The following is a 57,671-nucleotide window of genomic DNA, read 5'->3' as shown; positions in this document are numbered from 1 at the left end:
CAAAGGAAATTAGGGCATGTAGCTCAGTGGATAGAGCATCAGGTTCCGGTCCTGAGGGTCGGGGGTTCGAATCCCTCCATGCTCGCTTTATTTGAAGCGACAAACTGAACGATCTTGGCGAAATGCTTCTCTAGTTCTGCAAAGAGAAGCATTTCGCTAAGATATGCTTTTTGGGAATTTGAGGCCAAAACCTAGGTTGTGGAGCTGTTACAGTCTATGCTTCACAACCTGAATTTTACAGTTCTAAATCACTCTCAGTTTTATCCTGCACGCCTTTGACAATCCGAGATAACTCTGTTTTCTCGTCGAAGGCTACGCGAGTAGGCGAACCACTGATAATGCCTTCATAGTTGCGGAAAGAATCGCGAATCTCTGGTCCCTGCTCGCTGATGGTATATTCTCGAATCCCTTTCTCATGCCAGGAGCCACGCATCTTAAAGACATTAATTGCTCGCGCCATCTCACCCCGAATTTCTACATACTGCAACATCAAGATCGTGTCAGTAATCGTAGAAATGTGAGAATCAGTAATCGAATGTGACCCCATAAAGTGATCAGTGGTGTTTGTAAAAAAGCCAGTAATTTCTTCCTGCTTGGCAAAACCTGTCACCCCAATAACAAACTGACGAAACGCATTATTGCTGACGCCACGGGCTAAAGCTGAGAGAGAATCAATAGCAATCCGCGTGGGTTTAAAGTCAGCAATTTCTGACTTAATAATTTGAAGATGATCTTCTAGCCCGGCTGATTCCGGATAAGCACAACGAATTTTCAATAACCCTTTTTGTTCTAGATCCTCAAAATCAGTTCCCCAAGAATAAGCATTACGAGAAAGTTGAGCCCGCGACTCCTCGTAAGCAAACAGCATGGCCCGCTCGTTTCGCATGCAACCTTCTTGCAAAAACTTGCTTACCAACAAAGTTTTGCCTGTACCTGTTGCTCCAGTTGCCAAAATAATCGAATCCTTAAAAAAGCCACCTCCACACATTCTGTCTAGCGTCTTGACCCCCGAGGATACTCGTACGTTAGAAGAGCGTTGGGTAAGCCGCATAGCGCCTAGCGGGAAGATATTGATACCCTGATTTGTAATGGTAAATGGGTACTCCCCTTTCATGTGGGTCGTGCCACGCAGTTTCAGAATCTCAATAGTGCGCCGCCGCCGTTCACCTTCTAAAACGTTGCGGACGATCGCGACGTTATCGGACACAAATTCTTCCACCCCAAAACGTGCGACGGGGCCGTACTCTTCGATTCGCTCGGTTGTCATAATGCTGGTTGCGCCTAACTGTTTTAGGCGGGCCACTAAGCGAAAAATTTCTCGCCGTACCACCGAGGCTGCATCATACTGCTGAAATACAGCGGTAACAGAATCAATTGAAACCCGCCGAGCTTTGTATTTACGAATTGCGTATTGAATACGTTCAATTAGAGCAGAAAGATCAAAATTGCCAACCACATCCTGGCCTTCTGGATCAGGTGAAGCATCTAAAATAAAAAGCTTGCCGTCATCAATTAGTTCTTGAAGATCCCACCCAAAACTAAAAGCGTTTTTAATAATATCTGCAGGAGATTCTTCAAAAGTAACAAAGACACCCGGTTCATCAAATAAAGTAATTCCGTTATATAAGAACTGCACTGCCAGCAGGGTCTTACCCGTTCCAGATGTGCCACTAACTAATGTAGTCCTGCCTACCGGAAGACCTCCATGACTGATGTCATCGAAGCCTTCTATCATAGTGCGAATTTTTTTGACTCCTACTGATAATAGATCTTCTTTCTTTCGAGTTTGATTATCTGGATTCATAGCCTTTTAAGTTTAGCTTTTGAAGTCTGCTCTAAAAGTTCAGCTTTTCTGGGAGAGAAGATAGATCAGTAAAACTCAATTCTAGAGATTACTCGAAGTTAGAATCATCCTCGTGCAACTCATCGTATAGAAGATCTAGGCCGATCAATACTCTCTCACGATCGGACAAATCTCCTACAATTTTACGGACAGGCGGCGGCAAAATTTTAGCCAGGGTAGGAGTAGCCAAAATTTTGTCTTCTTCGGCCAGTTGGGGATTTTTTAGCACATCAATCACTTTTAGAGCATAGACTCCTTGAAACTCTGTCTCCAAAATATTATTGAGAGTCTTTAAAGCGCGAATTGAGTTGGGGGTATTGCCAGCAACATACAATTTGAGAATGTAAGTTTTTTTCAAGGAACTCATGAATTTGGTCTACTCACTTCTAGCAGGCTTAAGCAATGGTTTCTAAAAACAGAGATAGACAAAAAATCATTAGAAATCTCTGGGGATGGAGCGACGGTACATCTCACATAGGTGAGCAATTGTATCAATTAAGGTGAGACGATAGTCAAGCAAGATGTCATCACTTCGGCCTTCTAGTTTTAACTGCTTCGAGAATTCATCGATTAACTCCATATGAACTTCCACGATTTGCGAGACTGAAACATCTGCAAAGAAAGCCATGTTAACGAAGTCATCAATTTTTTGGTTGAGTTGCTCTTCCCCAGAGAAGTAGATTAAAACAATATTGCTATAGTTTGACTTCAACTTTTTTAAAAATTTTTGTTTTTCGTCGGGGGGCAAGTATCGCAGAAAGTTTTTGTGTTCTCTTTTGTAGTAAACACTTAAATATCCCAACCGCTCTTTCAATTTTTCAGTTAAACGCCGCTGTTGCAGCATCAAAGAGTTTTGGCTAGTTAGCTCAGCCACAAGATCGGAAGCAGGTTGGAGACTGGGAGTGTGGTGCGTCGGCGACAACTTTAAGAACTGAACGATCGCTTGGTGGATCAACTGAACCATGCGATCGACCTCAGTAATCGATACTTCTACGGTTGCGATGTGGTATGTGCAGCTTAAACTGGTTTGATGAATTTGGGCAGTATTGGGCGCAGGCAGAATTGATTCAGTAGGATTTAGAGTTTCCAACTGTTCAGATTCATGACTCCGTGTCGCTGTCTCAGATTTCAGCACGACAGCAGGCAATAAGATAGCTCGTCTTTGGAGCTGCTCAACAAGGGAATTGAGGTTCGAGCTTGCTTGCAAAATTAAGCAGTCAATCTGTTGTTTTTCTAGCTCAATAAAATCAAACAACTCATTTTCAGAGCTGAATTGGGTGACTCTGTAGCGATCGCCACTTAAGAGTGCAGTTAGAGATTGAGCGAGGTCACCAGAATTCAGCAAAGTTGAAATTGACAGTTGAGGATACACAACCGCGCCAGCTTGAAAAAACTAAGTGGATACAAATTACTACTAAGTCTTATTAGCAATACCAAAAATAATAATTAACAAAAGCAATGAGTTAAGGAAAGTTAGAGAATTTTTCGTCAAATCAGGTAGCAATCTTAACCAATCTTAACTCCAAATGCAGCAACAACCGTAATCAATTGTAATTAGTTATTCCGTTGGGCTTTCTTGAGGAGCGCCATAATGAAGCAATACTGTCAGAATTGGAATTTTCGAAGCTCATAGCCTGGTCAGGTCCAAACCAATCACTGATCCCAAATATTTATTAGGTGATAGCTTTGATCTACAGACAGTAGATTACCAATTTTGCATCGTTGTATCCCACCATTGCTCTTTGCTTCCATCAAACAGAACTAGTCATTCAATAGGGACTCATTTATCGCTTCAGCTTACTGCCCTTGCTACCGAGCCAACCCATTGGAGCTAGTCTCCATTAATTAATGCACACGACTCCTCTCAGTTCGTTCATTGAATCAGTTCCAACCTGTTCCCAGTCTGCTACTGTGTCAGCGGTTTTGCGCCTTCTGAATCAAGCGAGCTGCGAGCGATTAGTCGTCGTGGATGAAAGAAAACAACCGATTGGCTTGCTCAATTGGCCTGTTCTAGTTTCCTACTTGGGAGGGGAGCAGCCGATGGACGGAGTAGAACCGAGTGCGATCGCAACACTCAATCTGCATCAACCTATATCAGCAGTTGATCTACCGATTATTACGCCATTATCAACCTTACCTGCTGCTTGGAGCTTGAGTCAATTCTGGTCTCATCTAAAGGCAGCAGAGCGACCTGCTGAGGCTTGGGCTCTAGTAGATTTAGCCGGAGAGTTTCTAGGACTACTGAATTATTCACGGCTTTTGCAGTTATTGGCTCCCCTACTTACCCCTGGCGCTGAGGTCATACCCAACAGCCCTACAGCAACCCACGTCACCGCCACAACTGCAAGAGAATTGGCCGAGCCACCTGTAACTCCATCGGCTACCTCGGCACCCATACAGCCTCTGGCTCTCTTAATCCGACTTCTAGAGCAGATCCCTTTGCCTTTGATGGTGCAAACTAGCACAGGGCGAGTTTTACATCACAATCAATGTTGGCAACAGCAGATTGGGGAGCTTTCGGAGCTAACAAGACTTAGACAAGCGGCTGGAACGATTCTTAACACTACAGTAGATTCTCCGCTTTCTGAGTTTGGCGGTTCGCCCAACCAGCACTCTCAACCGAATATTCCAGAAGTTGATCCTGAGGCATGGCCACAGTCCGCTACTGGGACTAACCAACCGAACCATTCTCCCACTTGGCAGCGATCGCCTACGGTTCGGCCCCAAGATGTTGCAGGCATAACCAACAAGGCCAAGGGTTGGAGTGAAGCAGAGCGATCGCTTTCCACACAACTCAACCAACAGATTGGTCGCATGCGCTCGGGCAGTGCCAAGTTCCGCCAAACGCATCCTGGCGTCACTTTGCTCAATCAACAACTGTTGTCTTCTAGAGCCCAACCGGGAACTCCCTTGAAGCTACAGCAAGCATCTTTCGCCAAATGGTCCTCCAAGTCTCCCCCTAGCACTTCCTCATCTGAGCAGCAAGCTGGACTGCTGTCATTCTTTGCCTCTTCAATCGCGCAATATCACTGTCAAGTAGGAGCAGCAGAGGATAGTTGTATTTGCACCTGCCCGACTGACAACGGTCAAGAGCGGATTTGGCAATTTAGTAGAAGTCTGCTTGATTTATCGACTTGGATTGGGGATCAGCCAAACGAGCAGCAACCACAGCCCGTTCCAATAGCCACCACCTCGACTTCACCGTTTCAACTTGCAGACCTAGGCACAAGCCCTGTTGGTACTTTGGGCCAGTCGCCCCCTGCGCTACCAAGCTTCTCACCTCAGGAAGCTTTATGGTTGGTGCTAGCTCAAGACCATACAGACCAACAGGTCAACCGCACTTTAGCCGCGAAGAATGCTGATTTAGTCCAGCTCAACCTCTTAAAAGACGAATTTTTGGCCTGTATTAGCCACGAGCTAAAAACTCCGCTAACTGCGGTTTTAGGTTTATCTAATCTCTTGAAAGATCAGGTGCTAGGCCCTCTAAATGAGCGTCAGGCTCGTTATGCCAGCCTCATCTATCAAAGCGGGCGGCACTTGATGACGGTAGTCAATAACATCTTAGATTTGACTCGGATGGAAACGGGTCAGCTAGAGCTAGCGATCGCGCCTGTCAGCCTTAAGTCAACCTGCGATCGCGCGCTTGAACAAGCGTATCAACTGCAATTTCCCGAAGAAAAAGCTTTAGTTGAGCACATGGTCGAAGCGCCTTCAATGGTGCCCTGCACTCTGGAAATTGAGTCTGATCTGGAGAGCATTGTGGCCGATGAAGTGCGTTTGCGACAGATGCTGGTTAATTTGCTATCCAACGCCATCAAGTTCACCGAGGTTAGTGGCAAAATCAGCTTGAAAGTCAGCCGTTGGGAAGGCTGGGTTGTCTTCACTATTTCCGATACAGGCATTGGAATTGCAGCAGACAAGCAGCACCTAATTTTTCAAAAATTCCAGCAGCTGGAAAATCCCTTAACTCGTCGTTTTGAAGGGACAGGATTGGGGTTAGCCATCACCCAGCGATTGGCCCGACTGCATGGAGGAGATGTCACGTTTATTTCCAAAGAGGGAGAAGGGAGCCAGTTTACATTACTGCTACCACCAAGCCCTCCCCAACCAACCCTAGGTGTGCCATCGCGCGATAACTCCAGCCACAATCGCTTGGTGTTGATTGTAGAATCGGTGGCTCAATTTATTGAAGGATTAGCGGATGAGCTTACTAGTCTAGGCTACCGAGTGGCGATCGCCCGCTCTGGAACCGAAGCGCTAGAAAAGGCTAGACGCTTGCAACCCTGTATTGTTTTTCTCAATCCCTTACTGCCACTTCTTTCGGGTTGGGATGTGCTGACTCTGTTGAAGTCGGATGCAGAAACTTACCATATTCCAGTCGTGATCACTGCGACCAAGGCTGAACAAGCTCAAGCAGCCCGTTATCAAGCTGATGGTTTTCTTTGCTTACCCATTCAGAGCCAAGCCCTACAAGATCATCTGGCTCACTTGACCACCTCAGTTGCCAACTTAGACTCAACTTCGCACTCAACTCGTAGATTAACGGTGCTTTATTTGAGTAGTGTTGAAGCTTCTATGCCATCAGACTCAATGCAGCATGGCTTAGTGCAACCAACTTCATCGCCCTCGATCTCAGCGCCCGAAGCATCTAACCCTTTAAACCCAGCTTCCAGAGTCATCAGCAGGCTCAGCAGTTTACTCCAGCAACATCACCACCGCATTTTAGAAGCAGATGATCTCGAGCAAGCTGAATTATTAGCGCGAGTTTGGCGGCCTGACGTTCTCCTAATCGACCAAGCGATCGCTGAGTTGCCTAGCTATTTCCAAACGCTAGCTCAACAGACTGCTTTAGCCTCCCTACCGTTAGTGACACTCACCAAAGCCGCTACCCAAGCCGCAAACCAAGTACCAGGTTTATCTGTTTTTCCTTGTTTAGCCGCTCCCAATTTTGACTTGACCACAAATTCGGACCCGACTAATTCAGAAGCAGCCGCTCTAATGCAGGCAATTCAAGTGGCTGTCGGACTCAACTGGCAACCCAGCGTTTTAGTGGTGGATTTGTTACACTTGCCCGATTTAGTCACCGATACTGCCAGCTCAGCCCCTGAACTAGCAGCCAATCTTTCAACCACGCTCAAGGATGCAGATTGGTTACAAGCTTTAGTGCAATATCTGCAAACAGCAGGCTTACGGGGGCTCCATAGTCACTCATGGGCGGAAGCGCTACGACAGTTACAGCATCAAAGCGCTGATTTATTACTGATTTGCCTACGAGGTCATCGCACTTCTCCAGTGGTGCTTCAGGCCCTAGAAACTCTCAACCAACTACAGTTACCAATTCCCATCTTGGTCCTTGATCAACGGCAGCTTGCGAACCAAACACCACCCTGTGCTGAACCCAGTTTGTTAGAAGCCGCAGCAATGACAAACATGGCGGACATGACGGATATGGTGGAGCTGACCACAGTTTTAGGGGCGATCGCAACTCAGATTCTCCCCTCGACCCTACCTGTAGAAGAGCTGTTAGAGCAAATTTATCAAGCCCTGTCCCAAGCTCACCAAGTTGCTGATTAACTGCTATCGAGCAGCGCGAATCAGTAGCCCCCCACCTGCGGTCAGGCCTACGAGGATCGGTAACCAGCCAGCTAAAAAGGGAGAAAATGCTCCTGTTTCACCTAAGGCATTACTCACAAAAGCAATTAAATAGTAACCAAAAATAATCAAGATGCTAATGCCAAAGCCAGTAGACGTATTAGTACGACGACTGGTAGTGCCTAGAGCCGCCCCGACCAGTCCCAACGCTACGCAGATGAAGGGAAGAGCTAGTTTCTCTTGAATTCGTACCCTGTACTTACGAATCTCTTTTTTCTCATCCCCTTTCTGCTCCAAAAGTGCCAAGCGTTCTTGCACCTGAGCAATATTCATTTGATCTGACTTGCGCTTTTTATTCGCTAAATCTAGAGGCGCACGAGGTAAGCGGAGTTGGTGGCGCTCAAACTTGAGCAAATTTTGCGACGAGCCATCCGGTGCCACAATGTAAATGGTACCATTGGCAAAATCCCAGGTGCTCTGCTGCGCATTCCACACCGCCGATTCGGCTTCTACAATTTGATTCAGCTCTTCTTTTGAGAAGTCAAGAATAGTCAAATTTTGCATGCGCTGACCATCGAAGTCATGGGCATAAAAAATGCGAGCCAGTTTTTTCCCCGAAAACTCTTGATAGAAAATATTTTTCTCTTGAAATGCCAGCTTATCTTGGCTTAATGCCTTTTCTAATAAAATTTCTCCCTGATAGTTACTGCTGGGAACTACCAACTCGTTGAGGAAAAAAGTCATGCCAGTCGCAATCAAGCTGAGCATCAAAGCAGGCACCATTAGCCGATAAACGCTGACTCCGCAACCCCGCAGCGCCACAATTTCGCTATCCCCCGATAGACGACTGTAAACCATTAAGGTGGCCAGCAAAATTGACATGGGAAACGAGAGGGTGACAAAGTTTGGCACCTGGAGCAAAAAGATCTGTATAGCCGTCGCGAAGGGAATCCCAGCATCTGTAATCTTCTGCACCAAGTCAAAGAAGACCCCTACTGCTAAACCGATCGCCGAGAAAGCGGCTACCCCAAATAAGAAAGGTGGCAGCAATTCTGCAATGAGATAGCGGTCCATGATGGAAGGCTTTAAACCCATCCCAATGACTCCTTGCCCTTAACTTTCAGGTGAGATGTAAGTAAGAATTTTAAGTAATGTGGCAAAACAAATTGAGGGCGATCAATTTCCATAGGGTCGGGGGTAAGGCTGAAGTAGGTTTTTCGCTCGGTAAATGTAAAAGACTTGGACGATCGCACCCCCCCGCCGAATCGGGACATCGGCAATTTTTTCGATGCTGCTGAAGTAGCCTTGGTATTTCGCCAACCCAGTTTTGCCCTGGAACCGCTCAGAGGTAATGTAGAGCGCGTCTTTACCAACCCACTCATTTGGCTTGGACCAAAAAGCAAAGCCGCGCAGATCTTCACATAAACAACCAATGGGTTTAGGTTCCAGAGGCTCTAAAGCCATCGCAATCTGTCCACCTAAGAAATAGCGATTGGTAAAGATAAAATCAGTCTCTTGCAGAGCTACTCGTAGGGTGGGGTTGTCGGCGAAGCCTCGACGTAACTGCTGCACATCTACTAGTTGTGTAGAGGAATCTTCCTTAGGAGACCACATTCCCCCCAAAAAAGCATAATTGCTGGTGGTTTGAGCAATGCCAAACGCCACATGCAGCAGCGCAATCAACATCAAAGCAATGATGGTAGTTCCAGACACAACTAGCCAACGTTGAACGGCGCGCGGAGCTTGCTTCTGCCATAGAGCCGCTTGATAACCCAACAGTAAAGTGGCACCCCAAAATCCTGGCATCGGCCAAGTTGGCAAAATCTGCTGATAACCGCCAATCAAGGTAAACACCAAGATAACGGGCAAAGACATCCAAAGAATAAACCGCTGTTTGCTATGCAAATTGAGATCAATCCCAGATTTGCGTCGCCAAGGCTGCATAATTTGTTTGCCCGCCTGACGCAGCGTTACCCACCACAGAGGAAAGCCAAAGGTGGGAAATAGGTAAGCAACTCCGAGCAAAAAGGTACCGAGGAGAGCCAGTAGATCGTACTGATCCCTGGGAACCGCTCGCCCAGACTGAAACCGAAATGAAACCCAATCTCGCTGCCAATTCCACACCAGCATGGGGGAGAGAGTGACAGCAAACAGCCCTACGCCAAGGGCCATCCAAGGGGAAAGAAGGGCCGAGCGATGACGATCGCTGGTTAAGCAAAACCCAACTAACCCGAACCCCAGCAGAAAGCCGTGATACTTACCTAAACAAGCCAAACCGACCAAAACACTAATCAAAGCCAATCGCCAACTGGGTCGGTAGCTTTCGGGAACCCGAAAAAATTCCCCAGCAGCGACATAAAGGGTAGCAGCCCAGAAAAACATTAACGGCGTATCGGGCACCGTCAAAGTGCCAAAGCCTACCTGAAAGATTGGAATGGCAGTAGCGATCGCCAGGGTCAGGGTGGCCACTTGTGCAGAAAACAGCGTGGCACTAGTCAAGTACAGAAAGATCAAGGCTCCGGTGTAAAGGAGCAAAGTCCCAATCCGGATCGTGAACTGGGAAACTATCCCTGTGAGCCAAGGCCCCAATCCAGTGCTAAGAGCCACCAGCAGCGGATGGTCAAAATAGCTCCAGTCTGGGTGGAGCACATAAAGGTAGTAGTAAGCCTCATCAAAACCAGGATAGAGCCAAGCCGCAATCGTGGCTCGTACCAGCAATCCCCCGACCAGCAAAAAAACTACCCACTGATTCAACCGGGAAGTTAGCCACTTTTGTGCTGCCTGCATCATGGCTGACCTGTTTTGGGAACTCGAATCAGTTGATAAATTCCAGATTGAGCGATCGCTTGATATTGCGTAGGCTGCAAACCCGATCGGGTTAAAGCTCTTTGCGAAGTAATCACCAAGGCAGAACCTGGAGCCGTTGGTTGGGCGATCGCTTGCTGAATTTCGGGTGCGGCTGTTTCCGGGTTCATCAAGAAATTGACGGGTCGCTCTGTATAAAACACCAAACTAGGCTTGTGAAACCCACGCACGATCATTAGTAGCGGTTCCTGGGGCTTTTCCGCCTGGACGGCAGCAGCCGCCATTTCTCTCAGGGGTAACTGCCGTTCCGCGTCCACAAGGAAGGACATAGGAGTCACGAACCAGAGCAGAAATGCCGCAAACCCAATCAGGCTAACGCCCCAAAACCATTGTGCTTGCCGTTTTAGTAACAGGAGAAGCCCAGCGATCGCGCTAATCCCCCAAATAATTGCCCCCCACTCTGCCAAGCCTGCCTGTTCCATGCGCGCGCCCAGATTAGGCATCGTGGGGTCATCGCTCAACCAGTTAGGGCTATAGAAACAAGCGGCTGCTAGCACAGCAAATAAAGCGATCCCCGCGATCGTACTGAGCTTTAAGCTGCGTGATTGTTGCTGCCCAATTTCCGCTTGGGCGATTTGCTCACTCCACCACAGCGCCACCAAAATCGCAGCGGCAGGCATGGAGGGCAGCACATAGCTGAAGTACTTGGTTGCAGCAATCGTGAAAAACCCGAGGACAACTGCAAACCAAACGCCAGCGAACAATCCTAAATGAGTTGAGCGAGGTTGCTGTTGCCAAGCTCCACGTTGCCAAAATTGTAGACGAGCGATCGCGGCTGGCAAAAACACCGACCAAGGCAAAAAGCCCACCAACACTATCAAAAAGTGGAAATACCAAGGGCCGCTGTGCTGATTCACCACGCTGGTAAAGCGCTCTACGTTGTGGTAACCAAAAAACGAGTCAATGTAGGCTTGCCCGTTAGCCAAAATCACCAACACAAACCAAGGCACACTTAACCCTAAAACAATCAAAGCTCCCCAACCAAGTTTTACTTCTCGTAAAACTGCTTTAAAGTGACCGACATAGAGCAGGAAAGCAGTGATGATCATCCCAGGCAATACCGCTCCCACAGGCCCTTTCGTCAGTACCGCCAGCCCAATCAGGACATAGAAAGTCAAATACCAGCGAGTTTGAACTTTGGAGTTTTCGGTATGGGCATATCCCAGAAAAAAGGCTAGCAACGAGCCACTCATACAAAGGCTCAGCAGCATGTCCGAGTAGCCCGTCCGTCCAAAAAAAAACGTGTAGGGATGCAGCGCCACCATTGTGCCCCCTAGCCCAGCCGTCAGCCACAGTTGCCAATCTCGACCAACGTCACTACTCTGCTTTGGTGCTGTTGAAAACTCTAATGAGTGATCTGGTAGCTCTTGAGCCCTAGCTTTTGAGCATCTGTGAGGCCAGCCAAACAGACGTAACGTATAAAAGCAAAAACAGCTCAAGGCAAATCCTGCCAAAGCCGAAGGCAGCCGAGCGGCCCACTCATTCACCCCGAAGGCTTGAAAGGCGATCGCCATCAGCCAATAAATCAGAGGCGGCTTATCGAAGCGAGGCACCTCATTAAAAAAGGGTGTAATCCAATCGCCCGTCACCGTCATCTGGCGTGCAGCTTCCACAAACAGCGGCTCAGTTTCATCAATTAAGCCAATGCTGCCCAAGTGCCCAAAAAACGCAATCCAGCCAATCAACAGTAACCAAGCGATCGCCAAAGCCCAAATGAGCGCTGATCCCTGCTTCTCGTCACGCTTCAACAAATCTGCAATACGGCGGCCCACACTCAATTTCATCCAAAATGTCAACAAGGCAATACTAGGGACGACAGAACTGGTTTTTAAGTTCTCCAGTATTATCATCCCATCCGTGAACCTAAGACTTCTAGCTTCTCAAGCGATCGCAGACCGTAGCTGCCTGAGATTCACTCAAGATTTACTCAACGTTGTAAGCTTAATTGCCACTCGGAGTTTTGGTCATTCCACAGGGGTTGGTCAGTTTCTCCAATGACATAAGGTCCCCAGTAACGGCGTGATCCATCTTGGGCGAACGCCACCAAAACATCTCCCTTTTTCAGTTGTAAATTTCCCTCTGGCAAGGACAAAGCTAAACCCTGAGCGCTGCCCTCGCCGGGAGCAAAATCCCAATGAGCCGGTTGGCCATAGACGGGTGCCTTACCAGTAGGCGCTAAGGAAGCTTGGGCAGAGTTAGCTAGAGATTGTTGCGCTAGCAGAGCGACCCGAACTGGATGATCGGTGGTGTTACTCACTCGCAAGCCGCCAGGATTAGGAGTCGCATTCAAGCGAGCCGGGCTACTGTTGGCAGCAACCTGGGTTGGAGCTGTACCCTGCTGAACCAGGGGATCAGCATCAGGAGAGGACACAATAGGATTACCTGTAGTCGATCGCATGGCGACTTCAGTAGCCGACTTCTGAGTCAGTGGAACAGCCCCTGAGATCACAGAGGCATCTGGTCCTACAGGACTAATCGAAATCCCTACTTCCAGCCAACCCAAAGCTAAAGCCGCTGCGCCCAAAACTAACCCTGTCCCCGCGATCGCAGCTATCGGATAGGCGATCGATTTCATCTGCTTGTTCACTTGCCCCCGCTCCATGGTGTGCCCCCTACCCCAGTCATCGAAACTCTTACGTTGGAATTTATTACGCCACTAAACGCTGCAACACTCGTGCCGCAAATTCATACCATCCACCTCACTCCCCTGCTTCAGGCAATCTTCACCTGCACAGGAGTTATATACTTTGTCACTAAGATATTTTTTTGAGATTTTGCCGCATCACCCTTTTGGAGCCTGCGTCATTTATGCAAAACACCCGCCTAAACAACCTCGTAGATGGAGTGCTAGGTCAGTTGGGACGGTGGTTGCGTAACCCTTGGCGACGGCTATCGTTGCTGGTAATCAGCGTTCTCTTCGGTGTCTTTCTCGGCACTGCCATTCCAACTACAACCGGACAAGCAGCCACATGGGACATTGTCGCAGCCGCAATCTTGATGGCGTTGACAGAAGCAATTAGCCGAATTGTTTACAGCAATCGTCGGGGGGCAACGCAATCACTGCTGCTAGAAGCCCTGAACGCCACTAAGCTTGGCTTAATTTATGGCATGTTCATTGAGGCTTTCAAGATTGGCAGTTAAATCGAATTAGTCATGCTTAAAGGTATGCAGCCATCAGATTCATCCTTGAACCTCATTCTGCAAAACTGGGCGATGGGACAAGCACCAACCCCGGTCCTTCAGCAGCAACTAGAGACTTGGCTTTTAGCAGACTCATTGAGAGCGAAAGCCTTTGGCATCAACTCTACCAATGTCAGCCAGACTGTCAAGGTGCGATCGCACCTGCTTCAAGGTGTTTATCCAGCGATCCAACAGTTTTGTCAGCACACCTTTTGCCTGGAATCTGACTTTCTAGTTCCTTTATGGAATTTATGGCTGCCCTTAGCTTTAGAGTTGGCAGTAAGCCATCAAGCGTTAGGCCGCCCCTTCATCCAGGGAATTTTGGGTGGACAGGGAACAGGCAAGACTACTCTAGCTACGATCTTGACCTTGCTACTTAGCCACTTAGGGTATCGCACCCTTAGTTTTTCGCTCGACGATCTGTACAAAACTTATCCAGATCGGTTACGCCTAAGAGCCGAAGACCCTCGCCTCACTTGGCGTGGCCCACCGGGAACTCACGATGTGGATTTAGGTTGCATGGTTTTAGACCAGCTACGCCATACTGACCCGTCCGCTTCGATTCAAGTTCCTCGGTTTGATAAATCTGCGTTTAATGGAGCAGGGGACAGAACCGTACCAGAGGTAGTCAAGGATGTGGCAATTGTGCTGTTTGAAGGTTGGTTTGTCGGGGTTCGCCCGATTGACCCAGCAGCATTTGCTACCGCACCATCTCCGATTGTAACCGAAGCAGATCGTGAGTTTGCGCGGGATATGAACGCAAAACTGCAAAATTATTTACCACTGTGGTCAAGACTCGATCGCTTGATGGTGCTGCATCCTACTGATTACCACTTAAGTCAGCAATGGCGACAGCAAGCCGAACACCAAATGATTGCGGCTGGCAAAAGCGGCATGAGCGGTCGCGAGATTGATCAGTTTGTCGAATATTTCTGGAAGGCGTTGCATCCTGAACTATTTATCCAACCCCTGACGCGCGATCGCCGCTACGTTGATTTAGTAGTTGAAATTAACCCCGATCATTCACCTGGAACTGTTTATCGACCTCAAGACCTCGCTCCTGAAAGTCAAAGTGTTACTGAGGCTTAACCCCGTTCACACCTACCTCGGCAAGTAACAATCTGTGAAGCGATCGCCAAAATGATCTCCAGGGAAGATTGCTTTCTTTTCCCTTGCTTCTAAGCTGCCACTCAAACCGACCAGTTAGACAGCAGCAGTCACAGAACTTAATTTGAGTCTTGATCCCCGCCATCGCAAAACGTCTCAAGTTTCAGATGGAGAGCGCGATCTCTGGGGGTAAAATCTGAAAGAGCGATCGCTACTAACAAATCTAAAAAGCTGCTTTAACTCACTGTCATTTTGAGATTAGGAGAAGAGAAGTGACGTCTGAATCTATAAACTGTGCCGAAGCTTGTAAGAACGGTTGTGTCCTTGGGGATCGATGCCCAAACTTGGAGTACAAGGAGGCAGCGACAAAGTTTATAGCCAATAACTCACTCGATAAAATGCTGGAAATTGCCGAGGAACGTGCCCGCAGGAGAGTCAGTGAGCCACCTCAATGGGTTTTCCCAGATTTCCCAACAGAATAATTTCTAATTTTGAGAGTTCAAAAAGGCGATCGCTTTGAGTGTAGAAGAGCGATCGCCTTTCTTTGATTAATAAGCTTTTTAAGGAGTTGGCTCTACTGCCTGGTAAACCGTTTTCCAGGATTGAACAGTGCCCTTACCAATTTTATTTTTGACTGTCGAGCCGTTACCTGCCAAAGTAACTCTGATTACAACTTCCTCGTCAGGGGCACTTCGTAAGGCTTTTGCCAACTCAGGGGTCACTGTAAATGTACTATCTTCGCCGTCTAGCTTGAAGACTTGACTCCCTAACTTAATTTCGAGTGCCTTGCCGACTAGAGACGAGTCCATCACATTATTACAAGTTAGAAACCCACAAGAGCTAGTCTTTTTGTAAGGGAATACGGAAATTTTTGTTGGGGTCCATTGGGTGACGACACCCGACTCTCGCCCAGTCCAAAAAGCGCTGCCAGAGTGGCTCTTGTCAAATACAGCTAAATACTCACCATCAAACTGATCGCGTACCATCACAGGTTCTGACCAAGGAATTTCTGCTTTCGGCGATCGCCAGTCTTGATCAACGTTGACCACTTGCAAATTTTCCTTATTAGTCGCTGCATAACTGTTAGTGCTTTGTGAAGGCATTCCTTGACCTACGCACTGAGAATTTTGTGGAGATTTGCGGCACAAGACATCTGTTGCGGTCTCAGCCATCGCTCCTTGTGGCCCTGTAGTGAGTAATAAAGCACCCACACTAGCACCCAACAAAATCAAGCTTGATGCCTTTAAAACATCCATGTTGCTCACTGTAGTTTCCCTGATTGCAAATTTGTGAATTCGTGATCAGTACCTACTAGCTCTGCTGAGAGAATTACGCAAATTTCAATTCCCTCGGCTAAAAGGAGCCTAACTGTGGCAATCTGAGAGGTAGAGAGAAACACTTATTTGTCTTGGTCTAGAAGCCAGCCATCAGCGTATGCAAACCCTGCCCACGCCACCTACCACCTCCGATCCCTCCAGCCAAACCTTTGTTGACACCACCATCCAGCGGCGCAAAACCCGCCCTGTCCAGGTTGGGAATGTCACGATCGGTGGAGGTGCCCCAGTCGTCGTGCAATCGATGATTAACGAGGACACCCTGGATATTGAGGGTTCAGTTGCCGCGATTCGCCGCCTCCACGAAATCGGTTGCGAAATTGTGCGGGTAACGGTGCCTAGTATGGCCCATGCTTACGCGCTCAAAGACATTAAACAGAAATTAGCAGAAACCTATCAAGCTGTGCCCCTGGTGGCTGATGTGCACCACAACGGCATGAAGATTGCCCTGGAAGTGGCTAAGCACGTCGATAAAGTCCGAATTAACCCAGGGCTTTACGTGTTTGAGAAGCCGAAGAGCGATCGCACCGAATACTCCCAAGCCGAATTTGATGAAATCGGAGCCAAAATTCGTGAAACTCTAGAGCCGCTCGTGATTTCTTTACGAGATCAAGGCAAAGCCATGCGGATTGGAGTCAATCATGGCTCTTTAGCTGAGCGCATGCTATTTACCTATGGCGATACCCCCGAAGGCATGGTGGAATCCGCGATCGAGTTTCTTCAAATCTGTGAGTCGCTGAACTTCCACAATTTAGTCATTTCCCTCAAAGCTTCACGGGTCCCAGTCATGGTGGCCGCTTACCGTCTCATGGTGAAGCGGATGGATGAGTTGGGCATGAACTACCCCCTTCACCTGGGAGTGACTGAAGCAGGGGATGGCGAATATGGTCGGATCAAGTCTACTGCTGGCTTAGCACCGCTCCTAGCAGACGGCATCGGAGATACTATTCGTGTCTCCATCACTGAAGCCCCCGAAAAAGAGATTCCGGTTTGTTACAGCATTCTGCAAGCTTTGGGTTTGCGGAAGACGATGGTGGAGTATGTCGCCTGCCCTTCCTGCGGTCGTACCCTGTTTAATCTTGAAGAAGTTCTCCACAAAGTTCGCGAAGCAACCAAGCACCTCACAGGACTAGATATTGCCGTGATGGGCTGCATTGTTAACGGGCCTGGCGAAATGGCAGACGCTGACTACGGCTATGTCGGCAAGCAACCTGGCTATATTTCTCTGTATCGAGGTCGGGAAGAAATCAAGAAAGTTCCGGAAGATCAAGGGGTGACAGAGTTAATTAATTTGATCAAAGCGGATGGTCGGTGGGTTGATCCTTAAATCAGGCATGGATTTTCTTCTTGGGTTGAGGCTTGCGAAATAAAGTTGTTATAGTCTTTCTATTGGCAAGGCTTTAGATTGAAAACTAATGAGATTCAGTCTGAGTCCTGAGGGTGTGAGGTTCTAACCAAAGCTGCTCGGTTAGACAGAATTCTTCAGCACAAATACACGCTGTACCTTTTCCAGACCAATCCCTTCCAGCTCAGTAGGCGTATGGACATGACAAAACGCGGGCTTGTTTTAGGTGCAACAGCAGTTGCACTCACTGCTGTCAGCATCACTGGAGCTGGCATTCATCTATCTAAAAGTCAAGCCTTTTTTCGCGAAAGTCCTAAAGAAATAGTTGACGAAGTCTGGCAGATCATCGATCGTACCTATGTAGACGGTACGTTCAATCGGGTTGACTGGAAGGCAGTTCGCAGTCAGTACCTCAACCGCTCCTATAGCAATAAAGAGGAAGCCTACAAGTCCATCCGGGAAATGCTCAAGCAGCTGAACGATCCCTACACCCGGTTCATGGACCCGACTGAGTTCCGGAACATGCAGATTGATACGTCCGGTGAACTGACTGGCGTTGGTATCCAGTTGTCTCAGGATGAGAAAACTAAGAAGCTGGTGGTTGTGGCTCCGATTGAAGATACGCCTGCGGCTAAAGCTGGAGTGCTTGCCAAGGACACAATTCTCAGAATTGATGGAAAGAGCACCGAAGGGATGGATGTCGATAAGGCTGTGACCTTGATTCGCGGTCCTGTTGGTTCTCAAGTCACCCTGACCGTTTTGAGGGGGAAAGAGGAATTAGAGTTTCGGCTGAAGCGCGATCGCATTGAAATCCACCCGGTTAAATACACCACTCAACAAGCGCCCAACGCCAATGTTGGCTATATTCGTTTGTCCCAATTTAGCCAAAATGCTTCCTTGGAGATGCGAAAAGCCATCCAAGATCTAGAGCAAAAGCAGGTAGATGGCTACATTCTGGACCTGCGCTCTAATCCCGGTGGTCTGCTCTACTCCAGTATTGAAATTGCCCGCATGTGGTTAGACGACGGCGCGATCGTCTCTACGGTCAATCGACAAGGCGAGACAGACCGGGAAAAAGCCAATCGTCGTGCTTTGACAGATAAACCACTAGTTGTTTTGGTAGATGGAGGTTCCGCTAGCGCTAGTGAAATCCTATCCGGCGCTTTGCAAGACAATGACCGAGCCGTTTTGGTGGGGACGCAAACCTTTGGTAAAGGCTTAGTTCAGTCAGTGCGAGGTCTGGGCGATGGTTCCGGTTTAGCGGTGACGATTGCCAAATACCTCACGCCTGACGGTGTTGATATTAACAAGCATGGTATTGCTCCCGATGTGGTCATCGAACTCAGCGATACTCAGCGAGAAGAACTGAGCCGCGATCGCGATAAGGTAGGCACTGAGGCCGATCCGCAATACGCCAAAGCCTTAACAGTTCTAACCCAAAAAGTTGCGGCTCAAAAAGGCACCCGTGCAGAATCCAGCACGCGGTAAGCAGTAGGGTGAGTCACGGCTCACCCCAAATCAGTTTCTAGTTCTTGGCTTTAGACGGGTTGACACTTGCCCGCACGAATTAGACCCACTCGGCGGGCGATCGCTTCAGTCTGCGATTTGAATGGTCCCCATTGTGGCGCTAAATCTGTAGACTGTGCTTGAGATTGCTTGGCTTCAATCTGAGCCGCAGACCAAACCTCACAAGACCCATTAGATTGCTTGACGACAAACCAAGCTTCTTTGTCACTCATCCAGACCCTCCCAGTTAGCTCTAGTGGACCGTCATCAAAACATGCATGCCATCCACTATAGGCTAGGCTGTTTGACATGAGTGAAGTCCCGTACACGCTGTAGATAAGTTTCTGGGTCTTCCATCATCGGAAAATGAGCAGTGCCAGGAATGAGCGAATATTCTACTTTCTCACTCAAGTCGGCCGCCTGCTGCCCCATTGACGCCGGAATGATGATGTCATGCTCCCCTGCAATCAATAAAGTAGGGACCGTTAACTTAGTAAACTCCTGCGGCATCACTTCTGTTGCTTTTTTGCTCACTGAAGTAAAAATGGTTCCAAGCGCAGCTTTATAGTCAGCTAAGAGAAAATCCTCTAAAAAAGCTTGGCTAATAGCATCTGGTAACGGTTTGTGTAAGAACCGCGCCATAAACATGCGGTTGGCAAAAGGAATTTTAGCCAACCAACGTGGGCGGAACTTAACGACATAGCCACCGAAGCGATAAAAAGCACTAAACGCTTTTTCATCGTATTCAAAGATGCCACTACAGGTCAGAATTGCCCGCTCTACAAACTGTGGGTAAAGATTCAAGAAAAAGACCGCGATCGAAGCTCCCATTGAGTGAGCATTCAGATAAACTCGCTCTAATCCCAACGCTTCAAGTAAAGCAGCTAGATCATCGGCATAGCTTTCCAGTTCATAGATCAAGTCTTCAGTGCTCTCAGCTGCTTGCAGCAGTTCTGTTTCAGCTGTCACTGTCTTGTCTACACTTTGCTGTAAAGTTGCTTGTTGATTTTCTGCGCCTGGTTGCTGATCAGCAGGTAAACAGGAACGACCAAACCCTCGGAGATCGTAGAGGAGACAATCGAACGTATCTGAGAGCGCTTGAGCTGTACTTTCCCAATACCGCGCCGAACCACCCCAACCATGTACAAAAACCATGATTGGTTTCCCAGAGGTTTTAGAGTGGTCCGACGTACCAATCCACTCATAGTAGTGATTAACACCACGAATTGGAATATAAGGCATTGCTAAGCAGGTTTTAAACTCCAGATTGAGATTACAGGTTTTTGGCTAAAAAACCTACTACTCAAGCTGCCACATCGCTTGGCTGCACTAACTACGCAGACTCAGGCTTAGGCAAAGAAGAGGGGTGCAGCAGTAACTCAGCAGTTGAGCGTTTCTCCACCATTTCTTTAGTAATCGTGCAGCGTGTCACATCCTTGCGGGAGGGAAGTTCGTACATCACATCTAGCATTAGCTCTTCCACAATGCCTCGCAGCGCCCGTGCCCCAGTCTTACGACGATAGGCTTCTTGAGCGATCGCCCGCACAGCTTCTTGCTTAAACTCCAACTGGACATTGTCCATCTTCAGCAACTTCTGGTACTGCTTCACCAGAGCATTGCGAGGCTCAGTCAGAATCTCAGATAGGGCATCTTCATCCAGCGGATCGACCACTGCCACCATTGGCAAGCGACCGATAAACTCTGGAATCATCCCGAACTTGACTAAATCGTCTGGCTCTAAGTGTCGGAGAATATCTGCGGTTCGCTTATCTTTCGATTGACCATCACCCGCCTGAATGAAGCCAATCGACTTCTTACCAATCCGCTGCTCCACTGTTTTGTCAAGACCAACGAAAGCTCCACCACAGATAAACAGGATGTTGCTAGTGTCAATCTGGATGCAATCTTGATAGGGATGCTTACGGCCTCCTTGAGGAGGTACATTCGCAACTGTTCCCTCTAGCATCTTCAGCAACGCCTGTTGCACCCCTTCACCAGAAACATCACGGGTGATCGAGGGGTTCTCGCTTTTACGGGCGATTTTATCAATTTCATCAATGTAGATAATGCCTCGCTGGGCTTCTTCTACATCCAGATCTGCCACTTGTAGCAAGCGCAGTAGAATATTTTCGACATCCTCACCGACGTACCCTGCTTCGGTTAGCGTTGTGGCATCAGCGACCGCAAAAGGCACATCCAGAATCTCTGCCAACGTTTGAGCCAGCAGAGTCTTGCCACACCCTGTAGGACCAATCAGCAGAATGTTAGATTTTTGCAATTCTACAGGGTCGTCAGTTGGCTTAGCACTTCCCTTAGCTTGAATGAAGCTGAGGCGTTTGTAGTGGTTATACACTGCGACAGATAGCACTTTCTTGGCTTCATCTTGACCGATGACGTGCTCATCTAGGTGTTTTTTAATTTCCCGAGGCTTAGGAATCTGAGTCAACGAGAGACTAGAAGCACGAGTGCGTCGCTTCTCTGTTGGTTGCTCACGCCGAGGAGTTGGCTGAGGAGCTGCTGCACTAGAGTCAAACAGTTCCTCATCCAGAATTTCGTTACACAAGTCGACACACTCATCGCAAATGTAGACTCCTGGTCCGGCAATCAATTTGCGAACCTGCTCTTGAGACTTGCCACAGAAGGAACATTTCAGATGGGAGTCGTACTTAGACATAACTGCCTCATGATTTCAGTGCGGTGACAGCCTCTCCCGGAAGGGGAATGTTCTGCCTAGAAATAACTTGATCAATTAAACCGTAGTCTTTTGCTTCAACTGCCGACATAAAGAAGTCGCGCTCAGTATCCGCTTCAATCCTCTCTAAAGGCTGATTTGTATGACCAGCCAATAGCTCATTCAGCTTGCGCTTGTGATACAGAATTTCTTTGGCTTGAATTTCAATGTCAACAGCTTGACCTTGCGCTCCACCTAGCGGTTGGTGGATCATAATCCGGGAACTAGGCAGTGACATGCGCTTGCCCGGGGCTCCGCCTGAGAGTAAAAAGGCTCCCATGCTAGCAGCCAATCCAAAACACATAGTCACAACATCTGGGCCAATATGCTGCATGGTGTCATAGATTGCCATACCAGCCGTGACGGAACCACCTGGCGAGTTGATGTAAAGCTGAATATCTTTCTCTGGATCTTCTGCTTCTAGAAACAGGAGTTGAGCCACGATGGAATCAGCGACCGCGTCATCAACTGGCGTTCCTAGGAATACAATGCGCTCCCGCAAGAGCCGTGAGTAGATGTCAAACGCCCGCTCACCCCGACCAGATTGTTCCACTACCATCGGGATGACGTTGCTGGGGCCAGTAGAAGCAACGTCTAGCAAGTTCAGGCTGCTGATAGGGGAGTAAAGGGACTGAGATACCAACATAGGGGCTAAGAACTGAAGTTCAGGACTGTGACATCAACCAAACAGTTCGAGCGTTTATTTACGGACCTTTAGGAGCACACACTCTTGGAGGAAAGTCGTAACGCTTGTATCTGTTATATGCGATCATTATGCCTCAACTCATCTAAGACTGGCTGTAGGTGAGGGAGAAATGCACGAGAAACCCGCTTAATTACGGCTAGGTAACTAACCAGTCATTCTATCGGCTAGAGCCGTAGAGTGAGTTTAAAGTGATCGCTCCCTCAAGAAAATTTACGTAAGACTACTCACTAGCCTCTGTTTCTGCTGGAGCAGCAGTTTCCGGTTCAGCCGTAACCTCTGCTGAAGCTAGCTCCTCGCTTTCTTCACCCTGAGTGAGAGAACCTTCGGGTACAAGTTCAATCGTGGAGCGCTCTTCTAGCCACTTGAGAATTTTTTCTTTCAACAAATCTTCTTCAACCACGGTTCGCAAACGATCGTGGTCGATGTCGCGATCGCTATACTGCTCCATGACTTCTTTGATACGAGTCTCGATCGCTTCAGGTTCGACCTGAATGGACTCCCGCTTCGCTACTTCGCCTAGAGCTAGTGTGCGCTTGATCCGAGTAATGGCCTCGGGCTGCGATCGCTCTCGCAATTGAGGAATCATGTCTTGGGTGAACAGCCGCTTGATATCCAGCCCTTGGTTTTGTAACTCAATCGCGGTTTGGGTCAACATGTAGTCAACTTCGCGATCGATCAAGGTCATGGGCAAATCAACCTCAATTTGCTTCAGCAACTCACTGATGATCGCTTGTTCCTTATTCGCGTCGGTTTTGCTGTCAGCTTTCTTTTGGAAATTGGATTCGATCGAAGCACGTAACTCCGCCAAAGTTTGGAACTCACTGACTTCTTGAGCAAAGTCATCATCCAAGGCGGGCAGTTCCTTTTCCTTCAGCTCTTTTACTGTAATGGTAAAGACAGCGGGTTTATCTGCTAGATCAGCTTGCGGATAATCCTCTGGGAACTTGACTGAGACTTCTCTGGTTTCCCCTGGATTCATGCCGACCATGCCATCGATAAAACCAGGAATAAATCGGCCTTCCGACAACTCAACTTGGAAGTCTTCAGCTTGGCCGCCGGGGATTTCAGCGGCTTCTTCTTCGGCACCTTCTTCAGCTACTATGCGACCAGAAAAGTCCACTACAGCTGTATCACCCAGCTGAGCAGCGCGGCCTTCAACTGGAATCAGAGTTGCCAATTCAGCCCGACGCTCTTCTAAAACTTTATCGACTTGCTGAGGGTCGTACTCTGCTTTTTCTGCCTGAACGTTAAAGCCAGTGTATTGGTCTAGCTTCACTTCTGGTTGAACATCTACAGCAGCAGAGAAAGTGAGGACAGAACCAGGTTCATACTGTTGCACCAAGTCTTCAAATGAAGAGCGCAACTGGAAGTTACCGATCGCATCGATTTTTTCCTGTTCAACGGCTTGACGGACACCGTTTTGAACCAACTCTTCTAGTGCTGCAGCCTTCATGCGACTAGAACCAAAGCGCTGAATCAATACTTGACGGGGAACTTTGCCTTTCCGAAACCCAGGGATATTAGCCGAGCGAGTAAACTCTTGCAGGACCTGCTCGTAAGCTTTCTTGGACATGTCTGGTGGAATTTCGATTTCCAAACCAATCTGACTGGCGGGAAGTTTTTCCTGGGTAACTTTCATTGGCTCTGCAGTTTTTAGACAACTAAACTTTCTGGTTCAACAGGGATTGAGGTTTGTGATACAGTGCCCTAAAGCACAGGTTTCCTTGAGCAATCCCTGACATTAAAGGTCAGCCCTTGGCCCAGCAACAACTTGATTACTGTAGGCATTAAGTACTCCGGGCATACTCAGGGCGATCGGTATGACTTAGCTTTCACAGGACTAATCACCTGCTCTATCACTTAACCAAAGGTCAGAGCGAAAGAGCTCAGTTCAGCAATTCGGGGAAATTTCGCTTAACTGCAATTAGCTATCCTAACCGATCCTAACCAGCCATGAACGAGATGAATTAAATTTGATCTAAAGTTCATCTGGGCTGTTCTTTGGCAGAGTAGCACTCAAAGGCACCCAATGACTTTAGTGCTCTTGCCCCTCAATCTAGTGCCCGTATTGTTACAGCTAGCTTTGCTCAGCAGCGATCGCACCTCAGAGCACAAAGTTAAGCGGATAAAACCCAGTCTTATGCGAAGATCTTAGTTGAGGAGTGCTGAGACTCCTACTTAGACAAGGCGAGCTATTTTTCAGTCCGAACAAAATCCGTTAAAATGTTGAAACCTCAATTTTTGAGACTTATCACTAAGAAAACCTCTAAATTCATGATCTAACCTCATCTAATAAATCTTAAACAAAAGAAAATCTTATAAAAAGCCTTGTGAGCTAGCAGATCCAACAGCTAAAAATCCAGCAAAGTTAGCCAACCGACTCTTAGATTTACCTGTAAAGACCTAGCTCTAACCTTATATTTCTTCAAATATTTTTTGTTCAATCGCAAAAATTATCGGTATCACAGGAGGCAATTAATTTGGGTCAGTCTTATAAAGTCGCTATTTTGGGAGCAACGGGTGCAGTTGGGACGGAACTCATTGAGTTGTTGCAAAGTCGCCAATTTCCAGTCTCCGAGCTGAAGCTACTGGCTTCTCCTCGGTCGGCTGGACGCACCCTCACCTTTCAAGGCGAAGAATTACCCATCGAAGCCGTCGGCGAAAACTCATTTGCCAATGTAGATTTAGTTCTAGCTTCCGCTGGAGGTTCGATCTCTAAAGCTTGGGCACCCAAGGCAGTGGCAGCAGGAGCAGTCGTGATTGACAACTCCAGTGCTTTTCGCATGGACCCCCAAGTACCATTGGTCGTTCCAGAGGTTAATCCGGACGCTGCTGCTAGGCACCAAGGCATCATTGCCAACCCCAACTGCACTACTATCTTGATGTCAGTTGCCATTTGGCCATTGCACCAAATTCAACCCATTAAGCGGATTGTGGCAGCTACTTACCAATCTGCCAGCGGCGCGGGTGCGCGGGCAATGGAAGAAGTTAAAACTCAAGCCAAAGCAATCTTGCAAGGTGAAACTCCTACTAGTGAAGTTTTTCCTTACCCGCTAGCTTTTAACTTATTCCCGCACAACTCTAAGCTGACTGATCAGGGTTACTGCGAAGAAGAGTTGAAGATGGTGCATGAAACTCGCAAAATCTTCGGTGCTCCCGATCTCAGAATCACGGCAACTTGCATACGGGTTCCCGTACTCCGGGCTCACTCAGAAGCGATTAACCTAGAGTTTGATGCACCTTTTGATGTGGCTCAGGCTAGAGAATTGTTGAGCCAAGCGCCTGGGGTCAAATTAGTTGAAGATTGGCAAGCTAATTATTTCCCGATGCCCATTGAAGCGAGTGGCCGTGACGAAGTTTTGGTGGGTCGAATTCGTCAAGACTTGTCTCATCCCTGTGGGTTAGAACTTTGGTTGAGCGGAGACCAGATTCGCAAAGGAGCGGCTCTTAATGCAGTGCAAATTGCTGAATTACTGGTTGCAAGAAATCTGCTTCAGCCTGCGGCTCCTGCCTTAGCGACTTGATGAGGACAACTGCTGACTCACAGCTAAAAATTCCTGACCTATTCATCATGAGGAGAAGTTGAAAGAGCGTGGTAGATTTTGGACGCGTTCTCACTGCGATGCTCACGCCATTTAAAGCAGATGGCACGGTTAATTATTCTGTTGCAGAGCAACTAGCAGCTTATTTAGCCGATAATGGAACAGATACCCTGGTTGTGTGTGGCACTACAGGCGAATCTCCGACTCTCAGTTGGGATGAGGAGTACGAGCTGTTTCAGGTAGTGCAAAAGGCAGTCGCAGGCAAAGCTAAGGTAATGGCAGGCACTGGCTCGAATTCTTCCCAAGAAGCGATCGCTGCCACCCAAAAAGCCGAGAAGCTAGGCTTAGACGGGTCTTTGCAGGTTGTGCCTTACTACAATAAGCCACCCCAAGAAGGGCTCTACCAACACTTTAAGGCGATCGCACAAGCAAGTCCTGATCTACCTTTAATGCTCTATAACGTGCCAGGTCGGACGGGGCAAAACCTACAACCCGAAACCGTGGCCCGCTTAGCTGACATTCCTAATATTGTGGCAATCAAGGAAGCCAGTGGTAACGTAGATCAAGCCAGTCAAATTCGACGATTGACCCCTCCAGAATTTACAATGTATGCAGGGGACGACTCCTTGACCTTACCCTTGCTTGCTGTAGGAGCTAAAGGTGTAGTCAGTGTTGCCAGCCATATCGTTGGCCCAGAACTGCAACAAATGATTCAAGCGTTTGAACAAGGACAAGTTCAGGCAGCCACACAAATTCATCTGCGCCTCTTCCCTTTATTTAAGGCTTTGTTTTTGACGACAAATCCAATTCCTGTCAAGGCAGCTATGAAACTTCGAGGTTGGGAGGTAGGCCCTTCCCGGCTACCGCTCTGTGATCCACCCACCGATGTTGTCGCAGCCTTGAAGACTGTTCTCGCTGAGTTGGCTCTGCTCTAGCATCCTGGCTGAGTTGAGTAGGGCAATCGCCCTGAAGTTTCTAGACAACTAAATATTCTAACCACACCCTCTCTGAATCACTGTAGTTCTAGCAAATGTCTTGATATTTCATTACTCCCTTTGAGTAAGGCTATTTCTTGACAAACATTTGATTTTAGAAAAGTTTTTGACCCGCCATGAGCCTCCAGTGCAGTTAGCCATTTTTTCGACTTTGCACCGCTTTACTGGCCTATTCATCAACTCTTTTGCCTTAACTACACATTCGTAAAAAACTCGTACTAAGGATACACATGACTCAAACTCAATCAGCTCCTGCTCTCAAAGTTATTCCTTTAGGTGGCCTCCATGAAATTGGCAAAAACACCTGCGTTTTTGAAATCAATGATGAGATTCTGCTGCTAGACGCTGGATTGGCTTTCCCGACCGATGGCATGCATGGTGTCAACATCGTTTTGCCCGACACCACTTATCTGCGGGAAAATCGCCACAAAATTAAAGGCATGATCGTAACTCACGGTCACGAAGATCACATTGGCGGTATTGCCTTTCACCTCAAGCAGTTTGACATCCCTGTCATTTACGGCCCTCGCCTAGCCATGGCTTTGCTAGAAGGCAAGTTAGAAGAAGCAGGAGTCGCCGACAGAACTGAATTGCGTACCGTTCGTCCTAGAGATATGGTGCGGATCGGTTCGTCCTTCTTTGTAGAATTTATTCGCAACACCCACTCGATCGCCGACAGCTATACCGTAGCCCTACATACCCCTGTAGGTGTAGTGATTCACACAGGTGACTTCAAATTTGACCACACACCCGTAGACGGCGAGCATTTTGATATCCAAAAGCTAGCTGAGCATGGTGAGAAAGGCGTTCTTTGTCTGATCAGCGACTCTACCAACTCTGAGGTGCCTGGATTCACCGCTTCTGAGCGCTCTGTCTTCCCAAACTTAGATCGCGTTTTCAGCCAAGCAGAAGGTCGGTTACTCGTTACTACCTTTGCCTCATCTGTGCATCGCATCAACATGATTTTGGAGTTGGCCAAGAAACGTAACCGCTTTGTTTCGGTGATTGGCCGTTCCATGCTGAACGTGATTGCTCATGCGCGGAATTTGGGTTACATCAAGTGTGAAGATAGTTTGTTCAAGCCGCTTCAAGAAATCCGACATTTGCCTCCCGAGCAAGTACTGATCTTGACAACCGGGTCTCAAGGCGAACCCATGTCTGCCATGACTCGAATTGCTAACGGCGAACATAACCAAATCAAGGTGCGCCCCGGGGATACGATTGTGTTCTCTGCCAACCCTATCCCTGGTAACACGATCGCCGTGGTTAACACGATTGATAAGTTGATGATCCAGGGGGCCAAGGTGATCTATGGTCGCGAGCAAGGGATTCACGTCTCTGGTCACGGTTGCCAGGAAGACCAGAAACTAATGATTGCCCTAACTCGGCCTAAGTTCTTCTTACCCGTACATGGCGAGCACCGGATGCTAGTTAAGCATTCTCAAACGGCTCAAAGCATGGGCATTCCTGCCGAAAATATGGTCATCATCAATAACGGTGATGTGGTTGAAGTGGCTCCGGAGAGCATTCAAGTTGCGGGCAAGGTACCTTCTGGGATTGAGCTAGTGGATCGGGCTGGAGTCGTCAATGCAAACGTCCTCCAAGAGCGTCAGCACCTAGCTGAAGATGGTGTTGTCACCGTGGCTGCCACAGTCGGTTGGGACGGCAAATTGTTAACTCAGCCGGAAGTACATCTGCGCGGCGTAGTCACTACCCTGGAGCGATCGCTACTGCAAAAGCTGATTAACCGGGCAATTGAGAGCGTGTTGAGCGATCGCTGGCGGGAATTTGTGCAGTCGTTAGAAGACGATCAGATTGAAGTCGATTGGGTAGGATTACAAGCGCAGATTGAGTCAGCCGTACAGCGACTGCTGCGGCGTGAGTTGCAAAGCAAGCCACTTTTGGTCTTCCTGATGCAAAATCCTGAGAAGCCACCCGCAAAAGTGACCACAAATCGTCGGCGCTCCACTGCCAAAGTAGCTTCCTAGAGGCTGGCCGTTATTTTGCAGGCAGGCGGCTGAGTCGTAGCGCTGCATAAAATTAAAATTGCAAACCTAAGTAGAGATAGGCGAGGAACATGCTTCCCCTATCTCTTTTTTTATGGCAGTCCATTTTGGTGATGACCGTCATAGGCGTATCCTTACGGAAGTCACTGAACTAGAGAGAGGACATTCACAAAACTTCCGTGAAATCGCTCACTCAGGATTGTCCGGATCTTAGACACAATAGCAGTGTTGGAATAGATGAAAGCCCAACTTCAGTTAAGCGCTTCTTCAGTTTTCTCAAAGTCTACTCAACCATTTCTCAGCTGATCCGATATTTCCCGTTGAGGGGCTGTAGCTGCAAGCAGGGTTCCATACCATCTACTAATTCACAGGAAAGGCAGTATGAATACTTCTGAATGCACATCCGAAAATTTGGCCCTGGTTAGCTGGACTTGGCTCTCCTCCAGTCAAGACTCTGAAACGACAGCAAGCCCTCTACGCCCCCCTGCAAAAGCTAAATTTGATTTTTGGCAACCCATGCGTCAATGGCTAGAGCAAGTCGAAGTTGCGACTCCAGCTCTAGCTCATCGGCTTTGCCAACTCATCCCTTCTCAGTGCCCCTTTGAGCGTGACGTTAAACTGTTTGGTCGCACTTTGTTTCATATTCCTCCCATGTGCAAACTCAATCCTTTGTACGAGGAAGTGGTAGGTCTACGGTTCCGAGCGCTTTGCTACTTGGCAGACAAATGTGGTGAAGACGTAACGCGCTACTGTTAGTTGTTCAGTAAGCAGTCGAGCGATCGCAGCCCTTCCGCAAAGAATTAGCGCTGCTGCATCCACTAAACGCTAACTGTTTATATAGGATTGTCATCCAATTAGAACCTTGGCTACAAGAAGAGCCGAAACGATTTTGAGACAGAGATACCCATGTCTCATTTAACCCATAGATTTAATAGTTGATTCTTTAGACCGCTGCAAAAGATCAACACCGAATCTGTAAATTCATTAGACTTTTCGTCATCACACAATAGTCTGCAATAAGCTATTGAATTAGCTAAGCAAAACTTTATCTTTTTGCTTATTTAAAGCTTTCTTAAACCTAAATGTTTTAGTTCTCACTACTTTTACGCTAATAGCTAAAAATCTCAATTCATAAAGCTAGCTCAACTATTTTCAGTTAACCTCACTCATTTCATGCAGCCTGAACTGAATTCAGGCTCAATAGTTGAAGCTGCCATAAGCGTTTTAGAGTAAGAATTTGAAGCTTCGTAACGCTCAAAACTACTAGGTACTCTCGGAGGAGTAAATTTTAGTCTCACCGTCTTTCTTCCAGAATCGAAGACGCTATATTGATAAGTGAAGCAATTAAGCTTCCCTGGCAGATTTAACAGCCAAGTGTCCATTCAGCAAGAGGTAAAAAGCGCTGTTTTTACAAAATCTGTCTCGCATCGTCGCAACAGCACTCAAGTGTGATACTGATACTTCCTCATCAATTGGCTAATTGGGAGCTCTGTCGTTGATTGTGAATTAATTCAATCAAGGTAACTCTGCCCATGATCGATGAACCAAAGGAAGTTACTCAGTGAAGGCTTGGGTGTTGTTGTCGTTTAAACTTTCTGTTATTGTCGTTATCTTTATAGAAATTCCAGCCAATAGGTAAACGCGTATCATGGCCATTATTGCCCTGAAAGCCTGGTACCTCCAGCAGTATGAGCCGATTCGAGAACTGGAGAAACGTCCCCATGATTTACGCCTAAGTAAAAATAGCCTACTGAAATCTGGTTTGCGAGCTGACTTCTTAGAAGACTCTGAAGAAGTTAAGCGCTCTGCTTGGTTTCAGCGCTACTTAGAAGGGGAAACCATCGAGTTTTATATCGAAGGGAGTGGTGGCTACGCGATCTCGAATATTGACCTAATCAGTCACGAAATTTACTTCACCAAGCAAGAAGTGATGGCCCATCTGGAGCCAACCATTTTTCTCTGTTATCAAACCGAGTACAACCAATCCAGTGATGTCTTGAGAGAGGCCCTCCAAGACCTAATTGAAAAACTAAATCGGCGATCGCGCTTACCTCTGAGCTTAGAAGAGTCCCATCGCCTGACAGAAGGACCAGTGCGGCTCAGCAGTACTTTGATGCGGAAAATTCGCCAGAGCTTGCTTTTTGTTGCTGACAGCACTCCCATCACTAAAATTAGCGCTGAACCACCGCAGTTGATTCCGAGCCCTAAGGTTTGTGTTGAGGTTGGTTATGCCCTGCAAAGCAAGCGCACCGAACAGATCCTTTTGGCTCAAATGGACCGCTCCGATTTGCCAGGGCAGTTTCCCTTCGATTTACCCAGCCAGAATCGCTTAGTGTTTAAGGACGCTAAAGACTTAAGCAAAGCTTTACCCAGCTTGGTAGAAACTCAGTTACAGCGATTCAGCTTGCTCTCGTAAATCTAGCTTTCTAACAAGTCTTCGCAAGGAATTGTCGATTTTCGCCGATTCAGAGCCCATAATAATGTCGGTGTATTCAGGATAGTTTCGACAGTATGCCTAGAACCCCGAATGAGTTCATTGTTCACCTCCTATTTGATGGAGGCCATCGGGAAGAAGTCCGTTTCCCTACCATTCAAGAATTCCAAAAGTGGTACAGCGGCGAGCTAGTGCCCAAATCCTCTTCTGATGACTTCATCAGTGTTCCGATCAAAAACATTCAGGGCGAGTACATGGTGGCCCGACCCTCGCGGATTATAGCGATTCGAGTGGAACCGGTGTTCAATTCTAGCGTCGAGCGATACTAGCTCGTTAGATTCTTTATTCCACTCAACCTAAAGTATGTCTGGCTTTGCTAAGGCTCAAAGATGGCTTGCTGTCGTTGCTCTCAGTTTTGGAGTTACGCTCACAGCAACTCATCAGCCTATTTTTGCAGTTCAACCCCTGCAACCTGTTACTTCATCTGTTTCGCTACCGACCTCCCTCGGGCTTGACGACAAAATCTGGCCTCAAGCAGGCCAGCCGGGGGATCGGGCAGCTTTATTAGCGGCGATCGACCATAGTTTGGCCTATCTCCAAACTCCTAAAGCAGCGGCAGATTATCAGAAGCATTCGGTGCCCGGAATTAACCGCGATCGCGTGCGTCGCAGTTTGGTTAGATTTCGCCAGTTGGTGACAAAGTCGCGTTCTGCGGCAGAGCTAAAGGCAGCGGTGCAGCGGGAGTTTGTTTTGTATCGAGCCGTGGGCAAAGACAACCAAGGCACTGTTGCCTATACAGGTTACTTTGAGCCTACTTATACTGCTAGCCGCGTCCGTACGGCTGAATATCGCTATCCTCTATTTCGGGTGCCGCCCGGTTTAGCTGAGTGGTCTAAACCTCAGCCAACCAGGGCTCGATTGGAAGGAAAGGATGGGCTGCAATTTGCCAAGGGGCCGCTGAAGAATCTGGAGTTGGTTTGGTTACGCGATCGCCTAGAAGCATTTCTGATTCAAGTGCAAGGTTCGGCTCGCCTGCAAATGACGGACGGCAGCACAATGACCGTTGGCTTTGCGGGCAAGACCAATCATCCTTACACCGGAGTTGGCCGCGAGTTAGTCAAAGATGGCAAGATGCGTCTGGAAGACCTAACACTGCCTAATTTGCTGGAATACTTTCATCAGCATCCTGAAGACCTCGACGTTTATTTGCCACGCAACCGCAGTTTCGTGTTCTTTCGAGAAACCTATGGTGCAGCGGCAACTGGTAGTTTAGGCGTGCCCGTAACGGCTGAGCGATCGATCGCAACCGACAAATCTCTCATGCCACCCGGTGCTCTAGCTTTGATTGACACCCCGCTGCCCCAGCCAAGTGTGGCTGGCAAATTAGAACAACGCCCCGTGAGCCGCTACGTCTTGGATCAAGATACGGGAAGCGCCATTAAAGGCCCAGGACGAGTTGATATTTTCATGGGTACAGGGGTGAAGGCAGGCGATCGCGCGGGCCTGACAAATTCAACGGGTCAACTCTACTATCTATTACTGAAGCAGTAACCCTATTTCTACCTACTGCTGTTGAGGTTGTACCCTGTCTATAGAAGCGTCTCACTTTCAAAGATAGGCAAACGAGCTACCCATCTCTACATTGCCATTGCTATAAGACACTGCCCTTAAATCAGTAAGGCGTCTAGACAGAGACCCAAAGCCTGCAACAGTAGCGTCTATGGAAGCATCCTTTGAAATTACACTGCTGATGATCATTACAGTCATCGCAGGCATCAGTGCTCAGGTGATTGCCGAATTTTGCAAAGTGCCGAGCATCGTTTTCTTGCTCCTTTTTGGCATTCTGCTGGGCTCTGATGGTTTAGATATCTTGCACCCAAATTTGCTCGGCACTGGGTTAGAAGTGATTGTCTCCCTCTTCGTAGCGCTGATTTTATTTGAAGGGGGGCTCAATCTAGAACTCGGAGAGCTGGGTCGGGTTTCCGGGAGCCTCCGCAACTTAGTGACAATCGGCACTCTGATTACCTTAGTCGGTGGTGGCATTGCGGCTTATTGGCTGAGTGAATTTCCTTGGCCGATCGCGTTTCTTTACGCCTCCCTCGTGGTCGTTACTGGACCCACTGTCATTAGCCCCCTGCTGAAGCAAGTACAGGTTGATCGTCAGGTGGCAGCCTTGCTGGAAGGCGAAGGCGTCCTGATCGATCCGGTGGGAGCCATTTTGGCTGTGGTAGTGCTCAACATCATTCTCAACGGTGATGCCGACCCAGTTCTGGTGTTCAGTGGCTTAATGCTCCGACTGGGCATTGGCGGTGGTATCGGTTTGGTGGGGGGTCTTTCACTAGGCTTTGTGATTAAACGAGCCCGCTTCTTATCAGATGATCTCAAAAACTTAACCGTTTTAGCGGGGCTCTGGGGCTTGTTTGGCTTGGCTCAAATGCTCCGAAGTGAGTCAGGCTTGATGGCAACGGTGGCGGCTGGAATGATGTTGCGAGCATCCTCACTGCCGGAAGAGCGCTTGATCCGACGCTTCAAAGGACAGCTGACCACGTTGGCAGTTTCGGTTTTATTTATTCTGCTCTCAGCGGATCTTTCGATCGCTAGTATTTTCGCTTTAGGCCCAGGTGGGGTACTCACAGTCTTAGTCTTGATGTTCATCGTCCGCCCCCTCAATATTTGGCTCTGTACCTCTTGGAGCAGCAACCTGAACTGGCGACAAAAGCTATTTTTGTGTTGGGTGGCTCCTAGAGGTATTGTGTCCGCTTCGGTTGCTTCCTTGTTTTCTATTTTGCTGACCGAACGCGGGATTAACGGGGGAGATGCGATTAAGGCCTTAGTTTTTTTGACAATCCTCATGACCGTCTTTGTCCAAGGTCTGTCTGCGGGTTGGGTCGCTCGTTGGTTAGGCATTACCTCCACTCAAGCGACAGGTGCGGTCATTATTGGCTGTAGTCCTCTCAGTCGTCTTCTGGCGCGCTTATTTGATGAACGCGGTGAAGCTGTAGTCTTGATTGACACAGATGCTGAAGCCTGTCGTTTAGCAGCAGAGGAGAATGTGCGGGTTTTTGTTAGCAGTGGTCTAGATGCTGGAGTGCTAGAAGAAGCGGGACTAGGCTCAGTTGGCACCTTTCTGGCTATGACCAACAACGGTGAAGTGAATGTGGTGCTCGCACAACGAGCCGCCGAAGAATTTCATCCGCCTCGGGTTCTAGCTGTTTTCCCACGCGATCCTCAAGCGAGTGCTGTTAATAAGAGCCATAAAGTGCATCAAGCTTTTGTTCCAGAGCTCCCCATCAAAGCTTGGAACGACTATTTGAGCAGCGGTGCAGTCAAGCTGGGCGAGACGATGCTACGGGATGAGGGTTTTGCTTTTCAGCAGGCTCATCTGCAAGCTTTGATTCGCTCCGGTGAGCTGATTCCAATACTCCTAGAGCGCGATGACCATTTGCAAATTATGCCTGCCCAGGAAGAGTGGGAAGCGGGCGATCGCATTATTTATCTATTACATGACCCTCGGCCTACCCTACTAAAGTTGCTATCTGGCACCACCCAGCCTCGCCTCACCTTGGAGAAATTAGCCGCAGTAGAAGAAATTCCAACTCCCGAACCTGCCTTAGAAGCTCCTGTCTTCGTAGAAGCCCAAGTAACGCCTAGGGAGACAGAAGTTGTACCACCTCCTATCTCAAGTTGATTGAGAGAGGTAGGTGAGATGTTTAACTTTTAGGACAATTCCGCATCTAGATTGGTACTTCCAACATCAGCCTGCTTAGCTTCTTTTTCTTGAAACAACAAGCTGACTAGGTGAATGACCGCGAGCAAAACGGCTCCAATAGCCAGCAAGTAGCTGTGCAAAGTGTAAAGATGCTCCACCGTAACTGTGCTGACTGAACCACCTGTCAAAATTTCGCGTAAGGCAGGTCCAATCAAGGGGATGGCTTGGATGGTTTCTAATTCAATCTTGAAGCGCCAATAACCAAGTTGGCTCCAGCTCAAGATCATAGCCGTCCAACCTAAGGCGATCGCCGTCAAAGTCAGCAAAATACCGCTAATCCAAGCTGTTAACCAACTGGAACGAAAACGCTCTCCGAGAAACATCACCACAATTTGGATGAGAGAAATAACAATGAGGCCATTGCCAGCCACGCTGTGCAGATTTTGAATCAACCAACCATTCGTGACTTCAGTGTTAATCAGTCGCAAGGACTCATAAGCACCGCCTGCCGTAGGTTCGTAATAGAACGCGAGCAAAATTCCTGTGATCGCTGCTATGAGACTCAAAGTCAAAACAGCTACAGCCAAAACCGTAGCGAGTCGCCGCCAAACTACCGCGTACTGCACGTTTTTCATGGCTCGTTAATGTGTAGTTTTGTTAACTCTTAAATTAACAAAGGATGCCAGAATCAGCCACTCTATCGCAGGTCGCAGAACTGAAAAATTATTTAGATCTCAGGACTTATCGCCAACGTTCAACCTAGCTCGTCATCGACTAAGCGTAAGTAACGAGCAGCGAATATGTCAGACTCAGAAGAGACTATTGCAAAGGATGAATTGGTGACTGCTGCATTCGCAAACTCAACTGAACCTGCGATCGCCGAAATCGGAACCTTGTATGGCATTGGCGCGGGTACAGGCGATCCAGAACTTCTCACGCTCAAAGGGCTACGCCTACTAAAGCAAGCATCAGTCGTTGCTTTTCCAGCAGGAGTAAAAGGCAAACTCGGCATGGCTGAGCAGATTGTGGCTGAGTGGTTACAGCCCCATCAAGTGCGCCTAGCCCTAAATTTTCCTTATGTTCAAGATACAGACACGCTGACACAAGCATGGCAGCAAGCCGCCAAGTCGGTTTGGCCCTATTTACAGCAAGGCCAGGATGTAGCCTTTGTTTCTGAGGGGGATGTCAGCTTTTTCAGCACTTTCACATATTTAGCTCAAAGTTTGCAACACCTCCACCCAGAAGCTAAGGTACAGACCATCCCAGGGATTTGCTCTCCCTTAGCTGCGGCGGCGACTTTAGGTATTCCTTTGACGATGCAAGCGCAGCGGCTCGTGGTGCTACCAGCGCTGTACCATGTATCAGAATTAGAAACCGCGCTGCAATGGGCAGATGTGGTGGTTTTGATGAAAGTTAGTTCTGTGTACGAACAGGTATGGGCCATTTTGCAGCAGCAGCAACTTTTAAATCGTAGTTATGTGGTTGAGCGAGCCACCTTGCCAGAGCAGGTAATTTATGCCAATCTGAGCGATCGCCCTAACCTCCAACTGTCCTACTTCTCACTGCTAATTGTGCAAGTTACAGCTCCTAGTCTTGTTGGTAGCTAATTCAGGTAGTATAGGCAACTTTTAGCGCCACTATAATGTCTTCCCATACAGCCCATCGTGGGTCCATCGTAGAATTACGTGCAGTTTTAAGCCGCTCATCCTTACAATTATGAGCCAGTTAAAGTTTAAGGTCCTGAGGCTAAGATTTGAGTGCGTGCTTTTTTAGTACCAAACGAGATGTCGGTTGTTGATGCTTGAGCGGAGCGGATTGTCACGGTTATGTCTTACTGGTCCTTGATTAAATCTCTGCCCGAAGTATTGCGCCAACCCAGCGGGATTGCAGCTATTGCCTCCGTCGGGGTTCACGGGCTGCTCTGGGTTGTTCTACCTGTTTTACCTCTATCCTCAAAAACCACCGAATCTGAGGCGCAAAGACCTGTAAAACTGGTGGAGCTGACGCCAGCAGAACAAGGCCGTTTACCCAGCTTTGCTACCCCCCAACTTTCCTTGCCTCCTCTGCCCAAGACCACAAACCTATTTCCATCCCTGCCGTCCCTACAGTCGTCTAACTCACTGCCTAGCTCTAGTTCGTCCCCGTATAATCTTCCCCTCTTCGCACCGCCCCCTTCAGGCTTTTCTTTTTCCCCGTCCGTGCCCCTACCCGCTCCTTTAGGGCTTCCCACGACTCAAATTCCCATTCCCGATACGCCAGCTCCCAGAATCTCGGAACCCGCTCAATCTTCCAGACCTACGATCGCCTTTCAAGATCAACCGGGTCTAGATGCGATTCAGCAGAATTCTCAGGCCTTACAATCCCAAAATCTACCTCAACTGCCACAGCTAGAAGCCAGCGCTCCCGAGACAATCAATTTCCCACCCACAGACCTTAGCCCCTCTGAGCTAGTAACTCCACAGTCCCAACCTCCTAGCAACTCACCAGAACAAACCACTCCTCCAGCTACGACTCAGGCTCCGCCTCCAGAGACGGAGCAGGCTGCTGCCCCAAACACACCTCCCCCTGCCCCTGGCCCCCGACCAGATAAAATTCCTGCTGAGGCGATCGCGAGACTGCGTGAAGCCCAACAACGCCAGCAAGAACTTTATGCTTACGACGCAACAGGTACCAGCAACGAGGAAGCCTCCGGTACTTTATCGGATTGGACTGAGGAAACCTCACAATCAACAGGGAAGGACTTTAAGCGTTTAGAGTTAAAACCGAGCTACCCGACAGCAGCCTGTTCCCGGAAGCTAAACGGACAAGCGACGTTTGGCGTTGTCGTCGATGCTGATGGCAAAATTGTGGGTGAACTTGCTCGGATTCAAAGTGCTGGCTACCGACTGCTCAACCAAAAGGCCGAAGAAGCAGTCAGAGCCTACGAGTTTGAGGGAACAGGTGAGTCTCAGCCGTATTTAGTCAGCCTACCGTTTAACTACAGCAGTGATACTTGTGCTGATATCCCTTCAGAGGAAGCACCCCCTAGCTAAGTTTTTGTTTGAACTTGTGTAACAAATTTTGTAAGTTTGTTCCAGGTAGCTTAGGCTGCTTCAGCAGATATGGCTTTAGACCGTTCGTTTACAAAGCAATTAACCGCTGCGGCTGACCAACTGTTTCACTACTTGGAGCAGTTTAGTCAGGCGAAGGTTCTTGTGGTGGGAGATTTAACCCTAGACGAATTTCTCACAGGTCAAGTAGAGCGGATTTCTCGCGAAGCTCCGGTGCTGATTATTCGGCATGAAAATACCAGGCAAGTTCCGGGAGGCGGCGCGAACGCGGTCTATAACTTTGCTCAGTTGGGAGCCCAGGTCAAAGCGGTAGGGCTGATTGGCAAGGATGAGCAAGGACAGGTGATTCGCGAGATTTTCGCCAGTGCTGGGATTGATACTCAAGGAGTCTTAGTCGATGCCCAGCGTCCCACTGTGACTAAAACTCGCATTTCTGGGCATGCTCGTCAGTCAGTAACGCAGCAGATTGTGCGGGTCGATCGCAAATCGGATGAGCCACCAGACCTAGAGTTGCAGCTCCAATTAGCGCAGTATATTCAGCAACATCAAGACACCGTAGATGCAGTTGTTTGTTCAGATTACGGGGATGGCACTCTCACCCAATTGGTAACTGCCGCAGCTTTGCAGCATCCTTGCACGATTGTGGACACTCAGAAAGAACTGAACCGCTATCGAGGTGCCCTGTTGTTTACGCCCAACCTGCCAGAGGCGGAGCAAGCGGTTGGTTATGCGATCGCGACTCCTCAGGATTTGAGTCGAGCGGGACGTGATCTTTTAGACTTAACTGAGGCCCAAAATATTTTGATCACCCGTGGGGAAGCAGGTATGACCCTGTTTGAGCAATCAGGGGGGGAATTTCATATTCCTGCCTTTAACCGCACTGACGTATTTGATGTCACTGGGGCAGGCGATACTGTCGTAGCAGCTTTAACTCTGGGGTTAACTGCAGGAGCATCGGTATGGGAAGCCGCTGTTCTAGGTAACTTAGCAGCCAGCATTGTGGTGCGGCAGTTTGGAACTGCTACAACCACTACCTCTGAAATTAAACTAGCCTTACAAAATTTACTGAACTAAGTAACCTGGAGACAACAAGCGACATGACAGAGACAGGCAAAGGCACAGCAGACCAAAAATCTCAGCGCCGTCATCCCCGCCGCATCATCATCACGGGAGGAGCTGGGTTTATTGGCTCCAATTTTGTCCATTACTGGTGCGATCGCTATCCAGAAGATCGCGTGATTGTGCTGGATGCGCTGACCTATGCTGGCAATCTGCGGAACCTGGAAAGTTTAGAGGAGCGGCCTAATTTTCGCTTTGTTCAAGGAGACATCTGCGATCGCTTGTTGCTAGATGCCTTACTGAAGCAAGAAAAAGTTGATGCGATCGCTCACCTCGCTGCCGAATCCCATGTCGATCGCTCGATTCTATCGCCTGGTGCTTTCGTACGCACCAATGTTGTCGGCACTTTCACGCTTCTAGAGGCGTTTCGTCACCATTGGGAAGCCCATCAAAAACCGAGTCACTATCGCTTCTTGCACGTCTCTACCGACGAAGTTTATGGCAGCTTAGGTTCTGACGATCCAGCCTTTAGCGAAACCACTCCCTACGCTCCGAACAGCCCCTACTCAGCCTCCAAAGCAGGTAGTGATCATTTCGCCCGCGCTTACTACCACACTTACAACCTGCCCACCCTCATTACTAACTGCTCCAACAATTACGGTCCTTACCACTTCCCAGAAAAGTTGATTCCTTTGATGTGTATCAACATTTTGCTGAGCAAGTCGTTACCTGTGTATGGTGATGGTCAAAACGTGCGTGACTGGCTTTACGTGGAAGACCATTGCCGCGCCTTAGACACCGTGATCCACCAAGGGCAGCCAGGAGAAACTTATAATATTGGCGGCAATAACGAAGTCAAAAATATTGACCTAGTTCACATGCTGTGCGACTTGATGGACGAGTTGGCTCCTGACTTGCCTGTGCGTCCTTGCCATCAGCTGATTACGTATGTCAAAGACCGCCCAGGGCACGATCGCCGTTACGCCATTGATGCCAGCAAGATTAAAACCGAGCTGGGCTGGACTCCCCAAGAAACGGTTGCAGCAGGCTTACGCAAAACTGTGCAATGGTATTTAGACCACCCCAATTGGTGGCGACCTCTGCTCTCTGAGGAATATCAAGCCTATTACCGCAAGGTCTACGCCTAAACCTACTTGATAGCTGCGTAGACACAAAATTTTTGCTCTATTGTAGGGGCACCCACAAGGGATGCCCTCAATGGTGAAAAGGCACCCACAACACATCCGCAACGGATGCCCCTACCAGGCGTTGACATGTAGGCGTTGAGGTTAAGTAACTGCTCCCAGTGGCCAAGTGGTCACAAGGAACACAATCACAGCTCCTAATGCCAGCAAACCTTGAATTAAGTTACCGATCAACGAACCGACAACAATCCCGATGCCAGCTTTGACAGCTACAACAAAATCTCGTCGATAAATCAATTCACCCACGATCGCGCCCAATAAGGGACCAATCAAAATCCCCAACAATGGCCCACCAAAAGGCAATGCAGGTAGCAAACCAAAAAAGCCGAGCAGCAATCCTACTACTGCGCCAATTTGGCCCCACTTGCTGGCTCCAAAGCGCTGGGCTCCCCAAAAGCTTGCCAGAAAATCTACACCCATGCTGACCACCAGCACTCCGATCGCCACCACTAAGGGAACGGTCACTGTGCCAAATCCGTGGATAACACCCCAGATCACGATGGCAGCCACAATCAAGCTGGTGCCTGGGATAGCTGGGACCACGGCCCCAATTACCCCAAGCACCATCACAGCTACAAGCAGCCAATAGAGTACGGTCATAGTTTAAGCGTGAGGTTGAGCAACTTCTAAATAGTGACGGATAAATGATGACTCAGAGTATTGTCTAGCTTGTCAGCGATCGCCTCCACCCAGTTTTCGTCCTGCTTGGTATAGCTGCGCGGAGCATTGGCGGCCAGGATCAAAGCTCCTTGATTGCCAATGGGTTGGCAGATAATACCTTGAGTATTTTCTGGCAAATAGTCAAACTCAATGCGTCCAGGATAAGCTTTTACATCGACTAAATAAACGGGTTTTTGCTTCTCTAAGACCCGTTGCAGAATCGGGCCTGGCTTCACCTCTGCGTTGGTTGCCAAAATTCCTCGCCGCAGTAAGACGCGCCCCTGATACAACACCACCAGCGATCGCGTCATGGTATTGGTGAGCAAAATCTGAGAGGCCCAAGCCAGTTCTAGCCGCACCGCTTCTGGCAGGTTTGAAGCTAGTTCCAGTCCTTCTTCACCAACTAACTTCACAGCATCGGGCGATCGCGGTTGAATGCGCTGCCACAGCAACCCGGTTAGAATCAATAGGGCACTGAGAATGACGCCTAAAGCGTCAGAACGAGCTTGAGCATCCGTTAAATTGGGCGTAAGCAGGCGATTCACCAGCAGCAACGTCCCTGCCAAAGCGCCCACAACAATGGGTAAACGACGTAAAACTTGATTTTGGTCGGGTTTTGCCATGCCTTGGGGCCTGATTCTATCTATTCACCATCGTAATAGATAGAATGTTTCCGTCTTGGTTTTAGCTTCAGCCGTGTGGAGGCAAATCAGTAGTGCTGGAATTAGTCAGCTCTGGGTTGGTTTCGCTTTGGTTCAAAATGGCCCATGTGCCACAACCCATCAATCCCGACAGCTTGCTTGCGTCTTGGAATACACCTGGCCTAGTTTTTTCTGCCCAGCCTGACCCAGCAGGCGAAGCAACTGTGAAACAGTATTTGCAAGGTCTGAGCGCCACAGGGCTGACTGAGACGACCCAAGGGGTCTGGGTGCAAGTGGGCTACAATCTGTTGGCCAATCACCAAGGAACGCAACCCCTACCTGCGGCCTCTTTAACCAAGGTCGCGACTTCTTTGGCCGCACTAGAAACTTGGGGGCCTGCTCACCAATTTGACACGTTGATCGGGGCCACGGGACCGATTCAGAACGGAGTGTTACAGGGAGACTTGGTAATTCAGGGCAATAACGACCCTTTCTTTGTCTGGGAAGAAGCGATCGCCCTCGGCAATACCCTCAATCGCATGGGTATTCGCCAAGTCACAGGCAGCCTAGTAATCACTGGCAACTTCGCCATGAACTATGAGACTGATCCCTTGCTAGCAGGAACGTTGCTAAAGCAAGGGTTAAATGCTCAACTGTGGTCTGAGGAAGCCAAGGCACAGCACCTCAACTTACCCAAAGGCACCCCTCAGCCTCAAGTCGCGATCGCGGGCGATGTGAAGGTCGCTACCTTGCCGATTCCTAAGCAAATTGCTTTGTTACGGCACCAATCCCTGCCATTGGCACAAATCCTCAAACAGATGAACATCTACAGCAACAATCCGATGGCTGAGATGTTAGCTGCTTCCGTGGGAGGAGCACCTGTCGTTGCCGCTCAGGCTGCTAAAGCTGCGGGGGTGCCACAAGCAGAAATTCAACTGATTAATGGCTCTGGTTTGGGGCCAGAAAATCAAATTTCCCCACGGGCTGTTTGCGCCATGTTTATGGCGATTGAAAATTACTTAAAGCCTCAGCAGATGAGTGTAGCTGACTTGTTTCCCGTCTCTGGTCGCGACGGTGGTACGCTCGAAGACCGCAATATTCCTGTCGCCTCAGTCGTTAAAACTGGGACGCTTTGGGATGTGAGTACTCTGGCAGGAGCCTTACCTACTCGCGATCGCGGCTTAATTTGGTTTGCGATTTTAAACCGAGGCGAAGACCTAGACGGGTTGCGGAATCGCCAAGACCAACTGCTGCAAAACTTACTAGAGCAGTGGGGAGCCGATCAATCGGTTGTGGCTGAGATTGCGCCCAACAGCGCACCAAGCTCTAATACACCACTCAATTTCTCAGCTCCAGCCTCCAGCAGTGAACCCGCCGCTACTCAGCTAATGGGAACTACAACTGCTCCTAGCAATCCCAAGGCAGCATCACCGACCCTGCACCAAAAGTTTCAACTAGGCGATGACAGGCGCAATCAAATTTTGTTTAAGGTCCAGGTTTAAGGTTCGAGCTTAGGGAATAATTTCCGTCACTACTCGGCCACCACTCACCACAATATTCTGGTCTTGCAAAGTTCCTGAAGCTTTGGGGCCTTTGAGGTTAAAGGGTGGATTCGCTTGGCTATAAACCACGTTTCCTGTGGCTTCAATTTGCTGCGTCGGGATATACCAAGTGAGGTTGTCTGCTGCTAGTTGGGATTGGTTGCGCTGTCCGTTTCCTTTCACATTTCCCGTCAGGTAAAAAATTCGCGGCTCCAGATTACCACGTCCTTGATTGGCCGTGATAGCGACCAGTTGCTCCCGGTGCAACACATCAACTCGCTGGTCGGAAACTACTGTTTGGTCATTAAGGTTCCAAACCAAGGAATTGCTAGCAATTTCGAGTGGTGGATCAGCCACAGATAGTTTAGCGTTCTGTTTCAGCGTCGCGACTTTGTTTTTTAGCTGCACTTCAGCTTGGTCAGCTACGGCGCGATCGCTCACGACAGTCCCCACATAGCGATCGATTTGGACTGGCTTATCAACCACTACTAACTGCTTAGCAATTTCCCAGATCAAATGCTCGCTCTTAAAGCCCATAGCAGGATCTTTAGACATAGCTGCTACCTGACCAAAAAACTCCATCCGCCGCGCCCGACTGTATACTTTGGCTTCTTTGGCCGTAGCTTGGAATTGGGGATGAGTGCCCGTGATGTTATTACGAACTAGCAAAAGATCGATTTTGGGCTGCCATTCCAGCTCATTACCCTTGACGATCGCCCCACTTTGGATGTCAGTAGCGACAATTTGCCCTTTCAGCAGGATAGTTTGGCCGTCTTTTCGAACTTCGCCACTCTGAGCCTGAATTTTGTAGACCGCTTTGCCATCCTGAAACAACTCACCCGCAGGGCTTTGAACGTTAGCAATTTTTTGGTCTTTACTGTAGCGTGCTTGCTTGGCTTTGACTTTCCACAGCAACTGACCTTTTTCGTCTACCTGCTCTAGGGTGACATCATTAAACGTCAAGTTGTTATCAAAATTCTGCACCGCAGAACTATCTTGAGCCAGCTTATCAACCGTTTGGCTTTTCTTGGGTCCCCCACAAGCACTGAGACCCACCAGCAAGATCAACCACACAAGCTGCGAGGAGTAAATTGGGTGTCGGTGCAAGCTAGAGGGTCTCAAGCGAGGCAGCAGTGACATCAGCATTCTCAAAGTGTTCAATACCAGAATTGACTATACAGTAGGCTTCTGGTTCCACTCTAGACGCTGATGCCCTTTTCTCGCGATCGCCTTTTAACAGCAGTAAAACGATTGCCTCATCCAAGATGGCCGTTTCTCAGCCATTAACGCCGCGCCGAGTTGGCAGTTTCCCTACCGCTCCTCTGGCTCTTCAACGATGCTAATACCGGAGAGAGGCCGATAGGTATAGCTTTGTCGCGGTGTTTTTTGAATATCTTCTTTAATGTTGTCCAGATCAATATAGCGATCTGACACATTGATTAAGCTATCACTGGTCATGGAGCGAAGGCTGACCACTTCAACCCGCACACCTCGGTAACTAACGGCATTAACCGCATAGGCTAAGTCACCATCGCCACTCACTAAAACCGCCGTATCGTAGGAATCGACCAAGGCCATCATATCTACAGCAATTTCTACATCCAAATTGGCTTTTTTAGAGCCATCTGGCAGCTGCACCAAATCCTTAGAGATCACTCGGTAGCCATTGCGACGCATCCACAACAAAAAGCCTTGCTGTTTTTCGTTGGTGCGATCGACTCCTGTATAGAAAAATGACCGTAATAAGCGAGAACCCGCCGTCAGACGACAAAGCAGTTTGGTGTAATCAATTTCAATCCCTAACTGCAACGCGGCATAAAACAGATTAGAGCCATCAATAAAAATGGCCACTCGACCCCGATTCTCTAGAACTTGTTCTGGGGTGAATACAGTATTGCTTTCTAAATTGTTCAACATTGTTGTTATACCTCTTTTTTATTATGAAAAAAATTGATGTTTCATTAGTTTACCTATTGATGACCGTAGCACTGTTTGCTAACACTGTCTGCTTAGACTGACCTTAGATCACTGCTTCCGGAGCCTCTAAGCGTTGAAACACAGGTTTAGCGTCACCTAAGGATTGGTTACCAGGTAGTATTCCCCAGGTAGCATGGGTCACAAACGGCAGCGAAACATCAATTAAACTTCGATCATTAAAATCTACAGCAAACCCGAGCTGCTGGTAGATGGCACCACTGACATTCGGAATAATTGGAGACAAGAGATAAGCGGCAAGCCTGACCGATTCTAGAACTGAGTAGAGGACTTGCTCGACTGCTTGTTGTTCTCCTCGCTTATAGAGACTCCAGGGAGCTTGTTCATCAATAAATTTGTTGCCCATTCTCACTAGGGCCAGAATGGCTTCACAGGCTTCACTGAAGGCTAGGGCTTGGTAAGATTGGGACGTGCGATCGCCTAGAGTTACGCCAATTGCCTTCAACGGATGATCAGCAGCAACCTCTGCGCCCACGACAGCGGGAACCTTGCCATCACAGTACTTATAGACCATCTTCAAGGTCCGATTTAGCAAGTTGCCTAAGTCGTTGGCTAAGTCAGCATTCAAAATATTGATGAAACGAGTTTCATTGAAGTCGCCATCTCGGCCAAACTCGATTTCCTTGAGGAAATAGTAACGCACTGCGTCTGAGCCATACCGATTAACCAAGGCCACTGGGTCGATCGTGTTGCCCAAGCTTTTGCCCATTTTTTGACCGTCTTTAGTCAAAAAGCCATGACCAAACAAGCGCCTTGGTAAGGGCACCTCGGCTGACATCAACATGGCAGGCCAATAAACCGCATGAAAGCGTAAGATATCCTTGCCAATCAAATGCAAATTGATCGGCCACCAATGGGCTAAGGCATTTTCTAGGGTGGGTTCGTTGTCCGGGTCCAGCAAAGCCGTTACATAACCTAATAAGGCATCAAACCACACATACAGGGTATGACCAGGATCGTTGGGTACCGGGAATCCCCAGTCTAAATTGACGCGAGAAATCGAAAAATCCTTTAGCCCTTGGCTCACGAAACTGAGCACTTCGTTACGGCGAATTTCTGGTTGAATAAAATCTGGTTGCTGTTGGTAAAGCTCTTCTAGTTTTGTTTGATAGTTCGATAGCCGAAAAAAGTAATTTTGCTCGTCACGCCATTCTGTTTCGCGTTGGTGAATGGAACAACGATGACCTTCTAATAAATCTCGCTCTTCTTTGAATTCTTCGCAAGAAACACAGTACCAACCTTTCTGTTGGCCTAAATAGATGTCGCCGCGCTCCCACACCCGTTGGAAAAACTCTTTGACAATGGCTGCGTGACGTGGGTCAGTGGTACGAATAAAGCGATCGCACTGGACATTGAGTTGCTGCCAGAGCTGAGAGAACCCAGCTGAAACTTCATCACAATGTGCTTGCGGCGATCGCCCTAGCGCTTCAGCCGTACGCTGGATTTTCTGCCCATGTTCATCAGTACCTGTAATTAGTAAAACTGATTTACCTTGCAATCTTTGAAAGCGCGCAATTACATCTGCGGCGATCGTGGTGTAAGCGCTGCCAATATGCGGTAAATCATTTACATAATAAAGAGGTGTTGTAAGAGCAAATTTTTCTTTATTCGTATCGATAGAAATCATGGAAGAGAAAAATACAATACACTAAAGCCGTTTTTAATCATACATGAGCACCTGCAAATAAGTCCTTTATTTGCTCTTTGATCGTAGGCTAATTAGCTTTAATTAATAAGTCTAGAATCAAACAAAAATATAATTAAGGTGACAAAACTGAAGTTACTTACTATCTTAACCGTAAACTTTACTTAAAATAGGTTACAGAACCTTAAATCAATCGAAACAAAGCAACTATACCTTGTCACTTTACGCGACAAGGAGTTCTAGCTCGTAAGCGGATTAAGTTTTCAGTCTGCCTCGTTGGATAGAAGCAGCAGGACTAGCCGCAACTCTTTACTTAGCTAGACTCGTTAGTTTCTACTCTAAGACATGTGTCAAGCCGAGTAAAGCAATGTTAACACTGTCATTAAGTTAAGGATTGAGGCGTTTATTTTCTCCGATGTCTTCAGATAGCCCACTGCAAATTTCTCGCTGGCTGCTAACTGCCTTAGGAACTCGCATGTTTCTCTACCATGAGAATTTGGTTCCTCGGAATAGCGCTGTTTTGGTAGTGAGCAACCACCGCAGTTTTATGGATGCTCCGATCCTGATGGCCGCAGTTAATCGCCCCATTCGGTTTGCCTGCCATCACTATATGGACCAAGTGCCAGTGATGCGGGAGATCGTCAAACTATTAGGCTGTTTTCCTTTAGATTCGCTGGAACATCGACAACAGAGTTTCTTCCGGCAGGCTAGTCAACTACTCCAGTCCCCTCAAATGATTGGTGTGTTTCCTGAAGGAGGAGAGCCTATGGTGCAAGCGACTCATCCTCAAAAAACTGGAGAGTTCCATCGAGGCTTTGCTCACCTGGCTTTGCGGGCTCCGATTCAGAATTTGGCCGTGTTGCCTGTCGCGATCGCCTCCTGCGAGGAAAGCAATGGTGCCGGGGTCCCGCTGAAATTATTAAGCCTAATCGATCCGTCAGAGCCTTTATTTGACCAAAATGGTTGGCATCCTTTGGTAATCTACCATCGGGTCAATGTGTTCATTGGTCGGCCACACTGGGTCAAAACCTCTGAACGCCAACATTACCGAGGCAAGGATGCCAAAACAGTTGTCGCTGACTTAACCAACTACTGTCACGCCGAAATTGACCAGTTACTTGCTCAAGGCTGCTATTAGAGCCGCCTACCTGAGGCTGCTGCTTAACGCTCCAGCTGGAATTTACTAATTCTCACCTCCCTCAGAAAATGCAGGAAGTCAAGAGCCAAATCTGTTTTCTCACGCCCAGACGGCTGAATCCTCACCATTCCCTGTTTGTGTTCCTACCGGGTATGGATGGGACTGGGCAACTTTTGCGATCGCAGACTTCAGGGCTAGAAACCAGCTTTGATATCCGCTGCTTAGCCATTCCTCCCGATGATCTAACTAACTGGGATGTCTTAGCCACCAAAGTCATCAATTTGATTCAAGAAGAAATTGCCAAACAGGAGCAACCACGGGCGGTCTACCTCTGCGGTGAGTCCTTCGGTGGCTGTCTAGCGCTTCGAGTTGCCACTCAAGCTCCTCACCTTTTTGATCGGCTCGTGCTCGTCAATCCAGCTTCGTCCTTTAAACGGCGGCCTTGGATTCAGTGGGGTTCATCTTTGACTCGTTGGTTGCCAGAAACTTGGTACCAAATCTCATCGGTAGGATTGCTGCCGTTTCTAGCATCCTTTGGGCGCATACTACCGGAAGATCGCCAAGCGCTGCTCACAGCGGTGCAGTCAGTCCCGCAAAAAACTTCCATCTGGCGTCTCTCTCTGCTCAATGAGTTTGACATTGCCGATGACCAACTGCGTTGTCTCACACAACCTGTTTTACTCTTAGCCAGTGCCGCCGATCGCCTGCTACCTTCCTTAGCCGAGGCAGAGCGCTTAGCAGCAGTTTTGCCAAACGTCACAACGGTGGTTCTGCCCGATAGTGGTCACGCCTGCCTCTTAGAAGCAAATGTCAATCTTTACGAGATTATGCGTCAGCATAATTTTTTGATGTATCAAGATGACCTGACTTTATCAGCCTCTATTTCAGGTTTGGGTGTGCAGTCCTAACTTTTAAGCTAAAAATCTGGATCTGCTTGGCAGTAGACTGAAGTTCATATTATGCGAGGATTGAGGCAGGTTAGTCTGCTACTACCTCAACTAGGGTGTATTGCTAGACTTCAAAGCGCAAGCTCAAGTGTCGGTCATGGCGATCGCATCAACCTCTTAAAGCTTGGTGTGGCTCTCGAATTCACCTCATTCCTGAAGGGAGAAAATATTCATGAAACCAATTCACTTTTCGCCTAAAGTGCAATTTTTTGGTAAATCCCTTCTGGAAACCGCAAACTCTGCTCAACAGTCGCTAGAATGATGGAAACTCAGTGCTCCAGATCACTGGCCAAGTTGCTGGTAAGAAGTTACGTTTGCCCCTCAGCAGCATTGACGGTTGAAACCATAATGTCTTTCAGCAGCTCCTCCACACCTCCCGGCAAACGGCTTCATTTGCGCTCTCGCTGAATTATTCCTTAACAACCTTGGATAATGACTGTAACAGGTACCATCCATCTCCAAGAACGTTTCCAAACTACTCTCTTCCATTTGAATCAGGCTCAACTTGCTAAATTTTCAAATCACATCAATCAAGGGCTACCTGCTATTAACTGCACCTTACAGGCAGGCAGGCAATAACTCAGCAATGCTCACTTCCAATTACCCATTGGACGCTTTCAAAGTCAGCCAGAACCGCTGTTAGGTTTGGGTGTTTCACGTTGAAGGCGACAGCATTGATTCGGGTAAAGCTACGGCAATTGATTAAGTATTCGAAGAGTTAGGTGCTCAGGAGAAACCAAACATGCTACACCGCAAGATCTATCAGCTCTGTTCAGATGGTCGCGAAGTCTGGATCTTCTTGCGGGACCAGCAGCGCTGGATTGAACGCGCACGCATTCTTGACATTGAGGGAGATTTAGTTACGCTTCGCTACGAAACTGAAGAAGAGGATGAAATGTGCTCCTGGGAGGAGATGGTGCGGCTAGAAAGCATCGGTGCTGTGACCCAGAAGCTAGCCACAGTCCCCAGAGGCGATGTTGAACCTTTAGTTTCCGATGACTGTCCTGAAGCAGAGCAAATTCGTAATCACCCTGATTCCAACCCAGACTAAGACCTAACCTGATGTAGGTTCCTTAGCAGGTTAAGACAGACTTTAAGGCAGGTTCCTCAGCCTGTCTTTTTGCTTTAAACGACTGCTAACCCTGTTTGTCAGCTTACCTGCTCATCTATACATTGCCTTAGTTAAGTTCTGGTTCGTCGTCACTGTTTGGCCCTTCTAGATCTCCTGTCAAGGTGTTGCTCAGAGGCGAGATGGAGCTAGGGGACTCAGGGTGAATGGGTTCAAAAACAGGGCAGTACCCTTCAGGGGCAACTTTGAAGTCGAACAGAGGCGAAGTTTGATTCCAACACCGCTGACCTCGGTAGTGCTGACAGTTGCCACAACAATCTAGCGTCACTGGAGCAGGGCGATCGCTACCTTGGGTCAGTAGCTCCCATTGAGGCAAACCACGTAGCACGAGTTCCTCCCCCTGCCAACGAGCTTCAATCAGACCCGTATCGGCAAAATTGTGCCATCGAGTATCCACCGTGATGGCATCAGGTAGCGTAATAGTGACTACAGTGCCTAGCTCGGTTAGCTCACCCTCGTAACTGGTTTCAGGTGCGGCAGGTTGCAAAAACGTTTCGCCGACTGGTAACTCGACTACCGTACCCGATGCGGGGGAATGCAGGTGATAGCGGTTATGCAGCTCATCCAGACTAGTCAGATCAGACAAGTAGGTAGGAGAACTGTGTACAAACACTACATGCTGAGGCCGTAAATTGTGAATCAGTTGGGTAGTGCCTGGTCCATCGCAGTGGTCAGCGAGCAGGTAGGTTTCTACGGCTAGGCGACCCGCTCGGATCTCGGCTTGCAGCTTCTTCTCAACGGTCCTCGACTGCGACAATACCAATTGACGATGACGCTGCGATCGCTCAGCTAAGGATGGCTCGTCCGAGGATGAGTGAATTGTGACTAACTGCTGGGGCAGCATTAGCAGCCAAGGCCCATTTCCAGGACGGCAGTACTGGCTCAAGTCGGCAGTTGCATCGGTGAGAATAATACAAGGAGGTTGTAAATCCCTGGTTCTCAACTCCTCAGCGGTGCCGATAGGGTCGGCGTGCAGCCGTCTTACTCGTGGACGAACTCGCTCATCCCAAAACAAAGGTTGATGTTGAGCAAAATTCTGCACTGTCGTAGGTAGATGGGGCAGCAATTGAATATAAGCATCACAAGCAGCTGCCACAGTGCCACTAACCCAGATATTGAGGTCACGCCCCGTGAAGTGGTGATGGCTCCGCAGCAACATTAATAACTCTTGCCCTAAACCTAAAGTAGGCGTAGGCAGCAAGACAGAATAGCCCTCTGTAATAGCTTGGCTGACTCGTTCGGCTAATTGATTTTCTTGCTGACGGCGACGTGGATGCCGCGAAGTTCCATAACTGCCTTCGACAATCAACACGTCAGGCCGCAACCCCCGTAACTCTTCCAGTGGAAACCCCTCAACCAAGCGAGAATTAGAGAGGAAGCAGTCTCCTGTGTAAAAAACCGTGTAGGTACGCTGCGGTGTGGTGTAGGTGAGTAAGAATGCTGCGGCCCCTGGAAGATGACCTGCGGGCCATAACTCAGCCGTCAACCCTTCTTGAAACTCAATCGGCGATCGCCACGGCAAGGCTTGGCAGAAAGGCGGAATCTGAGCTGGATCTAGCTCTGGCCAGTTAAAAGGCAACAATTCGGTGGTAACTTCGCTAGCATAGATAGGAAGTTGTGGAAACGCCTGGTGCAGCGCCAAGAGACCTCTGGCATGGTCTAGGTGGGCATGTGTGCATAAAACCAAATCGGCAGGCAGCGAGCGAGCGGCATCTACGACCAGAGGCGAAACATCTTGCAGACCGCAATCTAACAAAATCCGATAAGGTCCCATCCGTACTAGTAAGCAGATGCCTTCACCTGCTTGACCAGCACCATAGGGCAAACATTCCAGCTCAACCACGTCCGTATTACATCTCCGCAGAACCCAAAATCAGAGAAGTGTGCCGGATTTTCCGAGGGCAACCACTATCTCTTTAGCCACGAAAAATCAGCATAGTTGCGAATGTAGGCTAGATATAGCAAAACTTGGGTTTTAACTAGGGAGCGCTAAAAACCCAAATTCTGATATTTCTACTCTCAGCTTAGGGCAGCACACTCTGCCCTTACCTTGATGCTATCTCGTGCCAGTAAAATGTGAATTAAATCAACTCTATAGCACTTAGCCGCTATTAGTGAGCGGAACCATTTCCGTGGTAATCGTCTGAATCGTAAAAGCCGTTTTGGGTGCCAAAGAATAGGCAGGAAATGGTAAATACAACGGTGAGAACGGCCAAAATTAATTTAACGTCCATATTTATAAACTAGGTAAACAGCAATATCAGGCTTAAATTCAGTAACTTATGGAATGTGAAGTAGGAATTCAGTGACCAAACTTGACGGCATTGTAGAACAAACCAATCAAGATCTTAGCGATCGCAACATTTTTGACACAATCTCCCCGAGTTCGATTTCCACTGCCCAGTTTATTCAGCCCGCTTGGCTGGCTCGTCCTTCTACAGAGGTAGCCCCCGATCTCTTAGGCTGCACCTTGGTTAGACAAACTGCGGATGGTACCGTGTTGCGTGGCTTGATTGTAGAAACAGAGGCCTATGCACCCGGAGATCCTGCTTGCCATGCCTACCGACGGCAGACCACTCGGAATTCTGTGATGTTTGGTCCCGCAGGGCTGAGCTATGTTTATCTGATTTACGGCATGTATCACTGTCTGAATGTGGTCACTGATCTTGATGGCATCCCTAGTGCTGTCTTGATTCGGGCTTTGCAGTTGGATGCTATGCCTCCGGGAACCGACCCCCTCAAAGAACGCAAACTAGACCGAGTAGCCGCCGGACCCGGAAAACTTTGCCGTGCCTTCCAAATTGACTTAAGTTTGACGGCTTTGCCATTCGCCCTAGGCCAACCCCTCTGGCTGGAGCATCGTCAACCCAACTGGCAAGAGGATTTCGAGCAAGGGGCGATCGCGTTGGTACAAACCACCCGGATTGGTTTAACTCAAGGGATTGATCTTCCTTGGCGCTGGTATGTCAAACAGTGTCCTGCGGTTTCTAAGCCCTAGAGTTTGCGCCTTCTAAAGCACCACTTCTTCTCCTTGCTCTGTAAAACGAACAGACTCAATTTTCCATTGCGGATTGGTAGTCAAGGTTTTATTTACTGCCCCCAGCAAAGCTAATTGCTCACAGCTAGAGAGCGACTCTAGTTGCCGTTTCGAGCTTGGGCTGACGCGCAGATCCACGGTGGCAACCCGACTGTCTGGATCAACGCTGACCCGGTAGCCTGTCAAACTAAAATCAGCGGTATCCCATTGCGCTAGGGTTTTACTAACTGCTGCCTCCATCGATTTCTGAGCTGACACCGTTACTTTTTGCGGCACCAAGTTTTGGCATTGACCATCCACCTTGTAGATCGTCACGGGGACTGTATTTTGAGTCTGAGCCGTTGTGGTTGCCGCCACGGTTTTAGCGGGTGCCTTTAGCGGTTGGCTGCGAGCGGCTAGAGATGGAGTTGCTGAGGAAGGGCTAATTGTGGGGGTTGGCGTTGCCTTTGGAACGGAGGCGGCTGGTTGAATGGTTGAGTTCGCTGAGGTTGAGTTGGGCGGAGATGAGCGGGTGCGATCGCCTTCTTCGCTGGGAGGCGTATCACAACTGCTGATGCCTAAACACAAACTACCAGCCAGCAAAATTATTAAAGATACTTTATAAAATTTCATCATCTTCTTACCTGTGATTCCATAAACTTCAACCGGACTCTACCGCCAGAAGCAGGAGAGGGTTAGCATAGAACGTAGCGATACCTGGTTTGGGTGTCGATGTTGAGTTTTATTGATTCCATGGACTCTAGTCCATTCCCTGGTAGTAGATATCTCCTCTAGCCTGGTGGCGTAAGTCTCCCAGCGCGGGGGAGACGTAGGAGGTTGTATGCTAACTCAGGAAAACCGTGCCTTGCTGTCCGATATTGCGGACTTAAACCAGCTCAAGTCTGAGCTGAATCAATTACCTGCTGTGGATGTGGGGGACTACATTGTTGAACTCCCGCCAGAGCGGCGAGCGATCGCGTTTCGGTTGCTGAGGAAAGATCAAGCCACCGATGTTTTTGAATATCTCCCCTCTGAAGTGCAGGAAGAATTGATTAATTCCATGCACGGTACCCAGGTCTGTCAGATCGTTGAGTCGATGCGACCCGACGATCGAGCCGAGTTATTTGACGAGTTGCCTGCTGGCGTGGTCAAGCGGCTCTTGCAACAGCTCAGCCCTACGGAACGCCAAGCAACAGCGACAATTCTAGGCTATCCCGAAGGCACTGCTGGACGGGTGATGACCACCGAGTATGTGCGGTTACGCCAAGGATTAACCGTCGAAGAAGCCATTCGCAAAATCCGCCTGACTGACCAAGACAAAGAAACGATTTACTACGCTTATGTGACTGACAACAACCGCAAACTGGTGCAGGTTGTGTCACTGCGCCAACTTCTCTTTTCACTGCCCAATGTCCTAATTCAGGATATTGCTAGCGATCGCGTCCTCAAAGCTCGCACCGAAATGCCTCAAGAAGAAGTGGCGCAGTTGATGAAGCGCTATGACCTGCTGGCTGTGCCTGTAGTCGATCGAGAAGACCGCTTAGTAGGCATTGTCACAATTGACGATGTGGTCGATATTTTGGAAGAAGAAGCCACAGAAGATATTCAAAAGCTGGCAGGGGTAAGTGGTGGAGACGAAGCAGCTTTGTCGGCTCCCCATGTCACAATTCGCAAGCGCTTGCCTTGGTTAATGGGCAACATTGTGCTTTACGTAGGTGCAGCCAGTGCGATCGCTCCTTTCCAAAAGACGATTGCTCTGGTGCCTGTTCTAGCTGTGATTATGCCAATTTTGTCTAACGCTAGCGGCAACGTAGCGATTCAAGCTTTATCGGTTACCGTTCGAGGTTTAGGGGTGGGTGAGGTCACACCAGATGACACATTGCAAATTCTACGCAAAGAAGTTTTAGCTGGCTTGGGCACTGCTGTAGGCTTAGGTCTATCCCTCAGCCTCCTCTCCCTGATTTGGTCTCCCCCAGATGAACGCTGGGTGGCTTTGGTGGCAGGAACGGTAATGGCGATTAATGTCTTCATTGCTGCCAGCTTAGGAACAGTGCTGCCAATGGGCTTGAAACGGCTAAATCTAGATCCCGCCTTGATCAGTGGGCCACTGCTTACTACCCTGCTAGATGCAGTCGGCTTTCTCACCTTCCTGACCCTGATTTCCATCGCTCTACAAGTTTTCAAGTAAAGCTGGATACGCAAAGCTCTTAAAGTTTTGAAGCAGGAGAATCACGAGAATCGTCCTGATGGTCTGCCGATGTAGCTCTAGCTCCAGCTAAGGGAGTTTAGGTATGCAACAACTGATCGAGGGTTTGGAGTAGCTCTTTAGCAGTAAAGGGTTTGTTTAAAAAGGTTTTAACCCCAGCCTTGGCTGCCGCAACTAACTTATCGCTGGTTACCAAACCGCTCACCGCGATGGTTTTTAGCTGGGGGTTAATCTTCTGGAGAGTCCGGATGGTGGTGGGACCGTCCATAGAGGGCATCATCATGTCTACTAAAGCAGCGCTGAGGTCATCCTTGTGTTGAGCATAGAGAGCGATCGCCTCAATGCCGTCATTAGCCACCAATACTCGGTAACCAAACGCCTCTAGCGAAGTTTTGGTAATATCCCGAATTGCTGCTTCGTCATCCACCACCAAAATTTGCTCACCCCTGCCCCAAGGTAGGTCTGAGGCTTCAGCTATCGGTTGGGGTACCGTCGCTTCTGTGGCTGGCAAGAACACCTTAAAGTGAGTTTCTTGATTGAGTTTGCTAGAGACATGCACAAAGCCCCCATGACTCTTAATAATTCCCATCACCGTTGACAGCCCTAAACCTGTACCCTTGCCTAAGTCTTTGGTAGTAAAGAAGGGTTCAAAAATGCGATCGAGAATTTCTGGTGGAATTCCGGCTCCTGTATCCGATACCGTCACAACAATATAGGAGCCTGCTTGAGCATCAAGGTGCATCTGAGCATAATTTTCATCAATCAGCAAATTCTCAGCCGTGATGCTCAGCGTGCCTCCCTCATTCATGGCATCTCTAGCATTCACGCAGAGATTCATCAGTACTTGGTGGAGCTGAGTAGCATCTCCCGAAACTGGCCACAATTCCTGCGGAATATCTGTGTAGATCTCAATCGACTTGGGAAATGTCTCTTTGGCGATCTTGGCGATCTCTAGAATTAAATGCCTAATTTGGAGTAAAGTTCTTTCTCCTTCTAATCCCCGCGCAAAGGATAGAACTTGTCTAACTAAATCCGCTCCTCGTTTAGCATTCAACTCAACGGTGTTCAGTAAGCGTTGGCTTTGTTCATCTTTGATTTTGCGCTCTAACAATTGAGTAGACATCAAAATCGGAGCCAACACATTGTTCAAGTCATGAGCAATACCGCCTGCCAAGGTGCCGATACTCTCCATGCGCTGCGCTCGGAGAAACTGAGCCTCGATTTGCTTCTTCTGAGTGATATCGGTATTCACGACCAGAATCGATTTAGGCTGACTTTGCTCATCTCGCAATAAAGTCCAGCGGCTAGACACCACGACCTCGGGGCCATCGTGGGTAGCCTGGTGTAGCTCGCCATACCACTCCCCCTTCGCTAGAGTTTGCTGCCAAGCTGTTTCTAGCTGCAAGGAAGTCTCTTTAGCCAAGAACTGGTTGGCAGGTTGCCCTATCGCTTCTGCCGCTGTCCAACCGTACAGAGTCTCAGCACCTCGGTTCCAGACCAAAATTTCACTGTTGAGGTCTTGCACCCAAATGGCATCGGTTGCAACTTCTAGAAATGCTGCTTGTTCTCGGAGTTTGTGCTCGGCTTGTTTTCGGGCGGTGATGTCCTGGAAATAGACCGACAAACCATCTTGAGTCGGGTAGGCATGCACCTCAAACCATGCCCCTAGAGCGGGGCAGAGTCCCTCAAACTCAACACTCACTCCCCTCGTCATTGCTAGCTGATACTGCTGTTGAAAGGTTGAATCAACGGCTTCAGGAAACTCATCCCACAAGCGTTGCCCTAATAGTTGGTGTTGAGCCTTTTGCAATAAGCGTTCTGCGTGCGGGTTGATGTAAGTAAATCGCCACTCATGATCGACGGCGAAGAAGGCATCTGTAATGCTCTCTAAAATATTCGTCATTCGCTCACGCGCTACTTCTGCCTCTGCTCGCGCTGTCTGCTCGCGGGCCAAGAAGCAACGCCGCTCTTCTTCCGCTTGCTTACGTGGTGTTACATCCGTTTGAACCCCCACGAAGTAAAGCAGTTCTCCTAACTCCGAGAAAATGGGCGAGATGCGGAGTTCGCTCCAGAAGGGCTGTCCATCTTTGCGATAGTTCAACAAAGTAGTCTGCGCTTCTTTACCTGCTGCGATCGCCTGACGAATTTTTGCCACCTCTTGCAAGTCAGTCTCTGGACCTTGCAAAAACCGACAGTTCTGGCCTATCACTTCTTCGGGTTCATACCCCGTCATGCGACTGAAAGCAGAGTTGACATAAATGATCGGATTGTCTACTTGATGCGGGTCAGTAATCAGTACTCCATCAGTCACCGCCGCGATCGCCCTAGCTAAACGCAAATTTTCTACCGCTGCTTGGCGTAGAGCTTGTTCCTGCTGCTTATGAGCCACGATCGCCGCTTGCTGCTTTACCCAATTTTGTTGTTCTTGTTGCACCCGTTCTCGGTAGTGCTCAAAGAAATCTGCTAAGTTAGGCGCTTCTTCTAATAAAGCCTGAAAATGCCCCAAAACCCGCGCATCATTGGTATAAGCCACCTCAGGATGGG

The 57,671-nt window shown here is 48.6% G+C and carries 46 protein-coding genes and 1 tRNA gene (1 of these 47 cut by a window edge); 24 read left to right on the top strand and 23 right to left on the bottom strand.

Translation table 11 applies throughout. From position 1 onward, the window contains the following. Positions 1–12 precede the first annotated feature (12 nt). Positions 13–85: transfer RNA gene (locus H6F72_RS17760), tRNA-Arg, on the top strand. 150 nt (positions 86–235) lie between these two features. Here H6F72_RS17760 and kaiC read toward each other — a convergent pair. The 3 genes from kaiC to H6F72_RS17745 all read right to left on the bottom strand — a co-directional run bounded on the left by kaiC (position 236) and on the right by H6F72_RS17745 (position 3,215). Then, entirely contained in the window at positions 236–1,804 is a 1,569-nt protein-coding gene (gene kaiC / locus H6F72_RS17755; protein ID WP_190438417.1) for a circadian clock protein KaiC, read from the bottom strand. 88 nt (positions 1,805–1,892) lie between these two features. Next, entirely contained in the window at positions 1,893–2,210 is a 318-nt protein-coding gene (kaiB, locus tag H6F72_RS17750) for a circadian clock protein KaiB (RefSeq protein ID WP_190438414.1), read from the bottom strand. Positions 2,211–2,279: 69 nt separating this feature from the next. Next, a complete protein-coding gene (locus tag H6F72_RS17745) occupies positions 2,280–3,215 on the bottom strand; it encodes a circadian clock protein KaiA (protein WP_190438411.1) in 936 nt (311 codons plus the stop codon). 593 nt (positions 3,216–3,808) lie between these two features. Here H6F72_RS17745 and H6F72_RS17740 point away from each other — a divergent pair. Then, positions 3,809–7,417, top strand: a complete 3,609-nt coding sequence (locus H6F72_RS17740) for an ATP-binding protein (RefSeq protein WP_199299142.1) — start codon at positions 3,809–3,811, stop codon at positions 7,415–7,417. 3 nt (positions 7,418–7,420) lie between these two features. Here the strand turns inward: H6F72_RS17740 and H6F72_RS17735 are convergent, their stop codons facing one another. The 4 genes from H6F72_RS17735 to H6F72_RS17720 form a co-directional block, all read right to left on the bottom strand. After that, a complete protein-coding gene (locus H6F72_RS17735) occupies positions 7,421–8,530 on the bottom strand; it encodes an LptF/LptG family permease (protein WP_242016999.1) in 1,110 nt (369 codons plus the stop codon). Between the two features lie 81 nt (positions 8,531–8,611). After that, positions 8,612–10,225 carry a glycosyltransferase family 39 protein gene (locus H6F72_RS17730; protein ID WP_242016998.1) on the bottom strand — a complete coding sequence of 538 codons (1,614 nt, stop codon included), beginning with the start codon at positions 10,223–10,225 and terminating at the stop codon, positions 8,612–8,614. Then, on the bottom strand, positions 10,222–12,084 hold the full coding sequence (locus tag H6F72_RS17725) for a glycosyltransferase family 39 protein (protein WP_190438408.1): 1,863 nt from the start codon (positions 12,082–12,084) through the stop codon (positions 10,222–10,224). Before H6F72_RS17725 ends, H6F72_RS17730 begins: the two co-directional genes overlap by 4 nt. A 143-nt stretch (positions 12,085–12,227) precedes the next feature. Beyond that, complete coding sequence (locus H6F72_RS17720) at positions 12,228–12,887, bottom strand: hypothetical protein (protein ID WP_199299141.1); 660 nt, start codon at positions 12,885–12,887, stop codon at positions 12,228–12,230. Between the two features lie 221 nt (positions 12,888–13,108). Between H6F72_RS17720 and H6F72_RS17715 the strand changes: the two genes are divergently transcribed. Then, on the top strand, positions 13,109–13,441 hold the full coding sequence (locus H6F72_RS17715; protein ID WP_190438405.1) for a DUF565 domain-containing protein: 333 nt from the start codon (positions 13,109–13,111) through the stop codon (positions 13,439–13,441). A 12-nt stretch (positions 13,442–13,453) separates the two neighbouring features. Continuing rightward, a complete protein-coding gene (locus H6F72_RS17710) occupies positions 13,454–14,569 on the top strand; it encodes a glycerate kinase (RefSeq protein WP_242016997.1) in 1,116 nt (371 codons plus the stop codon). Between the two features lie 578 nt (positions 14,570–15,147). On the opposite strand, the gene H6F72_RS17705 is transcribed toward H6F72_RS17710, so the two are convergent. Beyond that, the gene (locus H6F72_RS17705) at positions 15,148–15,843 is read right to left on the bottom strand and encodes a hypothetical protein (RefSeq protein WP_190438402.1); all 696 of its coding nucleotides are present in this window, start codon (positions 15,841–15,843) and stop codon (positions 15,148–15,150) included. Between the two features lie 178 nt (positions 15,844–16,021). On the opposite strand from H6F72_RS17705, the gene ispG reads away from it, so the two are divergent. Beyond that, the gene (gene ispG / locus H6F72_RS17700; RefSeq protein WP_190438398.1) at positions 16,022–17,248 is read left to right on the top strand and encodes a (E)-4-hydroxy-3-methylbut-2-enyl-diphosphate synthase; all 1,227 of its coding nucleotides are present in this window, start codon (positions 16,022–16,024) and stop codon (positions 17,246–17,248) included. Between the two features lie 213 nt (positions 17,249–17,461). Further along, positions 17,462–18,754, top strand: coding sequence for a carboxyl-terminal processing protease CtpC (gene ctpC / locus H6F72_RS17695; RefSeq protein WP_190438396.1), 1,293 nt, complete (start codon positions 17,462–17,464; stop codon positions 18,752–18,754). 50 nt (positions 18,755–18,804) lie between these two features. Here ctpC and H6F72_RS17690 read toward each other — a convergent pair whose 3' ends face one another. From H6F72_RS17690 to tig, 5 genes are all read right to left on the bottom strand, one after another. Further along, on the bottom strand, positions 18,805–19,005 hold the full coding sequence (locus H6F72_RS17690) for a hypothetical protein (RefSeq protein ID WP_190438393.1): 201 nt from the start codon (positions 19,003–19,005) through the stop codon (positions 18,805–18,807). 55 nt (positions 19,006–19,060) lie between these two features. Beyond that, positions 19,061–20,014, bottom strand: coding sequence for an alpha/beta fold hydrolase (locus tag H6F72_RS17685; protein ID WP_190438390.1), 954 nt, complete (start codon positions 20,012–20,014; stop codon positions 19,061–19,063). 91 nt (positions 20,015–20,105) lie between these two features. Beyond that, on the bottom strand, positions 20,106–21,446 hold the full coding sequence (gene clpX / locus H6F72_RS17680; RefSeq protein WP_190438386.1) for an ATP-dependent protease ATP-binding subunit ClpX: 1,341 nt from the start codon (positions 21,444–21,446) through the stop codon (positions 20,106–20,108). Positions 21,447–21,453: 7 nt separating this feature from the next. Continuing rightward, the gene (clpP, locus tag H6F72_RS17675; RefSeq protein ID WP_190438383.1) at positions 21,454–22,149 is read right to left on the bottom strand and encodes an ATP-dependent Clp endopeptidase proteolytic subunit ClpP; all 696 of its coding nucleotides are present in this window, start codon (positions 22,147–22,149) and stop codon (positions 21,454–21,456) included. A 280-nt stretch (positions 22,150–22,429) separates the two neighbouring features. Continuing rightward, positions 22,430–23,848, bottom strand: coding sequence for a trigger factor (gene tig / locus H6F72_RS17670; RefSeq protein ID WP_190438382.1), 1,419 nt, complete (start codon positions 23,846–23,848; stop codon positions 22,430–22,432). Positions 23,849–24,689: 841 nt separating this feature from the next. Here tig and H6F72_RS17665 point away from each other — a divergent pair. The 8 genes from H6F72_RS17665 to H6F72_RS17630 all read left to right on the top strand — a co-directional run bounded on the left by H6F72_RS17665 (position 24,690) and on the right by H6F72_RS17630 (position 34,874). Continuing rightward, complete coding sequence (locus H6F72_RS17665; protein ID WP_190438379.1) at positions 24,690–25,733, top strand: aspartate-semialdehyde dehydrogenase; 1,044 nt, start codon at positions 24,690–24,692, stop codon at positions 25,731–25,733. 68 nt (positions 25,734–25,801) lie between these two features. Beyond that, positions 25,802–26,686 carry a 4-hydroxy-tetrahydrodipicolinate synthase gene (gene dapA / locus H6F72_RS17660; protein WP_190438368.1) on the top strand — a complete coding sequence of 295 codons (885 nt, stop codon included), beginning with the start codon at positions 25,802–25,804 and terminating at the stop codon, positions 26,684–26,686. Positions 26,687–26,976: 290 nt separating this feature from the next. Continuing rightward, the gene (locus H6F72_RS17655) at positions 26,977–28,734 is read left to right on the top strand and encodes a ribonuclease J (RefSeq protein ID WP_190438366.1); all 1,758 of its coding nucleotides are present in this window, start codon (positions 26,977–26,979) and stop codon (positions 28,732–28,734) included. Positions 28,735–29,133: 399 nt separating this feature from the next. Then, positions 29,134–29,508, top strand: coding sequence for a Mo-dependent nitrogenase C-terminal domain-containing protein (locus H6F72_RS31175; RefSeq protein ID WP_190438362.1), 375 nt, complete (start codon positions 29,134–29,136; stop codon positions 29,506–29,508). Between the two features lie 892 nt (positions 29,509–30,400). Further along, complete coding sequence (locus H6F72_RS17645; protein WP_190438359.1) at positions 30,401–31,168, top strand: hypothetical protein; 768 nt, start codon at positions 30,401–30,403, stop codon at positions 31,166–31,168. Positions 31,169–31,263: 95 nt separating this feature from the next. Then, positions 31,264–31,515: a hypothetical protein gene (locus H6F72_RS17640; RefSeq protein WP_190438355.1), complete on the top strand. Its 252-nt coding sequence runs from the start codon at positions 31,264–31,266 to the stop codon at positions 31,513–31,515. A gap of 34 nt (positions 31,516–31,549) precedes the next feature. After that, the gene (locus tag H6F72_RS17635) at positions 31,550–32,737 is read left to right on the top strand and encodes a murein transglycosylase A (RefSeq protein WP_190438351.1); all 1,188 of its coding nucleotides are present in this window, start codon (positions 31,550–31,552) and stop codon (positions 32,735–32,737) included. A 169-nt stretch (positions 32,738–32,906) separates the two neighbouring features. Continuing rightward, complete coding sequence (locus tag H6F72_RS17630; RefSeq protein WP_190438349.1) at positions 32,907–34,874, top strand: sodium:proton antiporter; 1,968 nt, start codon at positions 32,907–32,909, stop codon at positions 34,872–34,874. Positions 34,875–34,903: 29 nt separating this feature from the next. Here the strand turns inward: H6F72_RS17630 and H6F72_RS17625 are convergent, their stop codons facing one another. Further along, positions 34,904–35,530 carry a cytochrome b N-terminal domain-containing protein gene (locus H6F72_RS17625; protein WP_190438346.1) on the bottom strand — a complete coding sequence of 209 codons (627 nt, stop codon included), beginning with the start codon at positions 35,528–35,530 and terminating at the stop codon, positions 34,904–34,906. Between the two features lie 165 nt (positions 35,531–35,695). Between H6F72_RS17625 and H6F72_RS17620 the strand changes: the two genes are divergently transcribed. From H6F72_RS17620 to rfbB, 4 genes are all read left to right on the top strand, one after another. Continuing rightward, positions 35,696–36,502, top strand: a complete 807-nt coding sequence (locus H6F72_RS17620; RefSeq protein ID WP_190438343.1) for a precorrin-2 C(20)-methyltransferase — start codon at positions 35,696–35,698, stop codon at positions 36,500–36,502. Positions 36,503–36,721: 219 nt separating this feature from the next. After that, positions 36,722–37,927: an energy transducer TonB gene (locus tag H6F72_RS17615; protein ID WP_190438340.1), complete on the top strand. Its 1,206-nt coding sequence runs from the start codon at positions 36,722–36,724 to the stop codon at positions 37,925–37,927. Between the two features lie 69 nt (positions 37,928–37,996). After that, complete coding sequence (rfaE1, locus tag H6F72_RS17610) at positions 37,997–39,019, top strand: D-glycero-beta-D-manno-heptose-7-phosphate kinase (RefSeq protein WP_190438338.1); 1,023 nt, start codon at positions 37,997–37,999, stop codon at positions 39,017–39,019. A 23-nt stretch (positions 39,020–39,042) separates the two neighbouring features. Beyond that, entirely contained in the window at positions 39,043–40,152 is a 1,110-nt protein-coding gene (gene rfbB / locus H6F72_RS17605) for a dTDP-glucose 4,6-dehydratase (RefSeq protein ID WP_190438335.1), read from the top strand. A gap of 141 nt (positions 40,153–40,293) precedes the next feature. Here the strand turns inward: rfbB and H6F72_RS17600 are convergent, their stop codons facing one another. Then, on the bottom strand, positions 40,294–40,809 hold the full coding sequence (locus H6F72_RS17600; protein ID WP_190438331.1) for a DUF456 domain-containing protein: 516 nt from the start codon (positions 40,807–40,809) through the stop codon (positions 40,294–40,296). A gap of 26 nt (positions 40,810–40,835) precedes the next feature. After that, positions 40,836–41,492: a cofactor assembly of complex C subunit B gene (locus H6F72_RS17595; protein ID WP_190438329.1), complete on the bottom strand. Its 657-nt coding sequence runs from the start codon at positions 41,490–41,492 to the stop codon at positions 40,836–40,838. Positions 41,493–41,584: 92 nt separating this feature from the next. Here H6F72_RS17595 and H6F72_RS17590 point away from each other — a divergent pair, with 92 nt between their 5' ends. After that, positions 41,585–43,012 carry a D-alanyl-D-alanine carboxypeptidase gene (locus H6F72_RS17590; protein WP_190438326.1) on the top strand — a complete coding sequence of 476 codons (1,428 nt, stop codon included), beginning with the start codon at positions 41,585–41,587 and terminating at the stop codon, positions 43,010–43,012. Positions 43,013–43,021: 9 nt separating this feature from the next. On the opposite strand, the gene lptC is transcribed toward H6F72_RS17590, so the two are convergent. The 3 genes from lptC to metG form a co-directional block, all read right to left on the bottom strand. After that, positions 43,022–44,191 carry an LPS export ABC transporter periplasmic protein LptC gene (lptC, locus tag H6F72_RS17585; protein WP_190438323.1) on the bottom strand — a complete coding sequence of 390 codons (1,170 nt, stop codon included), beginning with the start codon at positions 44,189–44,191 and terminating at the stop codon, positions 43,022–43,024. A gap of 171 nt (positions 44,192–44,362) precedes the next feature. Continuing rightward, positions 44,363–44,968 (bottom strand): NYN domain-containing protein, encoded by a 606-nt coding sequence (locus H6F72_RS17580; protein WP_190438321.1) that lies wholly within the window; start codon positions 44,966–44,968, stop codon positions 44,363–44,365. 103 nt (positions 44,969–45,071) lie between these two features. Continuing rightward, complete coding sequence (metG, locus tag H6F72_RS17575) at positions 45,072–46,673, bottom strand: methionine--tRNA ligase (RefSeq protein WP_190438318.1); 1,602 nt, start codon at positions 46,671–46,673, stop codon at positions 45,072–45,074. A gap of 433 nt (positions 46,674–47,106) precedes the next feature. Between metG and H6F72_RS17570 the strand changes: the two genes are divergently transcribed. The 3 genes from H6F72_RS17570 to H6F72_RS17560 all read left to right on the top strand — a co-directional run bounded on the left by H6F72_RS17570 (position 47,107) and on the right by H6F72_RS17560 (position 49,827). Next, a complete protein-coding gene (locus H6F72_RS17570; protein WP_190438315.1) occupies positions 47,107–47,829 on the top strand; it encodes a 1-acyl-sn-glycerol-3-phosphate acyltransferase in 723 nt (240 codons plus the stop codon). Positions 47,830–47,897: 68 nt separating this feature from the next. Continuing rightward, complete coding sequence (locus H6F72_RS17565) at positions 47,898–48,737, top strand: alpha/beta fold hydrolase (protein ID WP_190438312.1); 840 nt, start codon at positions 47,898–47,900, stop codon at positions 48,735–48,737. A 781-nt stretch (positions 48,738–49,518) separates the two neighbouring features. After that, positions 49,519–49,827: a DUF6679 family protein gene (locus tag H6F72_RS17560; RefSeq protein ID WP_190438310.1), complete on the top strand. Its 309-nt coding sequence runs from the start codon at positions 49,519–49,521 to the stop codon at positions 49,825–49,827. A gap of 127 nt (positions 49,828–49,954) precedes the next feature. Here the strand turns inward: H6F72_RS17560 and H6F72_RS17555 are convergent, their stop codons facing one another. Beyond that, a complete protein-coding gene (locus H6F72_RS17555; protein ID WP_370527524.1) occupies positions 49,955–51,748 on the bottom strand; it encodes an MBL fold metallo-hydrolase in 1,794 nt (597 codons plus the stop codon). A 268-nt stretch (positions 51,749–52,016) separates the two neighbouring features. Beyond that, a complete protein-coding gene (locus tag H6F72_RS30805) occupies positions 52,017–52,139 on the bottom strand; it encodes a hypothetical protein (RefSeq protein ID WP_255527350.1) in 123 nt (40 codons plus the stop codon). A gap of 71 nt (positions 52,140–52,210) precedes the next feature. On the opposite strand from H6F72_RS30805, the gene H6F72_RS17550 reads away from it, so the two are divergent. Next, positions 52,211–52,903 carry a DNA-3-methyladenine glycosylase gene (locus H6F72_RS17550; RefSeq protein WP_370527523.1) on the top strand — a complete coding sequence of 231 codons (693 nt, stop codon included), beginning with the start codon at positions 52,211–52,213 and terminating at the stop codon, positions 52,901–52,903. A gap of 12 nt (positions 52,904–52,915) precedes the next feature. Here H6F72_RS17550 and H6F72_RS17545 read toward each other — a convergent pair whose 3' ends face one another. Next, positions 52,916–53,557 (bottom strand): hypothetical protein, encoded by a 642-nt coding sequence (locus H6F72_RS17545; protein WP_199299139.1) that lies wholly within the window; start codon positions 53,555–53,557, stop codon positions 52,916–52,918. A gap of 205 nt (positions 53,558–53,762) precedes the next feature. Here H6F72_RS17545 and mgtE point away from each other — a divergent pair, with 205 nt between their 5' ends. Beyond that, positions 53,763–55,109, top strand: coding sequence for a magnesium transporter (gene mgtE / locus H6F72_RS17540; RefSeq protein ID WP_190438307.1), 1,347 nt, complete (start codon positions 53,763–53,765; stop codon positions 55,107–55,109). A 97-nt stretch (positions 55,110–55,206) separates the two neighbouring features. Here the strand turns inward: mgtE and H6F72_RS30315 are convergent, their stop codons facing one another. Beyond that, a protein-coding gene (locus tag H6F72_RS30315; protein ID WP_242016996.1) for a PAS domain S-box protein crosses the window boundary here: on the bottom strand, positions 55,207–57,671 show its 3' portion. The gene runs 1,072 nt beyond the window's last position; the window shows 2,465 of its 3,537 coding nt (coding positions 1,073–3,537); the start codon falls outside the window, past its right edge; the stop codon is at positions 55,207–55,209.

Source organism: Trichocoleus sp. FACHB-46 (assembly GCF_014695385.1).
Classification (GTDB): Bacteria; Cyanobacteriota; Cyanobacteriia; order FACHB-46; family FACHB-46; genus Trichocoleus.
This window is presented reverse-complemented; position numbering and strand designations above follow the sequence as displayed.

Coding starts and splice junctions, on each gene's coding strand:
- kaiC (WP_190438417.1), bottom strand. CDS start 1,804: ATGAATCCAGATAATCAAACTCGAAAGAAAGAAGATCTATTATCAGTA.
- kaiB (WP_190438414.1), bottom strand. CDS start 2,210: ATGAGTTCCTTGAAAAAAACTTACATTCTCAAATTGTATGTTGCTGGC.
- H6F72_RS17735 (WP_242016999.1), bottom strand. CDS start 8,530: ATGGGTTTAAAGCCTTCCATCATGGACCGCTATCTCATTGCAGAATTG.
- H6F72_RS17730 (WP_242016998.1), bottom strand. CDS start 10,225: ATGATGCAGGCAGCACAAAAGTGGCTAACTTCCCGGTTGAATCAGTGG.
- H6F72_RS17725 (WP_190438408.1), bottom strand. CDS start 12,084: ATGAAATTGAGTGTGGGCCGCCGTATTGCAGATTTGTTGAAGCGTGAC.
- H6F72_RS17715 (WP_190438405.1), top strand. CDS start 13,109: ATGCAAAACACCCGCCTAAACAACCTCGTAGATGGAGTGCTAGGTCAG.
- H6F72_RS17710 (WP_242016997.1), top strand. CDS start 13,454: ATGCTTAAAGGTATGCAGCCATCAGATTCATCCTTGAACCTCATTCTG.
- H6F72_RS17705 (WP_190438402.1), bottom strand. CDS start 15,843: ATGGATGTTTTAAAGGCATCAAGCTTGATTTTGTTGGGTGCTAGTGTG.
- ispG (WP_190438398.1), top strand. CDS start 16,022: ATGCAAACCCTGCCCACGCCACCTACCACCTCCGATCCCTCCAGCCAA.
- ctpC (WP_190438396.1), top strand. CDS start 17,462: ATGGACATGACAAAACGCGGGCTTGTTTTAGGTGCAACAGCAGTTGCA.
- H6F72_RS17690 (WP_190438393.1), bottom strand. CDS start 19,005: ATGAGTGACAAAGAAGCTTGGTTTGTCGTCAAGCAATCTAATGGGTCT.
- H6F72_RS17685 (WP_190438390.1), bottom strand. CDS start 20,014: ATGCCTTATATTCCAATTCGTGGTGTTAATCACTACTATGAGTGGATT.
- clpX (WP_190438386.1), bottom strand. CDS start 21,446: ATGTCTAAGTACGACTCCCATCTGAAATGTTCCTTCTGTGGCAAGTCT.
- clpP (WP_190438383.1), bottom strand. CDS start 22,149: ATGTTGGTATCTCAGTCCCTTTACTCCCCTATCAGCAGCCTGAACTTG.
- tig (WP_190438382.1), bottom strand. CDS start 23,848: ATGAAAGTTACCCAGGAAAAACTTCCCGCCAGTCAGATTGGTTTGGAA.
- H6F72_RS17655 (WP_190438366.1), top strand. CDS start 26,977: ATGACTCAAACTCAATCAGCTCCTGCTCTCAAAGTTATTCCTTTAGGT.
- H6F72_RS31175 (WP_190438362.1), top strand. CDS start 29,134: ATGAATACTTCTGAATGCACATCCGAAAATTTGGCCCTGGTTAGCTGG.
- H6F72_RS17645 (WP_190438359.1), top strand. CDS start 30,401: ATGGCCATTATTGCCCTGAAAGCCTGGTACCTCCAGCAGTATGAGCCG.
- H6F72_RS17640 (WP_190438355.1), top strand. CDS start 31,264: ATGCCTAGAACCCCGAATGAGTTCATTGTTCACCTCCTATTTGATGGA.
- H6F72_RS17635 (WP_190438351.1), top strand. CDS start 31,550: ATGTCTGGCTTTGCTAAGGCTCAAAGATGGCTTGCTGTCGTTGCTCTC.
- H6F72_RS17630 (WP_190438349.1), top strand. CDS start 32,907: ATGGAAGCATCCTTTGAAATTACACTGCTGATGATCATTACAGTCATC.
- H6F72_RS17625 (WP_190438346.1), bottom strand. CDS start 35,530: ATGAAAAACGTGCAGTACGCGGTAGTTTGGCGGCGACTCGCTACGGTT.
- H6F72_RS17620 (WP_190438343.1), top strand. CDS start 35,696: ATGTCAGACTCAGAAGAGACTATTGCAAAGGATGAATTGGTGACTGCT.
- H6F72_RS17615 (WP_190438340.1), top strand. CDS start 36,722: ATGTCTTACTGGTCCTTGATTAAATCTCTGCCCGAAGTATTGCGCCAA.
- rfaE1 (WP_190438338.1), top strand. CDS start 37,997: ATGGCTTTAGACCGTTCGTTTACAAAGCAATTAACCGCTGCGGCTGAC.
- rfbB (WP_190438335.1), top strand. CDS start 39,043: ATGACAGAGACAGGCAAAGGCACAGCAGACCAAAAATCTCAGCGCCGT.
- H6F72_RS17600 (WP_190438331.1), bottom strand. CDS start 40,809: ATGACCGTACTCTATTGGCTGCTTGTAGCTGTGATGGTGCTTGGGGTA.
- H6F72_RS17595 (WP_190438329.1), bottom strand. CDS start 41,492: ATGGCAAAACCCGACCAAAATCAAGTTTTACGTCGTTTACCCATTGTT.
- lptC (WP_190438323.1), bottom strand. CDS start 44,191: ATGTCACTGCTGCCTCGCTTGAGACCCTCTAGCTTGCACCGACACCCA.
- H6F72_RS17580 (WP_190438321.1), bottom strand. CDS start 44,968: ATGTTGAACAATTTAGAAAGCAATACTGTATTCACCCCAGAACAAGTT.
- metG (WP_190438318.1), bottom strand. CDS start 46,673: ATGATTTCTATCGATACGAATAAAGAAAAATTTGCTCTTACAACACCT.
- H6F72_RS17570 (WP_190438315.1), top strand. CDS start 47,107: ATGTCTTCAGATAGCCCACTGCAAATTTCTCGCTGGCTGCTAACTGCC.
- H6F72_RS17565 (WP_190438312.1), top strand. CDS start 47,898: ATGCAGGAAGTCAAGAGCCAAATCTGTTTTCTCACGCCCAGACGGCTG.
- H6F72_RS17560 (WP_190438310.1), top strand. CDS start 49,519: ATGCTACACCGCAAGATCTATCAGCTCTGTTCAGATGGTCGCGAAGTC.
- H6F72_RS30805 (WP_255527350.1), bottom strand. CDS start 52,139: ATGGACGTTAAATTAATTTTGGCCGTTCTCACCGTTGTATTTACCATT.
- H6F72_RS17545 (WP_199299139.1), bottom strand. CDS start 53,557: ATGATGAAATTTTATAAAGTATCTTTAATAATTTTGCTGGCTGGTAGT.
- mgtE (WP_190438307.1), top strand. CDS start 53,763: ATGCTAACTCAGGAAAACCGTGCCTTGCTGTCCGATATTGCGGACTTA.